Below are 57,671 nucleotides of genomic sequence, written 5' to 3'. Positions count from 1 at the left end.
TACTTTTAATGTTGATGCCGAATTATACAATGTTAAAAGTACTAAGCCTTTATACCCAAGTGCAGTAGCTGCATCTGGCATAACAAATCCTGAGGATGTAAAATTGGATTACAAAAAATCACTGGTTCATGAAGATGCTGATGCCAAATCATCTGCTTCAAAAGCATTTGTTCAGGCAGAATATCAGATAGCTGACCATTGGAAATCGACAACTTTATTTTCATATGTAAGCGAAAACGTAGAATACAGTTATCAGGTTCTGCCAACATGGACTTCACCGACAGTTGTTACTGCACGTGCAACAGTTTTTGGACCAATATCAAGTAATTATACCAATATTCAGGAGAATATAAATGGTGAGTTCGAAACCGGAATCCTTAAACATAAATTTTTAGCAGGTTTCAATTACAGATACTATAGCGATACTTTTTCGTCAACGCCAACTTCGGCAGTTATCAGAACAATTGATGTAACTACAAATTTTGCTCCAATCAGAAAAAAAGAAATCGATGCCTTGTTAGGAATTCCAGCAATAAGAGCTGGAAGAAACGAATATACTGCCAGCGGTTATGTTTCGGATGTAATAAGTTATGCTGATAGAATCTCGGTAATGCTGAGCCTTCGTTTAGATAATTTTGACCGAAAAGAAAGCGGTACTACACCGGCGTACAATCAAAATTCATTATCTCCAAAGTTAGGCGTAGTTTACCAAGTAATTAAAAATCAGCTTTCAATATTCGGAAATTATATGAACGGTTTCCAAAACTTAGCACCAGTAAATCAGCCAAACGGTGAGCAGTTAATATTAGATCCTCTTTATGCAAATCAATACGAAGGAGGTATAAAAGCAGAACTTTTCAATAGAAAACTAAGCACCACTGTTAGTTATTATAATATTACAAATGACAATGCTGTAATGAGATATACTGATTTGACATACGAACAAGGCGGAAAACAGGTAAGCAAAGGATATGAATTTGAACTGATTGCAAACCCAATTCCTGGTTTAGATATTATAGCAGGCTATGGATATAATGACAACCGCATTGTAAAATCCACCACTTTTCAAGGCAATAAAGCAGCCGATGCTCCTGAAAATATGGTAAACTTTTGGGCTTCTTATAAATCGCAGAGTATTTTAAAAGGTTTAGGTATTGGTTTTGGTGCCAATTATGTGGATGAAAGTTTCATGGCAACCAGCAATACTTTTTACATTCCGTCATATACCATTTTCAACGGTACCGTTTTTTATGAACAGCCTGCGTGGAGAATCGGAATTAAACTGAATAATCTAACGAATGAAAAATACTGGAGTACTTGGGGAGCACCGCAGGCACCTACAACCTTTTTAGCAAACTTAACATTCAAGTTTTAAACCGATTAAATTTTATAAGACACCTCTATCTTTGGGTATGAGGTGTTTTTAGTTTTAAAATAAAATATGACTATCCGTGACTAATACCAAATCGATAAAATTGGCCACAGATTATAAAGATTAACACAGATTTCTAAAAAATGCATGCAAAATCTGTGAGAATCTTTATAATCAGTGGCAAAAAAACATTTAGTATGTTTTTCGGATAGTCATAAAATAAAAAGCTGTTCATATAAACAATGAAAATTAAAAAAACCATAGGAAAAATACATTTATGGCTGGGTCTGGCTTCAGGTCTTATCGTAATTATTTTAGGCATTACAGGCTGTTTGTATGTTTTTGAAGAAGAATTACGGCCTCTTGTTCACAAACATTATCATGTAGATGAAGTAAAAAAAACACCACTGCCCTTCGGTAAACTGTTAGCAATAGCAGAAACCCAATCTGAAAATCCAATTTCCGGATGCAAAATTTATAACAATAAAGACCGCACCGTTGCTTTTTGGAGTTTTAATAAATTAGAAAATAACAGCATCTGGTACTGGGACGATTACGACAGACTGTACATCTACATAGACCCGTACACAGGAAAGGTTGAAAAGCTAGAAGACTATAATTTTGAGTTTTTTTTCGTGGTTAGAATGCTGCATCAGACTCTGTTCCTAAAGCATGATATTGGTGATATAATTGTAGGCACAGCAACAATTCTGTTTGTAATTTCACTTATAACAGGCCTTATTCTTTGGTGGCCAAAAAACAAAAGCGCAGCTAAACAGCGTTTTTGGTTTCGATGGAAAGATACTACCAAATGGAAACGCAAAAATTATGACCTGCATAATATATTGGGCTATTATATGATGATTTTCGCTTTAATAATTGCGCTTACTGGTTTGGTCTGGGCTTTTGAATGGTATGATTCTGGTCTGCAATGGGCTCTCAACGGAGGCCAAACAATTGAAAAAAGCGAAAAATCAGTATCTGATACTACTCAGGTTAATTCGAAAAACAGCTTTGATAAAATTTATAATAACACTAAACACCTGCACCCAAAAGCTGACAATTACATTCTTTTTATACCTAAAGATTCGGCTGCTGCATTTAATACATTCATTAAATATGAAAACTGCTTTAACAATGCATCAATCGAATACGATCAATATTCTGGAAAAATTCTTAAAACAAATTCATTTGATAACAAAAACACAGGGGAAAAATTTCGATCTATCAATTACGATTTACATGTTGGCAGTATATTAGGATTTCCGGGTAAAATGCTAGCGTTTTTTGCAAGTTTCGTTTCGGCTGGCTTACCAATTACTGGTTTTTTAATTTGGTGGGGACGCAATAAGAAAAAGAAAAAAGATGCTGCTGAACAGGTAAATAAAAATTGCAGCAACAATTAGATCTGAATTCTCCCTCCCGCTGCCAATTATATCTATACCAGTAAACATTAACAGCGATAATTTTATTCAACAAAATTATTCATAATTAATCTAAATAACATTTGTTAAAGGATTATTAATTTTTATATTTGCTATAAAATAATTTTTATTTATTCTAAATAAAAATAAATAACCTATATATACTTTAATCATGAATTATTTAAAATTAAGAATGCCACGATTCTTATATCTAATGAGTTTCTTTTTACTATCAGCAGTAATAGTAAATGCACAGCAAAAAACCGCAGCAATAAAAGGAACTGTAAAAAACAGTCAGGGAAAAGCAGCTGAATTTGCAAATGTAGAATTAAAAGGAACCAGCAAAGGAGCAGTAACTGACGAAAGCGGTGAATACAAAATCGAAAACATTAAACCAGGAAACTATACTATAACCATCACCGGAATTGGCCTAAAAAAGAAAACACAAGATATCGAAATAACAGCCGGTCAAAGAAATTATACTTTTGATTTTGAAGTAGAAGAAAATATCGGTCAGCTGGATGAAATTGTTGTTTCAGGCTTTCGGGAACGTACTTACAGAAACGAGATGTCTGTAGCTTCATCCAAATCTAGTATTCCCCTTAAAGATTTACCTCAATCGGTAAGTTATGTTACCAAAGAACTAATTATAGACAGACAGGCTTTTCGTGTCAATGATGTTCTGAAAAATATCAGCGGGGTAAGCCTTAATAACTTTGAAAACCGCTTTTCCATAAGAGGGATTTCGGGCAACAGCTATCAGTTTATTAATGGATTAAGAGTAAGCGGAAGATCTTTTAATTCATTAAACCTAAACAACCTGGAAAGAGTTGAAGTCATGAAAGGTCCCGCATCTGCGCTGTACGGAAATACTGAACCCGGCGGATCTATAAATAATGTTACCAAAAAAGCACTGTCCGTAAATCGAAATGCTGCCAATGTAAGTGTCGGAAGTTTTCAGACTATTCGTGCCACAACCGATTTAACCGGACCTTTGAACGAATCCAAAAGTATACTGTACCGTATGAATGTAGCGTATCAAAACACGGCAACCTTCAGGGATTTACAGGAAAGAGAAGATGTTTCAATCGCACCGACCATCGCTTTTGTCCCAAGCGAAAAGACCAGAATTGATGTCGATTTTGTTTACAGCATCATAAAAGGAAGAACCGAAAGAGGACAGCCTTTATACGGTCCTTCAACAGATGGAGCGAGCCGTTTATTCACCACTCCTATTTCGCAGAGTATGTCGAGAGCGAGCGATTATTTAAAAGAAAAGACCTTTTATTTATCGGCAATTATGAACCATAAATTCAGCAGCAAGCTTTTATTGAATGTGTCTTATTTAAAGTATAAATTCTTTGAAGACATGGTTGAACACAGAGGCGGTAACGCTTATGCAGTTGATGGTGCAGGAAAAGAAATTCCTTCGCTCTTATTACAAAGTACAACCGAACGCATGCGTAACCGTTATGACGATAATCTTACCGCTTACCTAAATTATGATATCAGTACTGGAAAAATAGAACACAAATTAGTTTTAGGAGCTGATTATATTCAAAGTTTAGTACCCGTTGGCGGTACAAACGGTGTAGCATCAGGTTATAGAAATGCAGCCAATAACGGCTCAATAGCAACTTACAATCCTGCCAAAAAGAATTTGTATCTGCTGGACGCTAATGGAAACCCAGTTCCGAATGTTCCTTTTTATAATTTAGCAAATCCAGATTATTCAGCTGCCAATACTGATAATTATTTCACAACCAGAACCACAACGGCTCCTACAAAATACTTTTCACAGAGTATCTACATTCAAGATCAGATGAAGTGGAACAAACTGCAGCTGCTGTTAGGATTAAGACAAGAATTTTATACAGATTTTACTAATTACACCAAAAGCAATGAAGCCAAAGTGAAACAAGATGCTTTAATTCCTAGAGCTGGGTTAGTGTATAGTGTAATTCCTCAGATCAATATTTACGGAACCTATGTAGAAGGGTTTCAGCCACAAAGCGCAGGAACTATTGGTGCACCAGAAATTTACGGCGGACCATTTGATCCGCTTACCAGTAAAATGTTCGAATTTGGAGCAAAAAGCGATTGGTTTGACAAAAAGTTAGGAGCGAGTATCGCTGTTTACAAAATCAATCAGAATAATATTTTGGTCAATGCCAATGATCCGACAAACACACAATTATTAGAACAAAGAGGTCAGGAAACATCCAAAGGTATTGAAGTTGATATCACTGGAAATATTTTGCCTAACTTATCGATAAATGCAAATTACGCCTATAATGATGCACGCATTACCAAAACTGCTGTTCCCGCCGATATAGACAGATGGAAAGAAGCGGCACCGCATCATCAAGGAGGTTTTTGGGCAAAATACACCATTCTAAAAGGAAGCATCAAAGGATTCGGAGTTGGTTTAGGTTCGAATTTTGCATCAAAACAAAGCACCCGACTGGCTTATTTTATTCTGCCGGGTTATTCACTGATAGATGCTGCATTATATTATCAAATAAAGCAGCTGAAATTTTCCTTAAATCTGAACAATCTCCAAAACAAAGAGTATGTGGTATCACAAGCCAATGCCAATATGGTTGGACCTGGTGCACCTAGAAACTTTATGTTTAATCTTGGATATATGTTCTAAGAGTATTTGGATATAAAACAAAAAATTTAAGTCAATATGACTATTCGTAACTAATACCAAACAGATCGAATTAGCCACAGATTAAAAAGATTTACACAGATTTTCTAAAAAAAATTGTAACGAAATCTGTGAGAATCTGTGTAATCAGTGGCGAAAAAAAATACATAGTATTTTGCGGATAGTTATATAATTCAAAACCAATTTCTAAACACTAAAAATCAATTACAATGAAAAAATTACTATCAAAAATAGCTCTGGGATTTGTTCTTTTATTAGTTCCAATGGCTCTAAATGCTCATAATATCTGGCTTGAAGTAAAAGGATCGGGCAAAATCAATGATAAAGTACATGTGCAGTTATACTTTGGCGAATATGGTCAGGAAGCTCCAGAAAAAGGAGCGAAACTAGACCGTTTAAAAGACATCAAAATATTCCTGATTGATGCTTCCGGAACAAAATCAGAAATTACAATGACACAGACAGAAACGCACTGGCAGGGTTCTTTTGATGCAAAAACCATTGGAACCTATCAGATAATTGGAATAAATGACCAAGGAGAAGTTAGAGATATGTCCAAAAAACATCTAGGTTTTGCACGAAGCATCTCGTATCTAAAAGCTGTTTATACAGTAAAAACTCCTGAAACCAAAGAATATGCTGTTCATCCATTAGATTTAACTGTACAAAAACAGAATGACACTTATTTGCTGACTGCATTTAAAGACGAAAAACAGCAGGGCAATCTGAATATTACAATTATCAATCCGGATGGCTGGGTAAAAACAGTAGAAACAAATGAAAAAGGTCAGGCATCTTTTGTTCCAAACAAAAAGGGGCTCTATCTCATCAATCTGGAATGGATCGACAGCACCAAAGGAGCTTTCAAGGATAAGGCATTTGATAATACTGTCAATAAAACTGTACTCTCGTTGAGAGTTGAATAAACCACTATGGTGTCAGACTTAAAATATACTACGCTAAACCCTATTTATTTGCCACAAATTTCACAAATTAGCACTAATTAATTTGTGAAAATTTGTGCAATTTGTTGCAAAATTTTTAGGAACCGAAAGATAAATACACTAAAGAACATAGTTTTGAACTAAATTTGAGACTAATAAATCTAAAAACTGTACAAAAAACAAAGATTCGGAATCTCATCTGAATCTTTGTTTTTTTTTTGCATCAAATAAAAAAAACAGCTTAATCATAAATTTGAAAATAAATAAAATTTTTAACACAATCTGTTTAAACCTTTCACTGTTTTTTTAATCTAAAAAAGTGCATTTTAAGCCATATTTAAGAGTATAATAATTGGTATTACACTATTTATTTTTAAATTTGTACTATTTTTATTTATTCTAAATAACACCCGATTTAAGTACGAAATAAAGAATCAAACGTAACTACCCTATAACAACAAACAATTATGAAAAAAAATATTTTCATTGCTTTTGCCTTAGTATCTGCATTATTCGTTAGTGCACAGCAGAAAAATATGCTTTTAGAGCAGTCTTTCTGGAAAACATCACCAGATTTAGCGACAGTTCAAGCTGAAATCGCAAAAGGCAGCAGCCCATCTGAATTAAATTCAAGGTCTTTCGACCCAGTAGTTCTCGCTATAAATAATGATGCACCAAACGCTACTATAAAATTCCTTTTGGAACAGCCTGGAAATGAAGTTACAAAAACGACTCATGACAACAGAATATATCTGCATTGGGCTGCAGGTAAAGGGAATCTTGAAATCATAGAATATCTTATTGCCAAAAAAGCAGATGTGAATCTGGAAGACAGCCACAGTTCATTTCCTATCACGGCAGCTGCAAGCAGTGGTGTAACTAATACTGCAGTTTATGAAGCTTTTTTTAAAGCGGGTGTAGAACCTATGAAAAAATACCAGGACGGTGCAAACCTGCTGCTGCTGGCAATTCCTTATGACAAAGACCTTGCACTTTCAGCTTATTTCGCAACCAAGGGAATGTCACTCAAAGATGTAGACAGTAACGGCAATACCGCCTTCAATTATGTAGCCAGAACAGGTAATATTCCTTTCTTAAAAACACTATTGGAAAAAGGAGTAAAACCTACAGACAATGCACTGATTTTTGCTGCTCAGGGCTCGAGAAGAGAAACAAATACAATCGAAGTTTACAAATATTTAGTAGAAGATTTAAAAATCAATCCTAGTGCGACAAGCAAATTTGGGGAAAACGTATTTCATTTTCTTGTCAGCAAACCAAAACAGGCAGATATCATTAACTACTTTTTGGGCAAAGGCGTGAGTATTGCCAAAGCCGATAACGAAGGTAACACTCCTTTGATGGCAGCTGCTGCGTCAAGAGAAACTTCTGCAGCATTGGAACAAATACTGCTGATTGTAAAAACAATAAATTTCCAGAACGGAAATGGAGAATCTGCATTGACAATGGCTATAAAATCAGGAACTCCTGAAACTGTTAGTATGCTTTTGGACAAAGGTGCCGATGTAAAAGTACTGGACAAACAAGGAAATGGTCTGGGTTATTACCTAATTCAATCGTACAGAGCTCCAATGCAGGGAATGGGCGGCCGTCCGGAAGGCGGGAACGCGCCAAAACAAGATCCTTTTACAGCTAAAGCAAAACTGCTTCAGGACAAAGGCTTAAACTTGGCCGCAGCGCAAAATGACGGAAATACGCTTTATCATTTGGCAGTAGCCAAAAATGATTTAGCTTTATTGAAAAAATTAGCCGATTTAAACATCGACATCAATACTAAAAACAAAGACGGATTAACGGCTTTACACCGTGCCGCGATGATTGCCAAAGACGATACCATTTTGAAATACCTGCTTTCTATTGGTGCCAAAAAAGATATCAAAACTGATTTTAAAGAAAGTGTTTTGGACTTGGCAAAAGAAAATGAAACACTGACAAAAAACAAAGCAGATCTATCTTTTTTAAAATAGCAATAAGCATTAATCTTTAGGCCTTAAGCTAAAAATTCATAATTCATAATTCATAATTCATAATTCATAATTCATAATTCATAATTCATAATTCATAATTCATAATTAAATATGAAATCAATACTAAAAATAGCTCTTGCGGGAGCATTCATCTTCCTTTTATCTTTCCAAGCCACAGCGCAGACGAGCAAATACAAATGCATGCTTCAAATGTCTAACTATACAGGTGAAGGGGCTTATATAGTGGTATCTCTTATCAATGCCAAAGGTGAATACGACAAAACGCTTTATGTAATGGGTGATGATAAAAAATGGTACAAAACCCTAAAGGAATGGCATAAATTTTATTCTCAAAAACCAACAGACATCAGTGCCAAAACCGGTGCATCAGTTACAGGCGGCGACCGCAGCATGACAACACTGGAAATTGAAGATTCTAAAATCAATAAAGGATACAAACTTCGTTTCGAAACAGCGGTCGAAGATCAAAAATATTATGTAACCGATCTTGAAATCCCTTTGACTACCGAAGGAATCGCTGATAAAACCGAAGGCAAAGGATATATCCGCTATGTAAGATTGAATAAATTATAATTTTTATCTGCGAAAATCTGCAAAATCTGCGTGCTCTTTTTTTACGCAGATTTTGCAGATTTTTAAACAAAATCCCAATAACACAATTACATCAATGACTCTTTCTTTCTGGCGTTACTCCCACTTGGCCTTGGCGGTGTTTTCTTCGTTGTTTTTACTATTAGCATCCGTAACCGGAACCATACTCGCGGTTGATGCCATTCAGGAAAAAACAGTTTCTTACCGAGCCGAAAATTTTGATACAATAACGCTCGGCGAAACCTTACCGATACTCAAAAAAAACTATCCTGAAATAACCGAAGTAACAGTTGACCACAACCAATTTGTAACTTTAGAAGGGCTAGATCAAAAAGACAATGATGTCAACGCTTACATCGATCCGCGGACAGGAAAAACATTAGGAGAACCCATCAAGAAAAGCGAATTCATTCAATGGATTACAGCTCTTCACCGCTCGTTGTTTCTTCATGAAACGGGGCGTTTTTTCGTAGGGCTTATTTCATTTATATTAGTATTAATTTCCATTTCTGGCTTTGTTCTTATCCTAAAAAGACAAAGAGGCCTGCGCAACTTTTTTTCCAAAATAGTAAAAGAATATTTTGCTCAATATTACCACGTCGTATTAGGACGATTGGCACTGATTCCGATATTGATTATTGCAGTTACAGGAACCTATCTGACATTAGAAAAATTCAATTTTTTCATTCCAAAAACAGATTCCAAAGAACAGCAGGAAACCGTAAAACCAACACCGATTACCAATAAAACTTCAATATTTAAGAGTACACTTTTGGCCGATGTTGAAAAAATAGAGTTCCCTTTTTCAGACGATCCAGAAGAATATTATATCATTACCTTAAAAGACAGAGAAATTGAAGTCAACCAAGTTACCGGTGCCGTTGTAAGCGAAAAACTTTTCCCGACAACTGCGTTTCTATCTAATCTAAGTCTTGACCTGCATACCGGCAGAACCAATGCCATTTGGGCTTTCATCCTTGGACTTGCCAGTTTAAACATATTGTTTTTTATCTACTCTGGTTTTGCAATGACTTTCAAAAGAAGAGCAAGCCGAATCAAAAACAAATTCAAAGCCGAAGAAAGTAAATACATTCTGCTCGTCGGTTCCGAAAACGGAAGCTCCCTACGATTTGCCAATGCAATCCTGAAGCAGTTAACTGATAGCGGAGAAAAAGCACATATTGCAGAGCTTAATAATTACACTATTTACCCAAAAGCCGAGCATTTATTAATTTTCACATCAACCTATGGCTTGGGCGATGCCCCGTCAAATGCTGACAAGTTCGAATCACTTTTGAATAAATACAATCAACAGCAAAAAATTAACTATACCGTAATTGGTTTTGGATCCCAATCATATCCCGATTTTTGCGGTTATGCCAAACAAATTGACCTATTGCTTTCGAATCAGGATTGGGCGCACCGCTACATTGATCTTCAGACAGTAAACGACAAATCGACCGAAGAATTTGTCGAATGGGTAAAACAATGGAATCACAAAACTGGTTTCCAATTGGCAACTACTCCATCTTTGTACAATCATATTCCGAACGATTTAGAGAAATTAATGGTGTTAGAAAAAACTACAGTTTCCGAAAATGAACAAACCTTTTTACTGACATTGCGTGCTGGAACGCGAAGCAGATTTACCTCGGGAGACTTATTGGCGATTTATCCCGCCAATGACAATAGAGAACGTCTCTACTCTATTGGAAACAGCAACGGAAACATCCAATTGGCAGTAAAATTACACCCTTCGGGTTTGGGTTCCGGATTTTTATACAACGCAAAAGCGGGTGATATTATCAAAGCCAGAATAGTTCCTAACCATGCTTTTCATTTTCCTAAAAAAGCCAAAAAAGTGGCTCTTATTTCAAATGGAACCGGAATTGCTCCTTTCTTGGGAATGATTGAACAGAACAAGAAAAAAGCCGAAATCCATTTATATAGCGGTTTCCGCCAAAAAACCGAGATCACTTCCCGTTACGAAGCATTTGCTTCCGAAATGATTCAAAAACAACAATTAAGCAACATCAACTTGGCATTTTCCCGTGAACAGGATCATCATTATGTAATGGATTTAATCAAGAGAGACGAAGAATTTTTTGCTGATTTATTGAATAGCGGAGGCACGATAATGATTTGCGGAGCACTAAAAATGCAGTTTGATGTCGAAAATATACTTGACGCAATTTGTCTGTCAAAAAATAATACAACTCTTTCCAGCTATATAAGCAAAGGTCAGATTTTGACAGATTGTTATTAATTTTTGGAGCAGAAAGATAGGGCATTTTTAGAAACATGGGTCCCGCTCTTCGTTTCAATCTTGTGGGCTGAACCCCAGCCCACAAGGATTTCCACTTCGATCGGGGCTAAAGACAGGCATTTTTGCTTTTTTGGAATTAATTGTTATTCAGTATTTTAGACCTAACAGGTTTTAAAAACCTGTTAGGTCTAAAATTAGGGGTTCGAAAGAATTGAAAACTTTATTTGACTCATTTTTACACAATATTGCCATGAATGACAAACTTTAAGGAAAGAAATACTGAAACAGAGCAATCGAATCAAAGCAGAATACAAAATCATTATGAAAAGAAAATACTTTACAGCACTATTATCACTGTTTTTTCTAATCCAGACCGTCAACAGCCAAGTCCTCCGCAAGAGAGCCACAATGCTTATGGGCGGGCGTTTTGACATTACAATTGTTGCCAAAGATTCATTAACAGCAGAGCAAAGTATTGATGAAGTAATCACTGAAATTTCGAGAATCGAATACCTAATCTCCGACTGGAAACCCAGCACTCAAATATCCGAAGTAAACAGAAATGCCGGAATTCAGCCTGTAAAAGTCGATAAAGAAGTTTTTGAACTGACGAAAAGAGCCATTCATTTCTCAGAAATAACCAATGGCGGTTTTGATATCAGCTTCGCTGCTATGGACAGAATCTGGAAATTCGACGGATCCATGACCAAAATGCCTTCGGCGGAAGCCATTAAAAAATCGGTGGAAAAAGTAGGTTACAAAAATATTATTCTGGACAGCATCAACTCAACCATTTTCCTAAAATTAAAAGGGATGAAAATTGGTTTCGGAGCACTCGGTGAAGGTTATGCCACCAATAAATGCAAGGAAATGATGCTTGCCAAAGGAATCAAGGCAGGAATTGTAAACGGCACCGGCGATATGAGCATATGGGGAAAACAGCCTAACGGAAAACCTTGGAAAATAGGCATTACCAATCCATTTCATCCAGATGAATTATTAGGCGCAATTCCGCTGTCACAAGGTGCGGTTACGACTTCTGGATCTTATGAAAAATTTGTTGTTTTTAACGGCAAACGCTATTCCCACATTATAAATCCGTCAACTGGTTATCCAGTAACCGGTCTCTGCAGTGTTACTGTTGTTGGTCCAAATGCCGAAACCGCCAATGGATTGAGTACTTCCTTGATGATTTTAGGACAAAAGGAAGGTTTGCTTTTACTTAACAAATTCCCTGATTACAGCTGTCTAATGATTACTGATAATGGCAAAGTAGTAAAATCAAAAAATTTCCAAATAAAAAAAATCAAAGCCAAGCTCTAATGTTCCGCTTTTAATTTACTTGGCAAATACCCAAAAACCTTTTTGAAAGCCACTGTAAAATGCTGCGGATTTTTATATCCTAATTCTTCTGAAACTAAAGCGACAGAATACTCTTTTTCGGCTATTAATTGTTTGGCATAATCCATACGAAGTTCCGCCAAATAATGAAAAACCGTAGTATTATAAACAATTTTAAAATATTTCTTCAGCTTAAAATCATTCAATCCAACTTGTGCAGCAATACTCGCAAGCGTGTGCTTTTCTTTGAACTGCTCTTTAAGAATCTTTTCTACTGCAACAATTTTCAGATAATCCTGTGAACTTAAATCTTCACTGATTTTGGTATTCTCTTCTTCATTTATAATAGTAAACAAATACGAAAGTATCTCTACTACTTTTGATTCCAAAAAAGCTTTTTTGATTGCTCCGGTATAATTGCATTGGATGATATCTTCGATTAGGACATACAATTTTGGTGAAATACTTTTACTCGAATCCCACATAGTGTAGGCAGTTTTATTCGTTATGGCATCGGCCAATAAAGGGATGGCAGTTTTTAAATTGGGATAAAATAATTGTTCCAGATAGTCTTCTGTAAAAGTAATTTCTAATGTTTTACGTTTTTTAGTACGATAATTTAAAACGCCTTTTATAACCGGCAGATAAAACAGATTGTAATGTCCATGCGGGATATAAATTCCTCTTTCAGATGGATTTTCAGGACAGTATTCATTATCTCCTTCTATTTCAATATGTAGTTTAACAAAAGAAAAATCATGCTGTATTTCGATAGAATAGGATTCAGTCTGAATTGTTATTTCCCGAATCGTCAAATGAATTCCGTTGAGCATAATATCGGTAATAATTCCGCTGACTCCTTTGTGATTGTAGTCAATTTTCTTCTCGACAAGATGCTCTTTATTGAACTGAATCGGGTCATTTATCACAACCGAGTTCCCTTCAAATATTTCACTTCTCATCTCTGTTTTCATAAAATCCGTTTTGCGTTACTATTAATACTGATTGCGTTAATTATGTTTTCATTAACAAACTACTTTTGCGTAAAATTATTAATTTTTAATTAATCTAAATAACAATAATCATGATTATTATCAAAAAATCATTACTGCCCTTATTCAAAATAATTATTCTGCTTCTTATTCTTGCTTCTACAAATACATTTGCACAGCAAAATATCGGAACAATCAGAGGAACAGTAACTACATCCGACGATAAAGTTGGAGAAGCTGTTACCATTACCATACAGGAATTAAAAAAATCAACAACTTCTGATGCGAATGGAAATTATATTTTTAATAAGGTTCCAACAGGGAAATATCAGCTTCAAATAAATACGGTGCAGCATCAGCCCTCAATCAAGGAAATAATTGTAACTACCAATGAAGTAACAACCGCTGACTTTCAGCTGGAGACTTCATTAAAACAGTTAAATGAAGTTGTTGTAGTTTCGGCTGCTAAGAAATTTGCCGAAAAGAAAAGTGAATATGTGTCAAGACTTCCTATCAGCAATCTTGAAAATCCGCAGGTTTACACCGTTGTTCCAAAAGAACTTTTTCAGGAACAAATCGCAGTTGACTTTAGAAGCGCACTCAGTACAGCTCCCGGATTGAGCAATGTTACTCAAAGTGTGGGTTCAGGAGGTGTTGGATTAAGTTTAAGAATGCGAGGTTTTAGCGGTGCATCGGCGGCAGGTTCTATCCGTAACGGAATGAACACTAACTGGGTAACGATGAGTGATCCGGTTAACTTAGAAAGCATTGAAGTTATCAAAGGGCCGTCAGCTACTTTATTTGGCTCTGCATTAACCACTTATGGCGGACTTGTAAACAGAGTTACCAAAAAACCTTTTGAAGCTACCAGAGTAGAAGTGAGCTACACTACAGGAAGCTGGGCATTAAGCCGTACAACCATTGATTTTAATACGGCTCTTAACGATGATAAAACAATGCTTTTCAGAATAAATGCTGCTTTGGACAACCAAAAAACATGGCAGGATTATGGCAAAAGCAAAACCTTTATCATTGCTCCTTCATTTCAATATAAAGTAAGTGACCGCTTGACTTTTGATTTTGACGTAGAAATGTACAACGGAAGCCGAAATGCCAGCTACATTGGTTTAGGAAATTTAAATCCAGTAACATCTGGATACAAAAGCTTTAATGATTTGAATTTTGATTTTAAAAAATCATACACCACAGACGATTTACAATCCGAAGCTAAAAATACCAATGTTTTTGCGAGAGCAGCTTACAAATTATCGGATCAATGGATTTCACAGACTAATTTTTCTAATGCATTTACAGATAATAAAGCCAATTATTTGTTTCTGCTGATAAATACACCAGCTTCAGCAGCAACAAAGCCTTTGTTACAGCGCAGATTAATGAATATCAACAGTGTTTTCAAAACCAGCCAGCTGCAGCAGAATTTTGTTGGAACTTTCAATATTGGAAACATCAAAAACCGTCTTTTACTTGGATTAGATTATACTTATATCAGCACCAATGACAACAGATGGACGATTAACTCCTATGATGCATCTGCGGGAAATCCTTTGACACCAATAAACGGCAGCGCTCCATTCATCAATATGGAAAAATATAAACAGATGATTGCAACTATGCCGGCTCCAAGTACTGTAAACAATAGAGATCTAAGAACAACAAGCGCTTATGTATCCGATGTTGTGAATTTTACCGATAAATTAATTGGAATGGCGAGTGTCCGCTGGGATCACAACGAAAATAAAATTGCCAATTATAACCAAAATGCAGTTTCACCAAAATTGGGTTTAATTTATCAGATAATAAAAGAGAAAGTTTCTGTTTTCGGAAACTACATGAACGGATTCAGTAATGTTGGAGCGGGCTTAACATCTAATCCTGCAGCACCAATTGAATTCAAACCGGAAGAAGCAAATCAGCTGGAAGGCGGTGTAAAACTGGAATTGTTAAGCGGAAAACTAAACGGAACCCTAAGTTATTATGACATTCAGGTGAAAGACAAAGTACGTACAGACCCTAATAACTCTTTGTATTCTGTACAGGACGGTACGCAGAGAAGCAAAGGTTTTGAAGCCGATTTGATTGCTAATCCGTTTAGAGGTTTCCATATAATTATGGGATATGGATACAATGAAAGCGAATTTACATCTGGATCTTCAAAAGGGAAAACACCATATTCAGCACCAAAAAATGTCGCTAACCTTTGGCTGAGCTACAAAATACTGGACGGAAAAGTAAAAGGATTTGGCTTTGGTTTTGGAGGAAATACGCAAAGTGACAGTTTTGCAAATGATACTAATACATTTACCGTAAACGGGTATACCATAATGGATGCGACAGTTTTCTACGAAAAACCAAAATTCAGAATTGGTTTAAAATTGAATAACATTGCCAACAAAGATTATTGGTCTTCTGATTACTGGGCTACAATGATGCCTACAAGACAATTAGCAGCAAACCTTACCTACAAGTTCTAATTATTTCAATTTTTAAACGAGCTGTCAACCTTATAATTAGGGTTGACAACTTGTTTTATTACGTTTTGCAGTATGACAAATAATCCTCAAAAAAAACAAACAGAAAAAAAATCCAAGCAGAAAAGCAAATGGAGCAGACTCAATCATTGGCTTCATTTATGGTTAGGTCTCAGTTCCGGAATAATCGTATTTATTGTAGCGCTCACAGGAGTCTTATTCATTTATTGTGATGACATTATTGATGGTTTGGCTTATGATTCATTATATGTTTCAGAAGTAAAAGCGCAAAAACTTTCACCTGAAGAAATTCTAAAGGCATTCAAACAGCAGAACCCCGAAAGAAAAGCAAGTTATTACATCATTTACAGAGATCCCGAAAGAACCATCAAACTAGCTTCTTCTACCAAAGAACGGGATTTACAATTTTCATGGATTGATCCTTACACTGGCAAAGTTCTGGATTCTGGCAAAGCTTATGATTTTTTCTATGTTATTGCACATATTCACAGCGGTCACATCCCATTTGGTAAATCCGGTAATCTGATTGTTGAAATTTCAGTTTGGATTTTCCTGATAGAACTTATTACCGGCCTTATTCTTTGGTGGCCAAAAAAATGGAATAAGTCAACCAAAAAACAAAGTTTTGCCATAAAATGGAAAGCCAGCTTCAAGAGATTGAATTATGATTTGCACAATGTTCCCGGCTTTTACAATTTATTGCCAGCTTTACTAATAACCATAACAGGGTTAATTATTGTCAATAAACCATTAGGCAATGCCACTCACAAAATATTGGGAGGAACTCCAAAAGCCTATTCTTTATTTCGCGATATCAAACCGGAATATGACAGCACCAAAACATTTGCTCCGATAAATCCTATCATCCAAAAATTATTTTCGAAAGATGAAAGCATAGAACAAGTCAAATTATCAGTTGCTACAAAAGACAGCATTACCGCTTTATATGCCGTTACCGCCAAAAACATTGGACTGAAAGGTGTCGAAAACGGAAAAACTTTCACTATCAACCGCTATACAGGACAGGAAATGGAAATCCCTGTAAAAGTAATGAACGGTCTTGAAATCGATGACTGGACAATGAATCTTCATATTGGTTTTTGGGCTGGCTGGATTGGAAAAACACTGACTTTATTCATCGGACTAATTTGTACTGCCTTACCCGTTACTGGCTTTATAATCTGGTACGGACGTAATAATAAGTCGAAAGCTGCAAGTCATAAAGTCGAAAGTCAATTATAGTGCTAAAACAGCACCTGACAAACCAATTAAAAAAATCACAATGAAAAAAATATTTTCCTTTCTATTCCTTCTATTTTATTTAACAAATTCATTTTCGCAGGATAGCATAAATATTGGAAGCAAACATCATATTTTTTCCAAAACCTTAAACGAAGAACGCGAATTTTGGATTTATCTCCCACCTGATTACAACAATAAAAAATTTGCGCCTGCAAAGTATCCTGTCGTTTATTTATTAGATGCCGAGAACAATTTCCATTCGTTTACAGGAATTCAGCAGTCATTAGCAAAAGGACCTTATGCTGTGATTCCGCAAATGATTGTCGTAGGAATTACCAATACCAACCGTACACGAGATTTAACGCCGACGGAAGGTAACCGACAGGCTTTTTTTGATAAAGATAAAAAGTTTTTTCAGCAGAGCTGCGGTAATAAAAATTTCATTTCCTTTTTGGAAACTGAACTGCATCCTTACATCGATTCCCATTACAGAACATCTGGCTATAATATATTGAACGGACATTCTTTTGGCGGACTGACAGCTGTAAACATTCTGCTGCATCATACCAAACTGTTCAATGCATACACTATTATAGATCCAAGTCTTTGGTGGGATAATGAAATCATGATCAAAAAAACGGATTCCATTTTCAACAAAAAGGATTTTGAAAACCGCAGTATTTATGTGGCTATGGCCAATAAAATAAGTATCCCGCAGGACACAACAACCGATATGGCAAGAGGAATCAGAAAATTTGAAAAACTATTAACTTCTAAAGACCCTAAAAATCTCCGCTGGGCATTTAAATATTATGAAAACGAGGACCACGGAACGATACCCATTCCGGCTGAATATGACGGTTTGCGGTTTATTTTCAAAGAGCATTTGGTACAGGTAAAAGAAGCAGTTCAAAATCCAGCTTTAGTAGAACAGCAGTTCGCAAAACTTTCGAAACAAACCGGTTTTACATTTTTTCCAACAGAAAGCTATCTGGATTGGATGGGAAACTTTTGTCTTGAAAAAAAGCAAACTGATGCCGCACTGGCTTTTTTTATGATGACAAAAAAGTATTATCCGAACAGCAGTAATGTCTATTTAAGTCTTGGCAAAGCTTATGAAAATAAAGGAGAAAAATCACAAGCCAGACTTTCCTATGAAAAAGCAATACAGTTTTCGCCAAATAACATAGAAGCTAAAAGACTCTTAGAAGTAAAATAAAAATTTGGAAGCCTTTTTTAACAAAAAAACAAAATGAAAAAAATTATCATTAGTCTTTTGAAGGAGGTTTTTTCTCCCTTCAAAAGCTTCAAAATGGCTGATTTCATTCTAAAAAGACTTCAAATAAATTCAAAAATACATAGAAAAATACAATTAAAAAACTGAATTTCAAATAGTTAAAAACTTATTAAAATATTATTAATATTTAGTCTAAATAAGTTGTCACATCTAAATTTAGGTTTTATATTTGCACTGTTATTTTTAATTATTCCAAATAAAAGACATGAAATATATTTTTCTCCCCCTAACGCTCTTAGCATTCTGTCTAAACAGTCAAGCCCAAGACGTTGCAAGTAATTCAAACAGCACAAAAGATAACAGCCTTTACTATTTTGCTTCCGACAGTATAAAATCAGTTAATGATACAGTAAAGAAAAAAGGCCAGCAATTAAAAGAAGTTATAGTAACTGGAAATAAACAGCCAAAACCAGTAACCGCTTTACGTTCTGGATTAAAACCAATGGATACACCTCAAAGTGTACAGGTAATTGGAGGAGAAGTTATCGAACAGCAGCAGGCCATCCGCTTAAGCGAAGTATTAAAAAACGCCAATGGTGTTTATGTAGGTTCTGCACGCGGGGGTGCTCAGGAATCATTTTTCTCAAGAGGATATGACATGACGGCCAACAATATGTTTAAAAATGGCTTCCGCTACAATGCAGGTTCAATCCCTGATGTTTCAGGATTGGATAAAGTTGAGTTTCTTAAAGGCGGCTCTGCTTTATTATACGGAAACGTTGCCCCGGGAGGAATCTTAAACTTAGTAACAAAAACCCCATCTTTCAAAAGTGGCGGAGAAATTTCAATGCAGGCCGGAAGTTATGCTTACTACAAGCCATCTATAGATTTCTATGGTCCTTTAAATAAATTCATAGCTTACAGAATTAATGGTTCTTACGAAAATTCAGAAAGTTATAGAGATGTGGTAAAAAATGAACGTTTTTATGTTAACCCGTCTTTACTTTTTAATGTAAGTGACAAAACCCAAATAACGGTTCAGGGAGATTATCTGGATGCCGATTGGACACCGGACTTTGGAACAGGAGCTATTACAACTACGACAACTTCTACAATTGTTGATGTACCGCGTAATAACTTTTACGGATCACTTTGGTCTACTGGAAAAACAAAATCTTCTAGTGCTTCTGCCTTATTAAACCATGATTTTAACAAAAACTGGAAATTGAATTTCAATTCTTCTTTCCAAAATTATGACAGAACATCAAAATCTACCAACCAATTAACTGGTGTAAAAGCAAACGGTGATTGGGCTAGAGGATTGGTACAAAATAAAAACTTAGAAGAAATACTTGGGGAACAATTAAGTTTACAGGGAACTTTCAATACAGGAAGTATCAAACACCAGTTATTTACAGGTGCTGATTGGGAAAACTCATTTGCTACAGCATATACTTATGCATTTCCATCAACAACTTATGATACTATCAATCTTTATACTTTTGATCCTAGCACTCAAAGAAATGACGAACCAAATGCCAGAGCAACTCAAATAGTAGACACAAAAACTAATCGTTTTGGAGCCTATTTTCAAGATTTGATTTCTGTTACCGAAAAAATTAAAGTACTAGCTGGTCTTCGCTGGTCTTGGCAGGAAGCTGAAGCTACTACTTACAAAGAAACAGCTACAGGTGCAGGAAACCCACAGGATGGAGTTCCTAGTACAGCTCCTAAAAAATTAGATAATGCTTTTTCACCAAAAGTTGGATTAGTATATCAGCCTACAAAAGACATGTCATTATTTGCTAGTTATTCTAACTCGTTTACACCAAATACAGGAACAACTGTAGATGGACAGCCAATTGAGCCTTCAATCATTGACCAATATGAGGCAGGTATCAAAAAAGATTTCTGGAAAGGAGTATTTAGCACAAATGTTACTGTTTATCAGATTACCAATAGCAATTTAGCACAGACAGCCGAATTTGATGCAAATGGAAATCCAAACTCTAACACTAACATCAAAACTTTAAATGGTGAAACTAAAAGTAAAGGTGTAGAAGTAGATATTACAGCCAGACCAATTGAAGGTTTAAGCATCATTGCTGGATATAGTTATAACGACATGCGTTATGTTAAAACATCTGGTTTAAACGGAAGTAACATCGAAGGAGACCGTTTGGTAAGAACTCCTGCAAATACAGCCAATTTAAGTTTCTTCTATACATTGCCAAGCGGTATATTAAAAGGAATGTCATTCGGAGCTATTGGAAACTATATCGGTGACCGTTTAGGAGGCTGGAATGACCAATACGACAGCACTAAACCTGATGGAATAAACCATAGAGAATTCCCTATCGATGCATACACAACTATTGATGTTTCAACTGGTTATACTTGGAAAAAATGGTCTGCATTAGTTAAATTATCAAACATTACAAACGAGCTGAATTATACGGTACACGAAAATTACAGTATAAACCCAATTGCTCCCCGCCAAGTAATGGCAAGTTTAAAATACAAATTTTAAAAAATACTGTTAGTTAAGCTTTTTATTTTTTTTTCAAAACTTTTTCTGTTCCTTTCATCATTTTGAAATACAGAAAAAGTTTTTGTTTTTAAGAATAAGAACTACTTTTACAGGATTCATTTTAAATTTAACTAACAAACCCAAAATAAATATGCCATCTCCAGTTTCAGAATGCCTGTATTGCCAAAACAATGACACTTTAAACCAATTAATGATTAAAATAGGCGATTTAAAAGTATCACAGCTTTTCCTTTTCAAAGAACAATCGTATTCTGGACGATGTAACGTAGTTTATAAAGATCATGGTGTTGAGCTTTATGAGTTAAGCGACGAACAGCGCAATTTATTCTTTGAAGATGTTGCCAATGTTGGAAGAGCAATTGCAAAAGCTTTTAATCCAGACAAAGTTAATTATGGTGCCTATAGCGACACTTTATCCCACCTGCACGTTCACATCGTACCAAAATACAAAGAAGGTTACGCCTTTGGAACGGTATTCGAAATGAACCCACAGAAAACGTATTTAACCGATGCCGAATATACCGAGGTAATCGAAAAAATTAAAGCGAATTTGTAAAACATAAAAAATCCCAATTCTGAAATAGTATCAGAATTGGGATTTTCTTTTAAAGTGGAAAAAGTTTTGTCCAAAATCTGGACAAATTTTTTTTGTATCTTTGTAATTATCAAAAAATAAAACCATGACAACCATAACCATTAATGAGCGTACAAAGGCAGGCAAAGCATTGCTTGAACTGGCAAAATTATTATCGCTTACAAATAAAGGTGTGGAAATAAATGAAGAAAGCACATACGCCCCTGAATTTGTTGAAAAAATAATGAAGGCCGAAAAAAACATAAAAGAGGGAAAAACCAAAACTATTGATCCGAATGATGTATGGGGAAGTTTAGGATTGAAATAACCCAAGAAGCCGAAAAAGATTTGGCTAAACATTTTAAATCCGGCAATAAATCAAACATAAACACTATTCGAAAAATAATACTTGAACTTGAGAACACACCCTATCAAGGAATTGGTAAACCCGAAAAACTAAAACATCAATTTAGTGATTATTGGTCAAGAAGAATAAATCAAAAAGACCGATTGGTTTATAAAGTTGATGAAGATATCGTCACAGTTTATGTAGTTTCAGCAATGGGACATTACTCCGACAAATAAAAAATCCCAATTCCGAAAAATTTCAGAATTGGGATTTTTTTACCTTCTGGATTTAAAATAGTCTGCTAGATTTTCACAACCCGACAAATCACCACTATATTCCGGAAATTGTGTGGCAACCCTTTTTGAATCACTATATACATTCTCTTCTGCATAATCCATCATCCTCAGACAAAGCGCTTTGAATTTTGCTGTTTTGGCATTTTGAAAAGCTAATCTGTAATAGGCTACTGCCTTGAGTTTATTTCGATATTCTATTTCGTCTATATAGGACTCATTTTCATAGTTTTGGTCAAAATAAGAAGTACTGCTGGAATAACGGCGCATCATCCATGAATTACCATAATCTGACATATTGTAATAACAGTTTGCCAAAAGAAAATAGTAATAATCTCTATCTTTGATTTTCGGATTATTGGCTAGATTAGTGTATTTTATCAAATGTTCAGTGATGGAAAGTTTGGTAACAAAAAACCTTTCTTTATGTTCAATAAAGTTTTCAGTATATTTAAAATCATAAAACGGATTCTGGTCAAAAGTATAATCTTCGCCATAATTCCCTCTTTCCCAAGCATTGTAATTATCTTCCCAGTATCTTTCATCTATTGATTTAAAAGTAATTAAAGCATTACCCAATTGATTTTCCCGAATGTATTTTGTTCCCAACAAATCCTTCAAATAATCTCTATCCTTAAGCAATTTGGCATAAATAGCTTTTTCGAATTGGCTTAAATTTCCTGTTTTCAATTTATTGACAATAGTCTGTAGATCCTTAGCCGAATAAACAAAATCCAAATAGTCAAAATAAGTATAAAACACTTCCAAATTCCCCGAGGTCTGGATGCGGTTGCCTTGCCATTCAACATCGCTAATATCATAACCATTATCAAAATTTGATTCCAATAAGGAGATCAAAGCAATTCCATCAGTAATATTTCCTTTAAATTCCAATTCTCTTCCCAAAGCAAAAATAAAACGCTCGTCTTTTTTGTATTTCAAAATCACATTTTGGATCTCAGGCTTGATAATTGCTTTCCCATTTTCTTGATTCGCCGTAATACAAAGTGCTTTTATTTTTTCAATCTCTTCTAAAGACTTATCGTTTTTAAACTTTTTTTCAAATGAAGCTATTTGTTGTAAACAATCATCATATTTTCGGGTCATAAACAGCAGATTAATTTGAGAAGCTTCCCAAACCAAAGGGTTTTGTATCGCTTTCAAATCAATTGATTCTACAAAATCCAAAACTTCCAGAGCATAGAATCGGTCTTTTTCAGAACGGTCTCTTAATATTTCAGTAGTAATTTTATCATTATCTTCACTCCAATAATCAAATTGCGTTGAAGGCGAATAATTGGAATAATAAGGTGTATAAACCCAATCTTCAATTTTATTTATCTCGCGCAAAAGCAAAAAACCAAGAATCTCTGATTTTGGATTATTTTTATAAATTTCTTTTAGATAATCTAGATTCTTATCTACTTTTTGAACAGAAGCATACGCATAAACATTAGCAATTTCCTCTTTGCTTCTGGCAAGCTTTAAAGCTTCTGAAATTTTAAATCCATCGTGAAAATAATAATAACTAGCGTATGTTTTTTCAGGACTGTCAGCCATTAAGTTAGCTGTATTCAGCATAGATTCACCACCTGATTTTGTAAAATTATAGAAAAACAAACTCCAATAATATAGATAATCTTTTTTGTTTCCATTGAAATTATCCTCAAAAACAGTTTTTATAACATCCGTTTTTCCAGAATAATAAGCCAGTCGCGTCGTCAAAAAAGCATATTTGCGTTTAAAATAGGGATTGTGTTCTTGTTGTGTAATTCTAACTAATTTATCCAGAAAATCACCTCTCTTATTTGTATTCACAGCCTCATTTCTTTCCCAAACATCCTGTTCGAAAAAACCATTAATGATTTCACAGTTCTTTGCTGTTTTCAAATAGGCAATCGCATCTTTTTTATTGTTTTTATAAAGATATTGGATAAAATCATTATTGCATTTGGGGTTAATATCAGTCAGCGTCAAATTGTTATTAAAATCTTCAATAGATTCAATACTAACCTTTCTATTGGCAAAATTATACCAATCCAAAATATTGGCTTCCACACTAGTTTTGTAACTATTTGGATTTAGATCATAATCAAATCCCCATAGATTAGCATTATAGTAAAATGCCTTATAGTGTGAATATTTGAAATATTCGGGTCTTAACAAACAATACCGAATATCCTCACCATAAGGCGAATAACCACATGCGATTCCCTTGTAAAAACTACTTACTAAAAGAACTATAAAAACTAGAAATCTCTTCATTACTGTATTTTTTAAAAGTGCTGTCATCTAAATGGAATAAAGAAATAGTTGCATTGGAATCTAATTCTACATTCTTTTTTATTATCGAAATTGCCTTACTGATTGTTTCTGCACTCACTTCTTCGCATTTTATTTGGTCTCCTTTTTTGAAAAAAGTGTCATATTGATAAGTGCTGTCTTTTGTCACCTCGTACCACAATGGCTTGACTGGTTTTGTAAATCCGGCAATATCTGACGAATTCATATTTAACAATCCCGAAAAACGATTGTTTTCATACCATTGCGTCCAATAAAATACGGGTAAAGCTACATCTAAATGCATAGGATAACTGCGCCTTTCATTTAAATAGGATTCCAATTCGGCAATGTCCAAAATAGAGTTTTTATCTTTTTGGGACAAAGGCTTTATAAGATTATAACACATCAGCATCGCTTTGTCCACAGGCGGAACTCCCATAATATCTGGATATTTATAAGGATAAAGGCGAAGAGTACAGCTGATTTCCTTATTGGATAATTCTTTTATTTTTTTCAGCAAATAGAAATACTTCTCCTTGGTCGATTTAGTCCAATCGCAGTCAATCTGAATTTCCGAATACTCAAAAATGTTTTTATCACTGTAATCTTTATGGTATTTGTCAATCAGAAAAACAATATTATCTGCTAATTTGTCCAGCGATTTTTCAGTATTGTATTGAAATATTTCGTTTTTAATAAAAACTGCAGGTACAATAGTTAACGAATCTAACTTGCGGAATTCATACTCTCTTGGCCTATTTTTTTCATACGGAAAATTGCCCATCGTTTCATTATAATCTACTTCAAAAAATTTGACATAGACTTTTTTGACCTGCAATTTGTTAATTTTCTCAATGGATTCATCATCAAAAGAAGTATTGCTTTTCCAGTAATAAAAAGCTCTTTCAACATTTTCTACTTTATTTTCTTTTTTGGAACAAGACAAAAACAAAACAGAAACAAAGGCAAACAAAACAATTTTTCTCATTAGAAACAGGGATTTTATCAAAGTGTAAAAATCGTACTAAAATTATATAATTTCAAAACACTAAATCAAGAAATAAAACCATTTTTTTGACTGAAAACAAAAAATCCCAATTCTGAAATTGTATCAGAATTGGGATTCATTTTTTAATGATAATTTACTTATTTCAATCCAGCCAGACTCTGCTCAATCGTAGCAATTTTAGAAAGCGCATCAGCTTCTTTTTTGCGTTCGTTTTCGATGATTTCAGGTTTGGCATTGGCTACAAACTTTTCGTTTGACAGCTTCACCTGCACCGATTTCAAGAATCCTTGAATATAAGTTAACTCTTCAGTCAGCTTTGTTATTTCGGCTTCAACATCAATATTTCCGGTAATCGGAATGAAATATTCATTTGATTTCACACGGAAAGACAACGCTCCGTCCACTTTATCCGAAACATATTCCAATGAAGTAATATTCCCCAATTTGGTCACAACCGAATCAAAATAAGCAGAAGCTTTGTCATTGTTTACTACTTTCAATTCAATTGTATCCTTGAACGGAATATTTTTGTCCTTACGAATGGTTCTTATTCCCGAAATCACCTCGATTGAATTTTCAAAATCAGTAATTAATTTGGCATCGAACGGTTTCAATTCTGGCCAAGTTGAAACAATTAAAGCTTCTTCAGGAGTTCTTTCTGCAATATGCTGCCAAATTTCTTCTGTCAAAAATGGCATAAATGGATGTAATAATTTCAAATTATTTTCCAGCATTTCTATTGCTTTCGCAAAAGTAACGCTGTCAATCGGCTGTTGGTAAGCTGGTTTTATCATTTCCAAAAACCAAGAACAGAAATCGTCCCAAACCAATTTGTAAATTCCCATCAAGGCATCAGAAATTCTATATTTTTCGAAATTATCCTCGATTTCCAAAAGTGTCTGCTGTAATTTGGCTTCGTACCATTCAATCGCCACTTTTGAAGATTCCGGCTGTGGAATTGAATCTGAAACTTCCCATCCTTTAATCAATTTGAAAGCATTCCAGATTTTATTTGTGAATCCTTTTCCTTGATTACACAATTCTTCGTCAAACATAATATCATTCCCTGCAGAAGCACTCAAAAGCAATCCAACACGAACTCCATCGGCTCCAAATTTCTCTATTAATTCCAACGGTTCCGGTGAATTCCCTAAAGATTTAGACATTTTACGTCTTTGTTTGTCACGAACCAAACCTGTTAAATACACATTCGAGAATGGTTTTTCTCCTGCATATTCATAACCTGCAATAATCATTCTAGCCACCCAGAAAAACAAAATATCCGGACCCGTTACCAAATCATTGGTTGGATAATAGTATTTATAATCTTCGTTTTCAGGATCCATAATACCGCCAAAAACTGACATTGGCCATAACCAAGAAGAGAACCAAGTGTCGAGAGCATCGGCGTCTTGAGTAAGGTTGTCGGTTGTTAGTTGTTGGTTGTTGGTTCTTTCTTTGGCTAAAACCAAAGCATCTTCTATGGATTCTGCAACTACGAAATCCTCTTTTCCATCTCCATAATAATAAGCAGGAATTTGTTGTCCCCACCACAATTGACGGGAGATATTCCAATCACGGATATTATTTAACCAATGTGCATAAGTGTTGTCAAAACGTTTTGGGTGTAATTTAATATCTCCTGTTTCCAAAACCGATTTAATAGCTGGTTTTACCAAATCATCCATTTTCAAAAACCACTGATCAGACAAACGTGGTTCGATTACCGCTTTTGTTCTTTCAGAAGTTCCTACTTTATTCAAATGTATTTCAGTTTTTGCCAAATCACCATTTGCTTCCAGTTCTTTGGCAATTTCAGTACGAACCACAAAACGATCTTTCCCTTGGTAATGCAATCCAAAACTGTTCAAAGTAGCATCTTCATTGAAAATGTCAATGATTTCAAGATTGTGCTTCTCCCCTAACGTTTTATCATTTACATCATGTGCAGGAGTTACTTTCAAACAGCCTGTTCCAAACTCAACATCTACATATTCATCTTCGATAATTGGAATAACACGACCGCAAATTGGCACAATCGCTTTCTTTCCTTTCAAATGAGTGAAACGTTCGTCATTTGGATTAATGCAAATGGCAGTATCTCCAAAAATAGTTTCCGGACGAGTTGTTGCGACAGTCAAGAAATCTTCTGAACCTTCGATTTTATATTTTAGGAAAAATAATTTCCCCTGTTGTTCTTCGTAAATAACTTCTTCGTCAGATAAAGTGGTTTTGGCTTCCGGATCCCAGTTTACCATTCGGTAACCACGGTAAATCAATCCTTTGTTGTATAAATCCACAAAAGATTTAATTACAGATGCCGACATATCTGGATCCATCGTGAATTTGGTTCTTTCCCAATCGCAGGAACATCCCAATTGTTTCAACTGTTCTAAGATTGTTCCTCCGTATTTATCTGTCCAATCGTAAGCGTGTTTTAAAAACTCCTCACGGGTCAAATCCGATTTATTGATTCCTTCCGATTTTAATTTGGCAACTACTTTTGCCTCTGTTGCAATCGAAGCGTGATCAGTTCCAGGTACCCAGCAAGCATTAAAACCTTTCAAACGTGCTCTTCTAATTAAAACATCTTGAATAGTATTATTAAGCATGTGTCCCATGTGCAATACTCCAGTCACATTGGGAGGCGGAATTACAATAGAATAAGGTATTCTATGGTCTGGCTCCGAATGAAAATAATTATTCTTCATCCAGTAATCATACCATTTATTTTCAATAGTTTTAGCGTCAAATTGTGCAGGAATTGTCATTTTTTATGTGGATTCGTTGAATTGTTGATTCGTTGAATTGTTGATTCGTTTAATCGTGTTTCAAATCAAATTGACGATTAAAACGGTCAAACAAATCAACAGCAAAAGCTTTGGTTTGATTTTTGATGTTATATATAACGGCAAAAGTAAATAATTAAGCACAGTATAAAAAGCGAAATAAAAAATTGTGCATTAATTAATAAGGTAGTACATTTACTATACCTACTAAAAAACCAAAGAAAATGAAAAAAATTACAGCACTTATCGTCCTGCTTTTTATAAGCTATATAGGATTTGCTCAAAATGGTCCTAAGATTGAAATACAGCAATCTAACAACACTATTGATTACGGACAAGTAAATAAGTCTTCCGATAATGGAATCCGGAACTTTACATTTACCAATAACGGCGATGCACCATTAAGCATAACCGGAATCCAGTCTACTGCCAGTTTCACTATACTGTACAAACCTAATCAGCCTATTGCTCCTGGAAAATCAGACAAAATTGAAATAAAATACAATATGGTGCCAGGTCCGATACGCAAAACCATTACACTGGAAACTAATGCCGTAAATTATGACGGTGGCCGTGTTCCTCTCAAAATTAAAGGAGAAGTCCTTACAAACTAGACAACCTATTTACAAAAAAAACGCTTTTAAAAGCGTTTTTTTTTTACAAATCATCTGTCAAATGAAATGAAAATTTAAAAGGCTTACCTTTTCTTTCAACCTCCATATAAAACTTTTTATCCTCTTCCGATTTAAACAATTCATTTAGCTTTTGCAATGAATAATGATAAACCGGCACTTTATTAATCGTAATAATTATATCTCCAGTCTGAAGACCGCTTTTTGCCGCTGGCGAATTTTTTCGAACATTAGCTATTTCATAAATTGGTTTGAGCTCAAATTTATATTTAAAATCATTCGTGATATTTCTTCCCTCACTATTAAAACTGACACTGCCAGACAAAGGCACTGTCTCCAGCTTGACAGTTTCTTTCACCCACTGTATTCCATTGTGTTTTATTTCGATACCGCTTTTATTATAACTAAAAGGTTCGCCAAAACCTGAATTTTTCTTCAAAAAAAGGCTTTCGTTTTTATAATCGAAAACCACCGAAAAACGCTTCAATATTTCTCCCCCAAGCGATCCTGCCCGATCTTTAACCATACGAACATTTTTTATAGAACTAGAATCTGGGAAAGCTACAATTGGTGACTTAAAAATATAATTCCCAAATGAATAACTAGCAACTCTGGCTCTTTTCCCTTCAATTTCACCGCTAAAACCTTTCCCTAAAAAATCATCAAAATTTTTAGACGGGACTTTAATTTCACTCGATAAATTTTGAAAAAGCCATACCGAATCGCTGTTTCCGGTATCCAATAACATTTTAGTCTGAACTTTAGAGTTCTCAATATCAACTGTTCCTACTATATAAGGTTTATATTTTTCAATTGTGATTGACACCCTGTCAAATCTTTTCTCTATTTTTTTCCGATTTGCTTCAAGATTTTTATAAACGATAACTTTTTTATTCGCATAATCAATACGAACCAAATTCTCTCTAAAAAACTGATATCCTATAATTCCATTTACTGGAACGCCTATTTGCGAAGAAAGATTGAAACTCTGGTCGAGAATTACGTAAATAAGCTGTCGGGTTGCTTTAACCCCGTCTAATTCCAGAATATTATTGGTTGTTTTCAATCCTTCAATGGCTTCTTCGCTTCCCAGACCACGCAGACTTATTTTTTCGGAATTAAAAAAACTAACCTCCGGATTATCTTCCAAACTAAAAAGAATAGTTTCCTCAACTCCTGTATCCAAAAGAAAGTTCAGTTCTACTCCATTTACTTTTATAGGTATAAAAACTAAATTATTAATTAAAACTATTGGAACAGTAACTTTCTCAATTCCTTTATCAAATACAAAACCCTCCTGAGCAAAAACAGGCATTATTGTCAGTAATAAAAGAAAAAATACACTTTTTTTCTTCATTTAGTTATATTTCTATATTGTTACCCAATTATACAATAATAATGTATCAAAAACAACAAAATAGACATATTGTTTACAGTTATTATGGAAAATAAATTGCAAATTTGCACCTCAAATTTATAATCATGCCTGAAATTTCAATCAGAGGCCGGAGAATGCCGGAATCGCCAATCCGAAAATTGGCTCCTTATGCTGACCAAGCTAAAAAAAAGGGTCATAAGGTTTATCATTTAAACATTGGACAACCCGATATAAAGAGTCCGGAAGTTGCAATCAATGCTATTAAAAATATAGATTTAGCTATCATCGAGTACGGTCCTTCAGCCGGATACGAAAGCTACCGAAAAAAACTGGCCAAATTTTACACTAAACAAGATGTAAAAGTTGGTTACGAAGATATAATGATAACAACAGGAGGTTCTGAAGCACTTTTATTCGCTCTTGGAAGTATCATGGATCCAGGAGATGAAGTTATCATTCCTGAGCCTTTTTATGCCAATTACAGTGCCTTTTCGGAAGAGTCAAGCGCAAAAGTGGTTCCTGTAATTTCGAATATCGAAAGCGGATTTACACTGCCAACGATTGAAGAATTTGAAAAAGCGATTACGCCAAAATCAAAAGCAATCTTAATCTGTAACCCAAATAACCCAACAGGCTATTTATATTCGGAATCCGAAATTAAACAGCTGGGAGAATTGGTTAAAAAACACGATTTATTTTTGATTGCCGACGAAGTGTATCGTGAATTTATCTATGATGAAAGAGATCACCACTTTTCGGTAATGAACCTGAAAGGAATCGAGCAGAATGTGATCATGATTGATTCTGTTTCCAAAAGATACAGCATGTGCGGCGCACGTATTGGCTGTATGGTTACTAAGAACAGAGAAGTTATCGCTGCCGCTATGAAATTTGCACAGGCTCGTTTATGCCCCCCTACAATCGAACAAATCGCCTGCGAAGCCGCTATTGACACGCCTCAAAGTTATTTTGATGAAGTAATCGTTGAATACAAGGAACGAAGAGATATTTTAATCAGCGAATTGAACAAAATAGACGGCGTAATCGTTAAGACTCCGAAAGCTTCTTTTTACTGTATTGCGCAGCTGCCTATTGATAATGCAGATGATTTTGCACAATGGCTTTTGGAAAAATACGAACTGAACGGTGAAACAGTAATGATTGCTCCTGCTGCAGGATTTTATTCAACTCCGGGCGTTGGTTTGAATCAGGTTCGTATCGCTTATGTTTTGAAAAAAGAAGATTTGATTAATGCTGTTCAGATTTTGAAAGAGGCGATTGCTGTTTACAATTCGAAATAGAAAAAAATTCTAAAATATTTAAAAAAGCAATATCAGTAACGGTATTGCTTTTTTGTTTTGTAATAAACAGGTTTTACCGCAAATTCGCAAATTATTTACGTAAGATTGTCATTCCGTAGGACACCAGCGAGACCAAATTGGCGAAGCAATCTCACGCGACGTGAGTAACCAACCTGAGATTCCTACGGAATGACAAGATTGCGGAATATTGGAATGGTAAAACGCAATTAATGGATAAAGTTTAGCTTTTCGTCAGAGACCTAACAGGTTTTAAAAACCTGTTAGGTCTGAATCACAGAATGTTATTTCAGTTCTTGATTTTTATTTCTGATGAAACAAAAATGTTGTTATTTAGCCCTGATTGCAGTGGAAATCCTTGTGGGCTGGGGTTCAGCCCACAAGATTGTAACGAAAAGCGGGAGGAATGCTTCTATAAATGCAAAATGTTCTGCTCCTAAAGACAATAATAAACGGCTGTTTATTGATAGAATTAAAAGCCGAAATTGATAGAATTAAAAGCCGAAATTGATAGAAAATGTTTCCTTTTTATTAATTATCTTTACCCCTCAAAAATAGACAATCATAATAACAGTACCTTTTAATGATAAACAACGAAGAATTTCAAGACGAAATAGGAAACAATCATATTAGTACAAATGCTAAAAACCCTGTAAGAGACGATGCTTTTGCGATTACAGATGACGAAAAGATTGAAAAAATAAAAAAAGACGTCGAAAATATCCTTTTGACGCTGGGAATGGATTTAACGGACGACAGCCTTAAAGGAACTCCAAATCGTGTTGCCAAAATGTTTGTAAAAGAAATTTTTGGAGGATTGAATCCTGATAAAAAACCAAAAGCTTCGACTTTTGAGAACAACTACAAATACGGCGAAATGCTGGTTGAAAAAAACATTACGCTTTACTCTACCTGCGAACATCATTTATTACCAATTATCGGAAGAGCACATGTGGCTTACATTTCGAGCGGAAGGGTTATTGGTCTTTCAAAAATGAACCGAATCGTAGAACATTATGCTAAGAGACCTCAAGTTCAGGAACGTTTGACAATGCAGATTGTTCAGGAGCTTCAGCAGGCCTTAGGGACTGAAGATGTTGCCTGCGTTATTGATGCGAAACACCTTTGCGTGAATTCTAGAGGAATCAAAGATATCGAAAGCAGTACGGTAACTTCTGAATTTGGTGGAAAATTCAAAGATCCGCAAACAAAAAGAGAGTTTTTGGATTATATTAAATTGGAAACTAAATTTTAAATATTGTTTAATCGTTTAATTTGTTTAATTGTTAAATCGGATTAAAGTATGTATATTTTTTCATTCGAGAAGCTTGAAGTTTGGCAAAATTCCAAAGAATTTGTTTTGACAATTTACAAACTGACTAACAATTTTCCATCCAGTGAAATTTATGGCATTACGTCTCAAATAAAAAGAAGTTCGTCATCTATTGCAACTAACATAGCTGAAGGAACTTCCAGAAACACAAATAAAGATAAAGCTCACTTCCTGACAATTTCATATTCTTCAGCAACAGAAACATTAAATCATTTAATAATTTCAAAAGACCTTAATTATATTACCGAAGAAGAATATTTACTTTGTAGAGAAAAACTTGAAAAAATTTGCAATCAAATTAATAGCTTAAAAAAATACTACCTCTCACAAGGGGGAAAAATTTAATCGTTGAATTGTTTTTCAGATCAGCAATTCAACGATTAAACAATTAAACAATTTAACGATTAAACAATAAACGGAATAAACCCATGCCATTATACAAAAACCAAACCTTAAAAATATACAATTCTCTTTCGGGAGAAAAAGAAACATTTACGCCAATCAACGAAGGAAATGTGGGGATGTATGTATGCGGGCCTACAGTTTACAGCAATGTGCATCTTGGGAATGTGAGAACTTTTATGTCTTTTGACGTAATCTTTAGATACTTACAGCATTTGGATTATAAAGTACGCTATGTTCGAAACATTACTGATGTTGGACATATTGTAGACGATGTAGATGAAGGCGAGGACAAAATTGCCAAAAAAGCGCGTTTGGAACAATTGGAACCGATGGAAGTGGTTCAGAGATATACTGTAGATTTTCATGATATCCTGAATGCTTTTAACTTTTTACCTCCAAGTATCGAACCAACAGCAACCGGACATATTATCGAGCAAATCGAAATCATAAAAACCATTATCGATAAAGGAATTGGCTATGTGGCCAATGGATCAGTTTATTTTGATGTGGTTAAATTCAATGAAACTAACAATTACGGTGTATTAAGCGGTCGAAACATCGAAGACATGCTTGCCAATACCCGTGATCTTGACGGACAGTCGGACAAAAGAAACCCGCAGGATTTTGCACTTTGGAAAAAAGCCGAACCACAGCATATCATGCGCTGGCCTTCGCCTTGGAGCGACGGTTTTCCAGGCTGGCATTTGGAATGTACAGCAATGAGCACCAAATACCTTGGAAACCATTTTGATATTCACGGTGGCGGAATGGATTTGAAATTCCCGCATCATGAGTGCGAAATTGCACAAAACGAAGCCTGCACAGGTCATACTCCCGTAAATTACTGGATGCATGCCAATATGCTGACTTTGAACGGTAAAAAAATGGCAAAATCAACTGGAAATAATATTCTGCCGGGAGAAATTCTAACTGGCGACAATGCTTTTTTAAGCAAAGCATTTTCGGCATCAGTTACCCGATTCTTTATGATGCAGGCACATTACCGTAGCATTCTTGATTTCTCTGACGAAGCTATTATCGCTGCTGAAAAAGGATATAAAAGGCTGATGGACGCGATGGAAACTTTGAAAGGCATTTCGGCAAAAGAAACCAGCTCACTAGATATTTTTGGCTGGAAACAATTGTGCTACGATGCGATGAATGATGATTTCAATACTCCGATTCTTATTGCGCATTTATTTGAAGGCGTTCGTTTTATTAATTTACTGAAAGACGAAAAAGAAATTTTAAATCCAGCAGATTTGAAACTATTTACCATAACGATGCAGGCTTTTGTATTTGATGTTTTGGGATTGGAAGAAGAAAAATCAAATGGTAATACCGATAAATTAGAAGGTGTCGTGAACATGCTTATCGGCATGCGTAAACAAGCAAGAGACAATAAAGATTTTGCGATGTCTGACCAAATCCGTGATCAATTAATAACATTAGGTATTCAGCTGAAAGACGGAAAGGAAGGAACAACTTTTAGTATAAATTGATTTTAGATTGTTGATTAACAATTTTTGACTTCAAAAAATCATGAAATTTCTAACAGCTCCTTTTATTTTACTCGTTCGGTTTTATCAGGGAGCCATCTCGCCTTTCACCCCTGCATCTTGCAGATTTGAACCAACTTGTTCAAGTTATATGATTCAGGCCTTGCAGATTCACGGATTATTTTATGGAGGCTGTTTGGGTATAAGAAGAATATTGAGATGTCATCCTTGGGGCGGAAAAGGTTATGATCCGGTGCCATCCTCTCCCCAGCCTTCTCCAAAGGAGAAGGAGAAAGAAAACAAAGAATGTAAGCATAATCATTAAAAATAAAAATCTTACCTTTTTGTTAACACATCGATTTAAATGAAAGTAATATTTTCACAAAAAAAATAAAAAATAAATGACACACGCTTTAAACATTATCTGGAATCCTTCTGAAGGTATTGACTTAGGTTTTTTCATTATTCGCTATTACAGTCTGATGTTTGTAATCGCTTTTGGATTGGGCTGGTATATCATGAAACATATTTTTGAAAGAGAGAATATTTCCATCGATAAATTAGATTCTTTATTTGTTTGGACAGTGTTAGCTACTTTGGTCGGTGCGCGTTTGGGACACGTTTTCTTTTACGACTGGGAATATTACCGCAACAATTTAGCCGAAATAATATTACCTTTCCGTTTCACTCCCAAATTTCAATTTACGGGATATCAAGGGCTGGCAAGTCACGGAGCTACCATTTCAATTATCGCGGCGATGTATTTTTTCAGCAAAAAAGTACTCCACAAACCTGTTTTATGGATATTAGACAGAGTGGTTATTCCTTGTGCCAGCGGTGCTATTTTTGTAAGATTAGGAAATTTTTTCAATTCTGAAATCGTAGGTAAAGAAACTACATCTGCATTTGGAGTTCGTTTTGTTAGAGACCAATTTAGTCCAAGAGAGGCAGTCAATGCAACCCAGCTTCCAACACCAAAAGATGCCTACGACGCTATTGCTACTAATCCTCAATTTGCAAATTTACTTCAACAGGTTCCCGCAAAGCATCCGGCGCAGTTATATGAGGCATTCTGTTATATCTTTGTATTTGCCGCATTATTTTTCCTTTATTGGAAAACAGATGCAAGAAAAAAATCAGGATTTTTATTTGGATTATTTTTAGTTCTTTTATTCACGGTACGTATTGTAGTCGAATCGGTAAAAGAGAGCCAGGGAGGCTTTGAAAGCGATTTAGGAAACGTATTATCAACAGGACAATGGCTGAGTATTCCGTTTATACTAGTTGGATTGTATTTTGTATTTACTGCAAAAAAGACGAATGAAATATAAATCACGTTCAATAATAATTTATAAACAGCCACTGAAAATTCAGTGGCTGTTTTTTTATGGCTATACTAATTTTGAAGTGCTATAAACTGTCATTTCCCCATCTAAATACAGATCAGAAACCTCACTAAATTTTACGAAATATAATTGTTTCATATGCAGATCCAATCCTTCTTTATTTTCCCAAATCTCATGAAAAATAAAAACATTAGGATTTTCTATATTTTGATGCAGATCATATTGTAGACAGGCAGCTTCTTTTCTGGAATTCTCTACCAAATTCAGTAAAATTGTTTTCAATTCTTCTCTCTTTTCAGATTTACTTTTAATAATTACCGTCAAATTTATTTCCATAATTAGTTCAAAAAAACTTCCGTTAAATGATTTCTATACATCTCTAAATCGCTGTTTAAATTAGCTCCTTTCATGACATCATGGAAATGTAAGCTTTCCAATGGCTCCATTCCTGTAAAAGTATTCATTCTGTGGAAACCAAATAATACTCCATCATCAACGCTTGTTTCTCCAAAGAATTCTCCTGGCAGTGTAAAAGCTTCCTTCGGCGCATTCCAAGATGAAGTTACCATGTATTTTCTGCCATGCAGCAGTCCTCCTGTTCCGTAATTGACTGCAGGATTTTTAGAGGAACGCCCATCACTTTTGTAAATACCATTATCATGACCTTCGGTGAAAACAACATCTATATATTTCTTGAAAGCATGTGGCAATTGAAACCACCAAATCGGCGTATGATAAATGATAACATCTGCCCAGACAAATTTTTCTACTTCTTGAGCAGGATCATATTCATCGTTTACATCTGTACTTCTTACTTCAAAATCTTTATTATTTAGAAAAAATTCTGCAGTTGCATTTGCAATTGTCCGATTAAATTTTCCACCTGAATGGCCAAATTTCTGACCTCCGTTTATTATAAATATCTTTTTCATTTTTATTAGATTTAATTCGATGAAACAAATTTACGGCACTAATAAGTATTATTAAAATAACATAATTCATACCTTTGTATCATAATTATAATAACTGCATGAAATGGTAAATCTAGAATGGTATCGAACTTTCAAATATGTTTACAAAACAGGAACCTTAACTGGCGCGGCAGAAGCATTATTTATTTCACAGCCAGGAGTCAGTCTGCATTTGAGTTCGCTTGAAAGCTATGTCGGTTATAAACTATTTGACAGAACCAGCCGAAAAATGGTTCCAACCGAAAAAGGAAAAGTACTTTACAACTTTATAACCGATGCACTTTGCAAACTGGAAGAAGCCGAAAAAAATTTCCAGCGAAGTACTGAAAAAAACACCCCGACTATCAGCATCGGAATGTGTTTTGAAACTTTTCAAATTACGTTAGAACCTTATTTAACAACCTTTCCGTTTAATGTGATTATTCAATTTGGGGAATATCCGGAAATGATTGAAAACCTCGACAAAGGTATTTTGGACTTAATCATCACGCCGCAGATGATTTCTAAAAATGCTATCGAGTATCAGGCTTTCTCATCGGAAACCATAATTCTAATTGCAGGCAGTGAAACTGATTCGAATGATTTTGATATTTTAAAAAAACAAAATGATCCCATAAAAATCGAAGAATGGCTAAAAATGCAAAGATGGTATGGCACTACAGGAGATATGGAGCATTTAAGACGTTTTTGGCAGCTTAATTTCAACAAACATGCCGATTTCAGACCAAATTACATTGTTCCAAATTTAAACTCCATAGTACGCTGTTTAAGCAACAGTAACGGACTGGCGGTAATTCCAGATTTCTTATGTAAGTCAGAATTAGTAAGCGGAAAAATAAAACTTCTATGGGAAGGCAAAACTCCTTTAAAAAACACACTCTACTTTGCCAGCAAAAAGAAAACTATTTATACAAATGAAATACAATTGATAAAAGATACTTTTACAAAAATAATGTAGGCGCTTTTATCAAAAAGACAGCGTATAAACTTTTCAGTAATGAGCAAAAAAAAGATTCAGTTTTCACTGAATCTTTTTTTATAATTAATCTTTAGTGTTTTATTATGCCTGCTGATGTTTCACTTCTACATCATGTTTCTCATCCTTAGAAATGGTATCAACCAAAACAGGAGTAGCAATAAATAATGAAGAATATGTACCAATGATAATACCGATAAGCATTGCAAAGATAAATCCTCTGATAGACTCTCCACCAAAAATAAACATAATCAGCAATACAAAAATCATTGTTAATGAAGTATTGATTGTTCTAGACATTGTAGAGTTAATCGATTTGTTAACGATTTCTCCAAAAGTTCCTTTTGTTTTACCATCCAAGAATTCACGTACCCTGTCGTATACAATTACAGTATCATTCATCGAGTAACCAATAACTGTCAGGATAGCAGCGATAAAGTGCTGATCAATTTCCATTCCGAAAGGCATGTATTTCCAAAGTAATGAATAAACTCCTAATACAAAGATAACGTCATGCGCAACAGCAGCGATAGCTCCTAAACTATATTGCCATTTTCTGAAACTGATTACTAAATATAAACCTACAATAAGCATTGCTCCTAAAACAGCCCAGTAAGCATTTGTTTTAATATCTTCTGCAACTGTTGGTCCAACTTTTGAAGCTTGTACAATACCTAATTTTTTACCATCAAAAGTCTTTACAAATTTATCATAAGTCATATCAGCAGCATAATGTTTTTTCAAAGTCTGGTACAACATTTTGTTCACCTCTTCGTCAACTGCACTGCCTGTTTCCTGAATTTTATATTTGGTTGTGATTTTTAACTGATCGTCTTTACCAAATATTTTAGCTTCGGCACTGCCAAATACAGCGGTTAACTCAGCTTTAACCTCTTCAGGCTCCATAGATTTAGCAAAACGAACTTGGAAAGTTCTTCCTCCTACGAAATCCACGCCTTGATCAAAACCATGTGTAGCAATCGATACAATGCTAACAATAGTAACAATAATAGAGAAAAGATAAGTCCATTTTTTGATTCCCAAGAAATCAAAGTGGAAATTAGTAAAGAAGTTTTTCGAGAAATTAGTCACGAAAGACAAATCGTTTTTACCTGCAATATTTTTATCAATAAAAATTCTGGCAATAAAAATAGAAGTAAATAAAGAGGTAATAATACCAATTAATAAAGTAGTAGCAAATCCTTTGATTGGTCCAGACCCAAAGATGAATAACACGGCTCCAGTCAAAATGTGGGTTACGTTTGCATCAACGATAGAGCGCATAGCTCCAGTCCAACTGTAAGAAGCTTTCACTGCTTCGTCTAAAGTTTTCCCGGCCCTTAATTCTTCTTTTGCTCTTTCATATATAATGATATTCGCATCCACCGCAGTACCCATTGTTAAAACGATACCCGCAATACCAGGCAATGTAAGCACAGCACCCAAGCTTGATAAAATACCAAACATAAATAATAAGTTGACTGCCAAAGCAATATTTGCATACCAGCCTGCTTTACCATAATAGATAATCATCCAAAGAGATACTAATAACAATCCAATAACTGCAGAATTAGTACCATTATCAATAGCCTCCTGACCTAAGGATGGTCCTACCACTTCAGATTGGATAATTTCAGCTGCTGCCGGTAATTTACCAGCTCTTAATACATTCGCTAAATCTTTAGTTTCTGTAACATCAAAATTTCCAGAAATCTCAGATCTTCCCCCAGCAATTGGTCCGCTGGAAACACCTGGAGCAGAATATACAATATCATCAAGAACGATAGCGATATTACTTTTTTGAGTATATGCTTTTCCTGTTAATTCTTCCCATTCTTTTGCACCAGTGTTGCTCATCTGCATAGAAACCGCTGGTTTTCCTAATTGGTCAAATGTATCGCTGGCATCTGTTACAACTCCGCCGCCCATTGAGGCAACGTTATCCCTATTACCTTTTAAAGCATATAATTCAACAGCTTCAACCTCTTTTTCTTTTGCATCTTTAATAGTAGTTGGTTTTCCCCAAACAAATTTTGCATAACGCTGATCACCGGCTAACAAAATTCTGATATCAGCTCTTTTAAAATAAGAATTAATTACAGCAGTATCTTTTGGAGAGAAAAGACCTAAAACCGGTCCTCCGCCTTGAGCAATAATTTTATCTATAATAGGATTATTTCCTTTTTTAGCAGCGGTAGAATCTTTTGCATCAGTCAATAAAGCACTTAATGAATCTTTTGCAACAGTTTTAGTTTGAGTTTTAGCAACTTCAGTTTTCTTCAAAGCCTCATTAGCTGCCATGATGAAATTACCAATTTCTTCAATTTTATATGTTTCCCAAAACTCTAATTGAGCTGTACTCTGTAATAATTTTTTAATTCTGTCAATATCTTTAGCACCTGGAAGCTCTACAAGAATTCTTCCTGACTCACCTAATTTTTGAATATTTGGCTGTGTAACACCAAACTTGTCTATACGCTCTCTTAATACTTTAAAAGCACTTTCAACAGACTCATCAACTTTTCTTTTGATTACTTTTTGAACCTGAGCATCTGACATTTGAAAAGTAACACCGCCGTCACCCTGCAGACTTCTGTTTGCAAAAATTTCTGGAGATGCTAATTTTACAGAACCTTTAGAATTCGCTTCAAAAGCTTCAAAGAAGGCATCTATATAGGTCTGATTTCCTTGTTGATTTTTAGTAGCATCCGCCAAAGATTTATTAAAAACTGGATTTTTCGAATTATTTGATAATCCTTTCAAAATGTCTTTAACAGAAATCTGAAGAGTTACGTTGATTCCCCCTTCTAAGTCAAGACCTTTATTGATTTGTTTATCTTTTACCTCATTGAATGTAAAATCAGTAAAACCTAAGCTAAACACTTTTTCTTTACCAATTGAATCCAAATATTTTACTTCTTTTTCCGGGTTTCCGCCAGCAAAAGTTTTTGCATCACTTTTAACTTTACTCGAGACAAAAGTGAAAGAAAGTTGGTAAATACTTACCAATGCAAATAGAATTGCGAAAAATTTAATAAGTCCTTTATTCTGCATTACTACTAAAAATTAATTATTTTTATTTATTATTTTTTGCTTTAAACCCTATAAAATAAGCCATTACGTCATTTTTGAAAAACAAAAAAGAGATTCACGATTTATATCATTTTTTTTAAACCGAGCAAATATATAATTAACGGAAAGATTAACCAATTAATTTATTAATTAAAATCAAAAAAAAGACTGCAAAATTGCAGTCTTCTTTTTTTCCTATGAAAATTATTATACCAAAACTGATTTCAAATCAGCATTCATGTTTCTAACTGCCTCAGCACTTTTAGCAAAAGCTACTTTCTCAGCATCATTCAATTCGATATCAACAATTTGCTCTACACCGTTTTTACCTATAATACAAGGTACTCCAATACAAATATCATTTTGACCATATTCTCCTTCTACAAGAACAGAACAAGCAATCATTTTCTTTTGATCATTCAAAATACTGTCAACCAAATAAGCAACAGAAGCTCCTGGAGCATACCAAGCCGAAGTTCCTAATAAACCCGTAAGCGTTGCTCCGCCAACCATAGTAGCTGCAGCAACTTTATCTAATTCTTCCTGAGATAAAAACTGAGATACCGGTATACCATTATAAGCAGCCAATCTTGTCAAAGGAATCATCGTAGTATCTCCGTGTCCCCCAATAACCATTGCCGAAATATCATTAGACGGTTTGTCCAATGCTTTAGATAAATAATATCTAAAACGGGAGCTGTCTAAAGCACCGCCCATTCCGATAATTCTGTTTTTTGGCAAACCTGTGGATTTCAATGTCAAATATGTCATTGTATCCATCGGATTAGAAACTACAACTACAATACAATTTGGTGAATGAGCCAATACATTCTCTGCAACAGTTTTAACAATTCCTGCATTAATTCCGATTAATTCTTCTCTAGTCATTCCAGGTTTTCTTGGAATTCCCGAAGTAATCACAACCACATCACTATTAGCTGTTTTAGAATAATCATTGGTAACCCCAGAAACATTGGTATTAAAACCAGTGTTTGTAGCACATTGCATGATATCCATAGCTTTACCCTCGGCAAAACCCTCTCTGATATCCAATAACACTACTTCACTTGCAATTCCTCTATAAGAAATTGAATCTGCACAGGATGCTCCCACATTCCCTGCTCCTACAATGGTAACTTTCATTTTTATTTGTTTTTTTATTAATTTCAAATCAAAAAACGAAAAATACAGCTCATTCTAAAAACTACGCATCGATATTTGCGTAAACTGCATTTTTCTCGATAAACTCTCTCCTTGGAGGCACTTCATCACCCATTAACATAGAAAAAACTCTGTCTGCTTCAACCAAACTGTCTATCGTAACCTGTCTCAGTGTTCTGAAATTCGGATCCATTGTAGTTTCCCACAATTGCTCCGCGTTCATCTCTCCAAGACCTTTATATCTTTGTATAGCAGCACTGCCGCCCATTCTTTCGTTCGCCTGATCGCGCTGTACATCTGTCCAGGCATATTCTTTCTTCGTTCCTTTTTTAACTAAATATAAAGGAGGAGCGGCAATATATACGTGTCCTTCTTCAATCAATTCCTTCATAAAACGGAAGAAGAATGTCAAAATCAAAGTTGAAATGTGGCTGCCATCGACATCGGCATCACACATGATAATCACTTTATGGTAACGTAATTTTGAAATATTCAAAGCTTTACTATCTTCTTCTGTCCCAACAGTTACTCCAAGTGCCGTGAAAATATTTCGAATTTCTTCGTTTTCAAAAACTTTGTGATGCATCGCTTTTTCAACGTTCAAAATCTTACCACGCAATGGCAGAATAGCCTGAAAAGCACGGTCACGACCTTGCTTAGCCGTTCCGCCTGCCGAATCTCCCTCGACAAGATACACCTCACATTTTGCAGGATCCTGCTCAGAACAATCTGATAATTTCCCTGGAAGTCCACCGCCGCCCATTACAGTTTTACGCTGTACCATCTCACGCGCTTTCTTAGCCGCATGACGGGCCTGCGCAGCCAAAATTACTTTTTGAACAATAATTCGGGCATCATTTGGATTTTCTTCCAGATAATTTTCAATCATTTCACTCACCGCCTGACTCACCGGAGAAACCACTTCCCGGTTTCCAAGTTTCGTTTTGGTTTGCCCCTCAAATTGAGGCTCGGCAACTTTTACCGAAATAATCGCAGTAAGACCTTCACGGAAATCATCTCCGGAAATATCGAACTTTAATTTATCCAGCATCCCTGATGAATCCGCATATTTCTTCAATGATCTTGTAAGACCAGTCCTAAAACCCTGCAGGTGTGTTCCTCCCTCGTGCGTATTGATGTTATTTACATAAGAGAAAATGTTTTCTCCATAACTGGTATTATAAATCAAAGCCACTTCAACAGGAATCTCTCCCTTTTCGTGATCCATAGAAATCACATGAGCAATAATCGGCTCACGGTTTCCGTCTAAATATCTGATGTATTCTTTTAAACCTTCTGTAGAGTGAAATGTTTCAGAAACGAAGTTACCCTCTTTATCTTTTTCTCTTTTATCCGTAAAAACAATAGTGATTCCTTTATTCAGGAAAGCCAGCTCACGCATACGGGCCGAAAGCGTATCGTATGAAAACTCTGTTGTCTGCGTAAAAATAATCGGGTCAGGGTAAAAAGTCTGCTGCGTACCTCTTTTATCAGTTTCACCGATTTGTTTTACCGGATACATTGCCTTTCCTCTTTCGTATTCCTGCTCATAGATCTTGCCATCTCTAAAAACAGTCGATTTCATATGAACCGAAAGCGCGTTTACGCAGGAAACCCCAACTCCGTGAAGCCCTCCGGAAACTTTATAAGAATCCTTATCAAATTTACCTCCCGCACCAATTTTAGTCATTACAACCTCAAGTGCAGAAACCCCTTCTTTTTTATGTAAATCTACCGGAATACCACGGCCGTTATCTTCAACTGTAATAGAACCATCTTCATTGATATCAACACGGATTGAATCGCAATGTCCTCCCATTGCCTCATCAATAGAGTTATCTACTACTTCATAAACTAAATGATGTAACCCTCTTACACCTACATCTCCAATGTACATCGATGGACGCATTCTCACGTGCTCCATTCCCTCTAAAGCTTGGATACTGTCTGCTGAATAATTGCCCTTCTTAATTTCTTCGCTCATATAATTTAATCTAAAAAATGTGTTTTTCGTCTAACAACAAATATAAGAAACCATAAAGGATTTAATGGTTAAAATCACATATTAAGTTGTTAAGTTATTAACAAAAAGACGAAAATATCTGTTTAAATTCCAGTATCAACAAAAAAATCAGATTCAATTACAAAAATCAAACCCAAAATGCAATTTCTGCCCAACAGCCTAAGTCTGATTATTCTTTTTTGAAGCAGAACATTGTACTTTCTTACAAGAATCCTCCCGCTATTCACTTCAATCTTGTGGACTAAACCCCAGTCCACAAGGATTTTCGTTTCTATCGGGGCTAAAAATCAACATTTTTGCTTTTTTTCCAGTAAATGTAGCTGTCTAAATCAGACCTGACAGGTTTTAAAAACCTGTCAGGTCTCAAGCCATAAAAAAAGGGTTTGTATTTTTCAATACAAACCCTTTTAAAAAAATATATAGATTAAAAACTATCTAATAATTCTAACATTCATTTCTTCCACTTTTTTATCCGAAAGCAGTGTTGGTGCTCCAAATAATAAGTCGTCGCTGGTTCCGGTTTTCGGGAAAGCCATAACTTCTCTAATAGACGTCTTTTTCTCCAAAATCATCATTAAACGATCGATACCCCAAGCGATTCCTCCGTGTGGCGGTGCACCGTACTGAAATGCTTTATACATGGTTCCAACACTTTTGATCATTTCTTCTTTGTTGTACCCCATATTTCTATAAGTTGCTTCCAAAATTTCCGATTTGTGTGCACGAACTGACCCTCCACCAATTTCGTAGCCGTTCAGAATTAAATCATACTGCTGTGCGATAATCGTTCCTATTTCGCTGTCATCACCTTTCATATGTTTTTCCAAATCATAAACAGCCGGCATAGAGAACGGATTGTGTGTAAATGTCCATCTTCCTTCGTCAGTTCTTTCAAACATTGGGAAATCAACCACCCAGGCCGGACGCAATTCCTTTGGATTAATCAAATGTAACATTTTACCCATTTCCTGACGAACAGCATCCAACGCTTTATTCGCCGTTGCATAATCTGCCGCCGAGAAGAATACAATATCACCTACTTCAGCATTGGTCGCTTTTATGATTCCGGCTGCAATATCTTCACCCAAGAACTTAATAATCGGCGACTGCAATTCTTCTTCGTTTACAATAATATAAGCCAAACCTCCCAAACCGTGCTGTTGTGCAATCGCTGTAAGGTTTTCGATCTGCCCCTTAGACATACGCTTATTCCCTTGTTCTTTGGCCGAAACCTTGATACATTTTACAATTCCGCCTTCTTCAATTGGTTTACTGAATACTTGGAAAGTAGTATCTTTTACAATATCGGTAATATCCTGCATTTTTAAACCGTAACGCAAATCAGGCCGATCACAGCCGTAGAAATCCATTGCTTCTTTATAGGTAATCACTTCAAATGGTTTCAAAACCCATTTATTTCCGTATATCTTTTTAACTACTTCATTAAACATTTTAGTGTTCAAATCGATAATCTGCTGCATACTTGCGTAGGCCATTTCAATATCCAATTGCGTAAATTCCGGCTGACGATCTCCACGGGAATCTTCGTCTCTGAAGCAGCGTGCTACTTGGAAATATTTCTCATAACCGCTTACCATCAGCATCTGTTTGAACTGCTGAGGCGCTTGTGGCAGCGTATAAAACGCTCCAGCCTGCTTACGCGAAGGGACAATAAATTCACGTGCTCCTTCATCGGTTCCTGCGCTCAAAATTGGCGTTTCGATTTCCAAGAATTCTTCTTCATCAAGAATATCTCGCAATAACTTGATTACTTTATGACGATTCACGATCGCTCTTCTTACCTCATCATTTCTGTGATCCAAAAACTTGTATTGAAAACGAACTGTTTCATTTGTTTTTGCCGCTCTTTTTATTTCAAAAGGCAATGTTTTAGACAAGTTCAAAATCTCCAATACCGAAGTTTCTAATTCAATTTTACCTGTACGCAATCCTGCATTGTAGTCGTCTTCATTACGTCCAACCACTTTACCGGTTACAGAAATCACCGATTCCGGTTTTAATTTCACCAGCTCGTCAATATTGGGAAACGATTCTCTACTAATACGAACCTGAAAAATTTCATAACTTGAATCACGCAAATCAATGAACATCAATTCACCGTGATCACGAACACTCGCCACCCATCCGGACAACATCACTTCCTGACTGATGCTCTCTTCTGATAATTGCGAGATTTTATGCGTTCTGTAGGTGTCTTTTATTATAATTGGAATTTCAGGCAAAACCTCTTCCTGAATTCCTTTCGATTCTGAATTTGATATGGATGATGGTAAGGACAAGTCGCGACTTGTCCCTGCTGTATCCACGGACAAATCGCGATTTGTCCCTGCAGATAATTTATCTAAAATAATCTGGCGGATTACTTTTCCGTTTGCTCCTTTTCCAATAATCCCTAAAACTTTACCAACCAAAATACCTGCTTTTCCTTGATCTCCTGCAGCAATATCTTTGGCAACAGCCTCATTTTCTGCAATTACTTTAGCAATAACTTCCTGAATTTTATCTTCGGAAATCGTGTTTTCTTCAAAGTATTTGTTGTAATCAAAAGTTCGATCTTTTAAATAACCAGTAATCGCATTTTGGACTAAAACCGCTGTAATTTTTTCAGCTTTAAATAATTTAAAAATATCGGTTAACTGAGCAACACTATGAATTTCAGCATACTCTTCAGCCTTTATATTATTAGCTAAAGTTTTAGCAACAAACGAAGGATCTTTAATTTCGTTATTTATCTCTACAAATGTTTTGGAACGTATCGCATCTGCAGTGAAAAATTTAGCATCCTGTGGCAGTACGCCTCCATTTATCAGAATCGATTCAACTGCAAAAGGCAAAGCAGTTGTATCTACTTTAATCGCTTCAATTTCGGCTTTAATGTTTACAAAAGGTAAATCTGGTTCCGAAATAAAACGGTAATCCGCTTCAAATTCTTTTTTACGCATTGTTTTAGTCTGCTTCAAATCAGCATCCCAAAGCACCGTCGTTTGATCAGGTCGAAACTCTTTGTTTTCTATAAAATAATTGAATTGTTTTTCTACTTCTTCTTTCAAAGCTTCCACCATAAACTTAAACGAGTTCAAGTTTTTGATTTCGGTTCTTGGATTCAAATCATAACTGTGTTTTTTTCGCAAAGACACAGAAACATCCGATTTGAACTCTCCTTTTTCAAGGTTAGCTTCAGAGATTCCTAAATTCTGAACAATACGCTGAATATATTGAGCATAAGTTGAAGCGTCTTCAATATTTCTAATACAAGGTTCCGTGACAATTTCAATCAACGGAACTCCTGCTTTGTTAAAATCGACTAACGAAATCTTTTTTTCGTGCATCAATTTGGCTGCATCTTCCTCGATATGAACCTGAGTTAAATTTACCGTAAACTGCGTACCGTCATTTCGATAGCAGGAAACGTGTCCGTCAGGGATTATCGGATTGTGAAACTGCGTAATCTGAATGTTTTTTGGGTTATCCGGATACTCGTAATGTTTTCTGTCCCAAGAAATAATTTCATTACTAAAAGACGAATCAACCGCTTTTCCAAAATAAATGGCTTTTGTAACCGCTTCTTTATTTACGGCAGGCAGAACCCCCATTTGTCCAGTACAAACCGAACATATATTTTGGTTAGGTGTTTCAATTTCTTGATTTGGACAAGAACAAAACAACTTGGTTTTGGTATTCAATCGAACGTGAGTTTCCAGTCCGATTACCAATTCTAAATCGTGGGCTTTTAAAGCCGATGTTAATTGTTCCAATTCCATTATATTGTATCTTTTAAGAAGTTAGCAAACTGCATCACTAATTCGTCATTATTTTTTGCTGCGGTAATCTGCAGTCCTGTAGTTGTTCCTTGTGGCACTGTTAAAGTTGGTAATTGTCCTAAACTAAAACCAACCGTATAAGCATCCGACAAATACATTGCATGCGGATCCTTTAAACTGTCTCCTATTTTTGGAGGCGTACTTGGTGTAACTGGCGATAGAATGATATCAACTTCTTCAAAATCTTTACTGAAGTTCTCCGAAATCTGATCTCTCAAAGCCAGTCCTTTCAAATAGATTTCATCTGAAAAACCTTGAGACAATACTTGGTTTCCACCTACGATTCTGCGTTTTGTCTCTTCTGAAAAGTTCTCTGAACGTGTTACTGCATAGCTGTCAATCAAATTATCACCTTCGATACGGTTTCCATAATTTGTTCCGTCCAAACGGGATAAATTCGAAGCTGTTTCGGCCATTGCCAAAGTATAATAAGTTGAAACCAAAATATCAGTTTTAAAGAAATCCAATTCTTTTACGGCGATTCCTTTAGCTTTTATCTTTTCAATACTTGCTAAAAAATCTGCTTTTATTTGAGAATCGATTGCTTCACTTTCGATAAAGTTTTTAAAATAACCAACCGTTTTCACAGTTGAAGCCGCGATTGCTTCTTCACTAATTTCGTTTGAAGCAATAGAAGTTTGATCTTTTGGATCTTTTCCGCTCATTACATTCAGCACGATTCGGATGTCTTCAATTGATTTTGCTAATGGTCCAACGCAATCCGTAGAAGATGCATAAGCCATCAAACCGTATCTTGAAACTCTACCGTAAGTTGGTTTCAAACCATAAATATGATTGTAACCGGCAGGCTGACGAACAGAACCTCCAGTATCACCGCCAATTGAGAAAACAGTATATTCTTTGGCAACGTTCACGGCAGAACCTCCGCTTGAACCTCCCGCAACCAAAGCCGGATCAACGGCATTTTTTACAGCACCGAAAATAGTATTTTCACTAGATGATCCGTGACCAAAACTGTCGCAGTTTTCTTTAACCAATGGAATTGCTCCTGCATCCAATAATTTCTGAATGGCAGTAGCAGTGTATGGTGATTTATAATTTTTCAGCAAATCAGAACTTGCTGTAGTGTAAGTTCCCTGTACCATAAACACATCTTTGATCCCAAAAGGAATTCCTTCCAAAAGACCAATTGTTTCTCCGTTGGCAATTTTAGCATCAACTTTAGAAGCTAATTCCAAAGCCAAAGTATCCAAAACAGAGTTTACAGAGTTGTATGTATTTTGTTTAAGTAAGTCTAATTTTTCCTGTACAAGAGCCGTACAGTTTATCTGTTTTGACACCAATTGCTGGTGTATTTTTTTTATCTGAGAATCCATTTTATCCTTCTATAACTTTTGCAACCACTAAAAAACCATTTTTCTTGTTCGGGAAATTTTCTAAAATAATCTGTTTCTCAATAGCCGAACTCTCTATCACAACATCTTCTCTTAAATTATTTACTGACACACAATTACGATTGACATTATTTAAGGAATTATCATTTGATGAATTTGCATTTTTAATCACATCAAATAATTTGTTCACGCTCTCCGAAGGCTGTGCTCCCTTAATACTCGACAAGATGTCGACTGTCATTATTTTACTCATAATTTTACGTAGTTTTAAAGTCAAACTTTTAAGCACGCGAAATTACAAAAAGTTTTTTTAGGGATTTCTATTTTTTAATGAATTGAACGGTTTTCTGTGAAAGAACACATCGATTTAACATTATGTTTAATTTTGTTATAATATATGATGGTGTTGTGAAAGATTTCAAACAAAAAAGCAAAATATTAAAGAAACATATAAAAATTTGCGAATTCTCGGTTATTATTTTTCACCGCAAATTGCTTTGACTATTCGCTATCACTCGGATCGCAAATTATAATTTTAAACAACTGAGATTTAAAGCTGATTTTATTCAACACTCTCAATCAAATACTTCGTCCCATTAATTTCAAAAGTAAAACCAACGGTATTTCCCATTAACTTATTTCCCAGCGGAGATTGCGGAGAAAGTGCAATGACATTAATTCCTTCAATATTGATTTTTGGCAAAGCCAAAGACAGATACAAATAAATTCCGTTGGCTTTGACCAAACTTCCGACGATAATGGTTTTGGCAATTGTAGTTGGGTCAATTTTGTCCAGAACGCTTTTTTGAGCCAAAACTTCTTTCAGTTTGTGATTGATTTTTTCCTGCTCAATGTGCATCATAGACAAAGCGGTTTCATGTTTATCGCCTGCAGAACCTTTGGCATCGTTCTTTGAATCTTCGGTTAACCCTGAAATCATGTCGCGGAAAGCATCGATTCTATCCTGAACTAATTGTGAATAATATTGGTGTATTTTTTGTTTGAAAGTCATTATGGAAAAGTTGCTGAGTTGCTGAGTCACTAAGTTACTAAGACTCTGAATTACGAAGATGCTAAGTTATTAAATCTATTAATATTATAACCCTTGAAAAAACTTAGAAGCTTAGCGTCTTAGTAACTCAGAAACTTAGTCCTTAAAAATCAAATTTATAATTCCCTCCAACCATCAACTGAAAGCCCTGAACTTGATAATTTAGCCATTTTTGATAGTCATTATTCAAAATATTATTGGCTTTCAAAAAGGCAGTAAATCTGTCATTATGTTTGTATCGCACATTGGCATTCAAATCAAAATAACCATCAAGTGTAATTGGGCTTGGAGCAGTAACATAAACAATATCGGTATTCAGCTGATAATCTTTACGCTCGCCAACATAAAACAAATTTACGCCTGCAAACCATTTATTAGTAATCATAAAATCTGCTTTACCATTCAATTGAAGTTCTGGTAAATCCCATGCTTCCTGCTCTGATTTTTTCGTATAACTGCTCACTGTTACATCAGCTTCAACGGTTACACCTTTGGCTAAATCCGCTTTTATTTCGCCATAAAAACGCATTGTTGTCAAATCATCATACACTACTTTAAATGAGTTTCCGAATCCATAATTAGCGTTCGTATTCTTTTCGGTATAATCATTACTTCTAAACAATGCTTTATTTTCATCATGTATATAGGATGCTTTTACGTCATAACTCACAGTACTCGCCAATTTTCCCTTTAACCCAGCCTGAATATCAAACAGCTCATTCGTTGGTTTAATATTCAATGCAGGCGAAACATAAGGGTTATCATCTACAAAATCTTTATAGTTGTTCTGCTGTAAATTACCAATTGCATTCGCGTAAAATATCATCAAATCACTCACTACATTATACGAAGCTTTAACTGACGGATAAACATAAAACTTACTGCTGGTGTTATCTTTCCCCGCACTATATACTAAGCCTGCACCGATATCAATCGTCCAATCATCTCTTTTCATTACGAAACTCGGTACTATTCCTAAATTAGTAAAGCCATATTTAATATCGGCAGTATTAGTTCCCGAATAATCCTTCTTAAAACTTCCGTCAATATAATCAACAAAAATCTTTGTTTTTATGGCTTCGTCCATAACGTCAAATTTAAAAGTCGGAGCCAGCAAAAAACGATTCTCGGCTGAACTAAAATCATCTGTAAAATGTGTAAAATCAATAGTCACATCATTTAGAATTCCATTTTCAAAAGCCATGGAACCGCCTGCAGTTAATGTATTATAAGATTGTTGCGGTTTTATGCCATAAATCAGAGCCATATCTGCCGGCGGTGTCAAAGTACTTCCGAAATTAGCAGGTAATCCATACCAATTGTAAATCTGATTTTGATATCCTGCTTTTATATTCCATGTCATATCTTGTTCATTAGAACCATACATCAAATCAATTTTGGTATCATAATAGAAATTGTCAAGAAGCACATCTTTAATATCTCCCTGAGATGAATTATGGCGAAACATTCCGCTTACATATTCATTATTATTAAGGTCTTCATTTACGTATAATTCTGCATTCAAACGTCCATAATTTCCAATACCGAGCGTTGCATAATTCTTAAACAAACGTTCCTGTTTTCCTTTTTCCACACCTTGCGCATTTCCTTTGGCAGGAGCAAATGTCGAAGCAACCGGAAAAGGCAGAATCGAATAATTTACGTTTTCTTTTTTAGCATTTTCATCAGTATTAATGCTGGCTGGAACTTCTTTTACCTTGAAAGCATCCGAAATTGTAGGCGTATATGGTTTTACCACATTCACGACTTCTGTGCCAATATTATCCTTTTTATCCTGAGCAAATGAAAATTGAGTAAGCAGTAAAAGGAAAAGTCCCACCCAAAACCTCCCCCCAGCCCCCTCCGAAGGAGGGGGAGTTAAAGACGTTGATAACTTATTTATGAATGTTTTTATATTTTTGATTATCATCTTTTATCTATTTTCTATTCTCTAATTTCTAAAATCTAACCTTTAATTGATGAATTCGTTTTGGCTTCCTCGGTTTTTATTTTATTCAGTTCTGTTTTTGCTTCTTCAACCACATCCGAATAGTCGGTGAAATTTTCGATTACATTGTCCAAAACATAAGTTGCCTGATAACTGTCTTTCAAGCCATAGTAATTTTTTGCCATCAAGATCAAACCTTTGGCTCCATAATAACGGTAACTCGAATAATTTTTGGCTAATTTTTGAATCGCAGTATTCGAAAGTTCAAATTTCCCGTCTTTGTTTTTAAAATAAGCGTCATAATACAATGCTTCTGCAGATAATTCTCCTTTGCTTACGGTCATTAATTTTGCGTAAGCGGTTTTGGCTTTCGCTTCATCACCTGTCTGCATTGCTGAACGTGCCACAATAATCTGAGCGTCGCTTTTTACATTTTCTTCCGCTTTTGGATTAGCCAGAACTTTATCAGCATATACAACTGAATTTGTATAATTCTTGGTTTCGTAATAACACTTCATCAAGTTCGCCTGCGCAAAAGTTTTATTCTGCGGAAAATCGGCTTCATTTTCAATACGGGTCAAAACAGAAATAGTTTTGTCGCAATTTTTAGCTTTCAAAAAAATCTGCGCCAATCGCACCAAAGACTGTTCGGTGTATTCGCATCGTGGCTGACTGATTACATATTCATAATTAGGAATCGATTTGCTCTCTGAACCTTCAGTAAAATACAGCTGTGCCAACTGAAAATTAGCCTGCAGAATATGAACTCCATTCGGGAACTTAGCCACATAATTGCTAAAACCTGAAATAGCCTGCTTCGTATTTCCTTGTTCCAATTGTTTTTGCGAAGCTTCAAAAGAATCATTATCTAATTCCAAATCAGTCACAGCAACAAAATCCAAAGTACGTACCCAAGAAGCATATTCATCCACTTTTCCGTTATCGACATAAATCAAGCGGGCTGTAGCAACGGCTTCGTAGGCTTCGGGAGTTTTAGGGAAATCGGAAGCCACTTTTTTAAATTTAGCAATAGCCAGGTCATCTTTATCCGAATTATAATAAATCAATCCCTGACGCAAAATAGATTTTGACGTGTAAGAACTGCTTTTAAAACCTGCAATTAACTTATCATAAGCTTTAATCGCTAAGTCCTGTTTGTTCTCTGCCACATACGTATTTCCAAGTTCAAATAAAACATCGTCCTGATAATCTGATTTTGGATATAATGTCAAAAACGCATTCAGTTCTTCGATCTTTTTACTGTTTTTCAAAAGGAAACCATAGCAAAGCGCTTTCTGGAAATAGGCATAATCAGCATCTACACTTTTAGATTCAATTACCTTAATGTAGGCATCCAAAGCCACCTGATATTTAGTCGTTACAAATCGGCAGTCGGCCAATCGCAGATACGAATCATTCAGACGAAATTTATCTGCCTTGTTGTTTTCTATTTGTTTTTGGAAAAAATCACCTGCGGTATCATATTCTTTCAATTTGAAATTGGCGTAGGCAATATTGTAATTAATGTTTTTGAACTCAGCCGTTTCTTTCGCTTTTGGCAAATCCACAAACTGCTGATAACTTGCTAAAGCGTCTTTGAAATTTTCCAAATTATATTCGGATTCGGCTTTCCAGAAAGTGGTACGGGCGGTAATTACAGCATCTTTTTGTTCTTTCAATCCTTTTTCGAACATTGCAATAGAACCAAAATAATCACTATTAGTATACAATTCCAATCCTCTGTAAAAAGCTACTTTTTGGTAAACTGCTCTATTTTCGGAAGTTTTATTTTTTTCTAATAAAACCAATGCTTCCTTATAGTTTTTGGACGAAATATAAGAGTCAATCAATAATTTTTCTATCAGATTATTATTAGGATTCGTTGGATATTTAGTCATAAAAGCCAGCAAAACTTCGGGAACAGTCTGGTAGGAATTACCAATTTCGTAGCTCAGTTTGGCATAATTAAAACTCGCATCTTCCTGCAGTTTTAAATTGAAATTCATTTCCGAGGCATTCTTGAAAGCATTCAAAGCCTGTTGCTTTTTCCCAGATTCCAAATAACTTTCTCCTAAATGATAATAGGCATTCTGCGCTATGAAATCATTCCCATCAATAATTTTATTGAATTGCGAAACGGCATTTTCATAATCTTTCTGCACATAATACGCATATCCCAACTGATAGAAATCGGTGTTGTTCCATTTTCCATTTTTACCTTTATAACCCACCAAATAAGGAATTGCCTTATCATATTGTTTTAAGTTAAAATAGCTTTCGCCGATAATTTTATTCAATTCTGATTTTTCCTCGGGAGTTGATTTTGACATTGCTTTAATACCCAAATCAATAGCTTTTTGAAACTCTCCAGCCTTGAAACTCATATCTGATTTGTAGTAAGATAATTTCTCGGCATATTTTTCATTGCCCGAAACCTGATCAAACTGCTTGTTGGCTTCCGCATAATCATCAGATTCATACGCCATGAAACCCATATAATATTTACTTTGTGTGCCATATTCATCGGAATCGGTTACTCTGCTGAAATAACTTTTTGCTTTTTTTGGATTTTTGGCATCAAAATAAGTATATCCTTTTTGGAAATTGAATTTGTTTTTTTCACTGTCCTTCAAAACACTTTCATCCACTCTTTCAAACCAGTGCATCGCTTCTTTATATTCTTTATGGTCGAAATAGTAATAGGCAACATCGATAAAAGCCTGATTTTGTTTTCGGCTTGACGGGTATTCTTCCACAAAACGATTAATAAGTTCTTCGGCATTATCCTGATCGGTACGAATGGCACAATTGGCAATATAGTAAGCACAATCAGACTGTAATCCTTCGGTCGTAGCTTTCTCTTTTACCTGTTTAAAAATAATTTGTGCCGACGCATACTGCTGATCTTCATACAATGAAACCGCTTTGTCGAAGTCTTTTAATGAGTATGTATAAACGGTCGATTGCTGAGAAAACAGAGAGGTTATTGGAACAAAAAAAAGGAATGAAAAAAGCCTGATAGGTATACGCATTGTTGTTTTATTTAGTCAATCAAAGATATTTAATTCTGATTTTATAACGGAAGCCGAGACGTTTTTATTATAAATTATTTTTCCTCACCCCCGACTCCTCTCCAAAGGAGAGGGGAGCTAAACGCAAATCTGAATTTGCTTTCTTTGAAATTTGTTTTTTTGAGTTTTGAGTTTTGTCATTTGATTTTTGTTTTTTGAAATTTGATTTTTTACTTTTACCCAATAAACAAATTCTATCATGGCTCAATCGGTACTGTCTTTAAAAAACGTAAACATATATCAAGAAGGGAAAACTATTTTATCTGATGTTAATTTAGAAGTTACTCACGGCGAATTTATCTACATCATCGGGAAAACAGGTTCTGGAAAAAGCAGTTTATTAAAAACACTATATGCTGATTTGCCATTAACTGAAGGCGAAGGCAAGATTGTAGAATTTGATTTGGCAACTTTAAAAGAAGAAGATATTCCGTTTTTGAGGAGAAAGTTTGGAATTGTTTTTCAGGATTTCAAATTACTGCCAGACCGTACTGTACAAGACAATATGCTTTTTGTTTTGAAAGCAACAGGCTGGACTGACAAGGCAGAAATGGACGCTAAAATCGAAGAAGTATTAGCAAAAGTAAATATGAAAGATTTTGCAAATAAAATGCCACATCAATTATCTGGCGGTGAGCAGCAGCGTGTTGCCATTGCAAGAGCTTTATTAAATGATCCGGAATTTATTCTTGCCGATGAACCAACAGGAAACCTTGACCCGCAAACCAGCATCGAAGTCCTTGAAGTTTTAAGACAAATCAATGCCTTAGGCAAAACAGTCATCATGGCTACTCACGATTATGCTTTGCTGATGAAATACCCATACAAAACCTTAAAATGTGAGGACGCGACTATTTTTGAAGTAGTTCAAAGAACGGTATAATGATTTCTATTCTTATTCCGGTTTACAATTACAATGCTTTACCATTAGTTTTGGAATTACATAAGCAGTGTTCAGAATGTAATTTGGAATATGAAATAATCTGTCAGGATGATGCTTCCAATGTTTTTTTAGCTGAAAACAACGAAATAAATTCCTTAGATAACTGTTGTTTTTCTTCTAATGAAACAAATTTAGGAAGAGGAAAAAACATCAACAAGATGTCACGGAAATCAAAGTATAGCTGGCAGCTTATTTTAGACTGCGATACTTTTCCCCAAAGTACCGATTTTATAAAAAATTATCTTTTAGAAGTTCAGAAAAGCAGCAATCCAATTATTTTTGGCGGAATACTTTACGAGCAAAATAAACCAAAAAAAGACCATCTATTGCGTTGGATTTATGGTCATAAAAGAGAATCACTTTCTGTAGAAAAAAGAAAAAAAAAACCTAACAGCAGGGCATTATCTTCTAATCTACTGCTGAAAAAAAAGCTTTTTTCACAATATCCTTTTGATGAAAATATCACACAATACGGCTACGAAGATTTATGCTTTATGACAACATTGGAAGCAAACAATATTAAAGTAACCCATATAGAAAATCCTGTTTTTCATTTAAATTTAGAGACCTCGAATCTGTTTTTGAATAAAACAAAAACTGCTCTTGAAAACTTAGTTTATATTGTTAATTTCAAAAAAATAGATTTAAAAGACAGCAAAATCATTACTGTGTATTCTTTACTGAAAAAACTAAAACTGATACACTTTACTGCATATTTCTTTAATTTATTTGAAGATAAAATTACTGCCCAATTAATTTCAGACAAACCTTCTTTATTGCTATTTGACCTGTATAAACTGGGGCATTTCTGCAGACTACAAACCAAACACTAAACCACTATGGACTGAAAATCCATAGATTTGGTTAGGCAGAATGAAAGTCTCCTATGGATTGCT

40 protein-coding genes and 1 pseudogene (1 of these 41 running past the window's edge) are annotated in these 57,671 nt (G+C 35.2%); 25 read left to right on the top strand and 16 right to left on the bottom strand.

Annotation, left to right across the window (positions count from 1 at the left end):
- From IRZ80_RS17450 to IRZ80_RS17415, 8 genes are all read left to right on the top strand, one after another.
- On the top strand, window positions 1-1,375 hold the 3' portion of the coding sequence (locus IRZ80_RS17450; protein WP_194643039.1) for a TonB-dependent receptor. Its footprint begins 953 nt before the window's first position; only the last 1,375 of its 2,328 coding nucleotides appear in the window; its start codon lies off the left edge, out of view; the stop codon is at window positions 1,373-1,375.
- A 239-nt stretch (window positions 1,376-1,614) separates the two neighbouring features.
- Window positions 1,615-2,778, top strand: coding sequence for a PepSY-associated TM helix domain-containing protein (locus IRZ80_RS17445; RefSeq protein ID WP_194643037.1), 1,164 nt, complete (start codon window positions 1,615-1,617; stop codon window positions 2,776-2,778).
- Window positions 2,779-2,989: 211 nt separating this feature from the next.
- Window positions 2,990-5,452, top strand: a complete 2,463-nt coding sequence (locus IRZ80_RS17440) for a TonB-dependent receptor (protein ID WP_194643035.1) — start codon at window positions 2,990-2,992, stop codon at window positions 5,450-5,452.
- Window positions 5,453-5,679: 227 nt separating this feature from the next.
- Window positions 5,680-6,396, top strand: coding sequence for a hypothetical protein (locus IRZ80_RS17435; protein WP_194643033.1), 717 nt, complete (start codon window positions 5,680-5,682; stop codon window positions 6,394-6,396).
- 485 nt (window positions 6,397-6,881) lie between these two features.
- Entirely contained in the window at window positions 6,882-8,402 is a 1,521-nt protein-coding gene (locus IRZ80_RS17430; RefSeq protein WP_194643031.1) for an ankyrin repeat domain-containing protein, read from the top strand.
- Window positions 8,403-8,513: 111 nt separating this feature from the next.
- A complete protein-coding gene (locus IRZ80_RS17425; protein WP_194643029.1) occupies window positions 8,514-8,996 on the top strand; it encodes a DUF2271 domain-containing protein in 483 nt (160 codons plus the stop codon).
- A gap of 94 nt (window positions 8,997-9,090) precedes the next feature.
- The gene (locus tag IRZ80_RS17420; protein WP_194643027.1) at window positions 9,091-11,280 is read left to right on the top strand and encodes a PepSY domain-containing protein; all 2,190 of its coding nucleotides are present in this window, start codon (window positions 9,091-9,093) and stop codon (window positions 11,278-11,280) included.
- A 321-nt stretch (window positions 11,281-11,601) separates the two neighbouring features.
- Window positions 11,602-12,603: an FAD:protein FMN transferase gene (locus tag IRZ80_RS17415; RefSeq protein ID WP_194643025.1), complete on the top strand. Its 1,002-nt coding sequence runs from the start codon at window positions 11,602-11,604 to the stop codon at window positions 12,601-12,603.
- Here IRZ80_RS17415 and IRZ80_RS17410 read toward each other — a convergent pair.
- On the bottom strand, window positions 12,600-13,595 hold the full coding sequence (locus IRZ80_RS17410; protein ID WP_194643023.1) for a helix-turn-helix domain-containing protein: 996 nt from the start codon (window positions 13,593-13,595) through the stop codon (window positions 12,600-12,602). The genes IRZ80_RS17415 and IRZ80_RS17410 overlap by 4 nt on opposite strands.
- Before the next feature lie 110 nt (window positions 13,596-13,705).
- Here IRZ80_RS17410 and IRZ80_RS17405 point away from each other — a divergent pair, with 110 nt between their 5' ends.
- The 7 genes from IRZ80_RS17405 to IRZ80_RS17375 all read left to right on the top strand — a co-directional run bounded on the left by IRZ80_RS17405 (window position 13,706) and on the right by IRZ80_RS17375 (window position 22,312).
- Window positions 13,706-16,105, top strand: a complete 2,400-nt coding sequence (locus tag IRZ80_RS17405; protein ID WP_228520943.1) for a TonB-dependent receptor — start codon at window positions 13,706-13,708, stop codon at window positions 16,103-16,105.
- Window positions 16,106-16,177: 72 nt separating this feature from the next.
- On the top strand, window positions 16,178-17,365 hold the full coding sequence (locus IRZ80_RS17400; protein WP_194643021.1) for a PepSY-associated TM helix domain-containing protein: 1,188 nt from the start codon (window positions 16,178-16,180) through the stop codon (window positions 17,363-17,365).
- A gap of 40 nt (window positions 17,366-17,405) precedes the next feature.
- Window positions 17,406-18,584 carry an alpha/beta hydrolase-fold protein gene (locus tag IRZ80_RS17395; protein WP_194643019.1) on the top strand — a complete coding sequence of 393 codons (1,179 nt, stop codon included), beginning with the start codon at window positions 17,406-17,408 and terminating at the stop codon, window positions 18,582-18,584.
- Window positions 18,585-18,867: 283 nt separating this feature from the next.
- On the top strand, window positions 18,868-21,132 hold the full coding sequence (locus IRZ80_RS17390; protein WP_194643017.1) for a TonB-dependent siderophore receptor: 2,265 nt from the start codon (window positions 18,868-18,870) through the stop codon (window positions 21,130-21,132).
- A gap of 211 nt (window positions 21,133-21,343) precedes the next feature.
- On the top strand, window positions 21,344-21,709 hold the full coding sequence (locus IRZ80_RS17385; protein ID WP_228520942.1) for an HIT family protein: 366 nt from the start codon (window positions 21,344-21,346) through the stop codon (window positions 21,707-21,709).
- Between the two features lie 124 nt (window positions 21,710-21,833).
- Window positions 21,834-22,055, top strand: coding sequence for a DUF2683 family protein (locus tag IRZ80_RS17380; protein ID WP_194643014.1), 222 nt, complete (start codon window positions 21,834-21,836; stop codon window positions 22,053-22,055).
- Window positions 22,031-22,312 carry a Txe/YoeB family addiction module toxin gene (locus tag IRZ80_RS17375; RefSeq protein WP_194643011.1) on the top strand — a complete coding sequence of 94 codons (282 nt, stop codon included), beginning with the start codon at window positions 22,031-22,033 and terminating at the stop codon, window positions 22,310-22,312. The genes IRZ80_RS17380 and IRZ80_RS17375 overlap by 25 nt, the downstream gene beginning before the upstream one ends.
- 39 nt (window positions 22,313-22,351) lie before the next feature.
- On the opposite strand, the gene IRZ80_RS17370 is transcribed toward IRZ80_RS17375, so the two are convergent.
- From IRZ80_RS17370 to IRZ80_RS17360, 3 genes are all read right to left on the bottom strand, one after another.
- Window positions 22,352-24,634, bottom strand: a complete 2,283-nt coding sequence (locus IRZ80_RS17370) for a hypothetical protein (protein ID WP_194643009.1) — start codon at window positions 24,632-24,634, stop codon at window positions 22,352-22,354.
- Window positions 24,594-25,640 carry a hypothetical protein gene (locus IRZ80_RS17365; RefSeq protein ID WP_194643007.1) on the bottom strand — a complete coding sequence of 349 codons (1,047 nt, stop codon included), beginning with the start codon at window positions 25,638-25,640 and terminating at the stop codon, window positions 24,594-24,596. The genes IRZ80_RS17370 and IRZ80_RS17365 overlap by 41 nt, the downstream gene beginning before the upstream one ends.
- Window positions 25,641-25,798: 158 nt before the next feature.
- Window positions 25,799-28,432, bottom strand: coding sequence for a valine--tRNA ligase (locus tag IRZ80_RS17360; protein WP_194643005.1), 2,634 nt, complete (start codon window positions 28,430-28,432; stop codon window positions 25,799-25,801).
- 242 nt (window positions 28,433-28,674) lie between these two features.
- Here IRZ80_RS17360 and IRZ80_RS17355 point away from each other — a divergent pair, with 242 nt between their 5' ends.
- Window positions 28,675-29,064 (top strand): DUF1573 domain-containing protein, encoded by a 390-nt coding sequence (locus IRZ80_RS17355; RefSeq protein WP_194642996.1) that lies wholly within the window; start codon window positions 28,675-28,677, stop codon window positions 29,062-29,064.
- Window positions 29,065-29,107: 43 nt separating this feature from the next.
- Here IRZ80_RS17355 and IRZ80_RS17350 read toward each other — a convergent pair whose 3' ends face one another.
- Window positions 29,108-30,439 carry a PDZ domain-containing protein gene (locus IRZ80_RS17350; protein ID WP_194642994.1) on the bottom strand — a complete coding sequence of 444 codons (1,332 nt, stop codon included), beginning with the start codon at window positions 30,437-30,439 and terminating at the stop codon, window positions 29,108-29,110.
- A 125-nt stretch (window positions 30,440-30,564) separates the two neighbouring features.
- Between IRZ80_RS17350 and IRZ80_RS17345 the strand changes: the two genes are divergently transcribed.
- The 6 genes and pseudogenes from IRZ80_RS17345 (at window position 30,565) to lgt (ending at window position 36,347) form a co-directional block, all read left to right on the top strand.
- Window positions 30,565-31,761: a pyridoxal phosphate-dependent aminotransferase gene (locus tag IRZ80_RS17345; RefSeq protein WP_194642992.1), complete on the top strand. Its 1,197-nt coding sequence runs from the start codon at window positions 30,565-30,567 to the stop codon at window positions 31,759-31,761.
- A 601-nt stretch (window positions 31,762-32,362) separates the two neighbouring features.
- Window positions 32,363-33,034: a GTP cyclohydrolase I FolE gene (gene folE / locus IRZ80_RS17340; RefSeq protein ID WP_194642990.1), complete on the top strand. Its 672-nt coding sequence runs from the start codon at window positions 32,363-32,365 to the stop codon at window positions 33,032-33,034.
- Between the two features lie 48 nt (window positions 33,035-33,082).
- Complete coding sequence (locus IRZ80_RS17335; protein WP_194642988.1) at window positions 33,083-33,457, top strand: four helix bundle protein; 375 nt, start codon at window positions 33,083-33,085, stop codon at window positions 33,455-33,457.
- An 83-nt stretch (window positions 33,458-33,540) separates the two neighbouring features.
- On the top strand, window positions 33,541-35,019 hold the full coding sequence (gene cysS / locus IRZ80_RS17330; RefSeq protein WP_194642986.1) for a cysteine--tRNA ligase: 1,479 nt from the start codon (window positions 33,541-33,543) through the stop codon (window positions 35,017-35,019).
- Between the two features lie 40 nt (window positions 35,020-35,059).
- A pseudogene (yidD, locus tag IRZ80_RS17325) lies at window positions 35,060-35,275 on the top strand (membrane protein insertion efficiency factor YidD); the annotation flags it as partial.
- Window positions 35,276-35,417: 142 nt separating this feature from the next.
- A complete protein-coding gene (lgt, locus tag IRZ80_RS17320; protein WP_194642982.1) occupies window positions 35,418-36,347 on the top strand; it encodes a prolipoprotein diacylglyceryl transferase in 930 nt (309 codons plus the stop codon).
- A 60-nt stretch (window positions 36,348-36,407) separates the two neighbouring features.
- Here lgt and IRZ80_RS17315 read toward each other — a convergent pair whose 3' ends face one another.
- Together IRZ80_RS17315 and IRZ80_RS17310 are read right to left on the bottom strand one after the other, a co-directional pair.
- Window positions 36,408-36,698: a putative quinol monooxygenase gene (locus IRZ80_RS17315; protein ID WP_194642980.1), complete on the bottom strand. Its 291-nt coding sequence runs from the start codon at window positions 36,696-36,698 to the stop codon at window positions 36,408-36,410.
- Between the two features lie 2 nt (window positions 36,699-36,700).
- Window positions 36,701-37,294, bottom strand: coding sequence for an NAD(P)H-dependent oxidoreductase (locus IRZ80_RS17310; protein WP_194642977.1), 594 nt, complete (start codon window positions 37,292-37,294; stop codon window positions 36,701-36,703).
- A 103-nt stretch (window positions 37,295-37,397) separates the two neighbouring features.
- Here IRZ80_RS17310 and IRZ80_RS17305 point away from each other — a divergent pair, with 103 nt between their 5' ends.
- The gene (locus IRZ80_RS17305; RefSeq protein ID WP_194642975.1) at window positions 37,398-38,291 is read left to right on the top strand and encodes a LysR family transcriptional regulator; all 894 of its coding nucleotides are present in this window, start codon (window positions 37,398-37,400) and stop codon (window positions 38,289-38,291) included.
- A 102-nt stretch (window positions 38,292-38,393) separates the two neighbouring features.
- On the opposite strand, the gene secDF is transcribed toward IRZ80_RS17305, so the two are convergent.
- The 9 genes from secDF to IRZ80_RS17260 form a co-directional block, all read right to left on the bottom strand.
- The gene (secDF, locus tag IRZ80_RS17300; RefSeq protein ID WP_194642973.1) at window positions 38,394-41,363 is read right to left on the bottom strand and encodes a protein translocase subunit SecDF; all 2,970 of its coding nucleotides are present in this window, start codon (window positions 41,361-41,363) and stop codon (window positions 38,394-38,396) included.
- 225 nt (window positions 41,364-41,588) lie between these two features.
- On the bottom strand, window positions 41,589-42,524 hold the full coding sequence (locus IRZ80_RS17295) for a malate dehydrogenase (RefSeq protein WP_194642971.1): 936 nt from the start codon (window positions 42,522-42,524) through the stop codon (window positions 41,589-41,591).
- 61 nt (window positions 42,525-42,585) lie between these two features.
- On the bottom strand, window positions 42,586-44,526 hold the full coding sequence (gyrB, locus tag IRZ80_RS17290) for a DNA topoisomerase (ATP-hydrolyzing) subunit B (protein WP_194642969.1): 1,941 nt from the start codon (window positions 44,524-44,526) through the stop codon (window positions 42,586-42,588).
- A gap of 470 nt (window positions 44,527-44,996) precedes the next feature.
- On the bottom strand, window positions 44,997-48,347 hold the full coding sequence (gatB/aspS, locus tag IRZ80_RS17285; RefSeq protein WP_194642968.1) for a bifunctional amidotransferase subunit GatB/aspartate--tRNA ligase AspS: 3,351 nt from the start codon (window positions 48,345-48,347) through the stop codon (window positions 44,997-44,999).
- Entirely contained in the window at window positions 48,347-49,744 is a 1,398-nt protein-coding gene (locus tag IRZ80_RS17280; protein ID WP_194642966.1) for an amidase, read from the bottom strand. The genes gatB/aspS and IRZ80_RS17280 overlap by 1 nt, the downstream gene beginning before the upstream one ends.
- A 1-nt stretch (window position 49,745) precedes the next feature.
- Window positions 49,746-50,015, bottom strand: a complete 270-nt coding sequence (locus IRZ80_RS17275; protein ID WP_194642964.1) for an aspartyl/glutamyl-tRNA amidotransferase subunit C — start codon at window positions 50,013-50,015, stop codon at window positions 49,746-49,748.
- 309 nt (window positions 50,016-50,324) lie between these two features.
- Window positions 50,325-50,774, bottom strand: a complete 450-nt coding sequence (locus IRZ80_RS17270; RefSeq protein ID WP_194642962.1) for a hypothetical protein — start codon at window positions 50,772-50,774, stop codon at window positions 50,325-50,327.
- Window positions 50,775-50,916: 142 nt separating this feature from the next.
- Window positions 50,917-52,743: a TonB-dependent receptor gene (locus IRZ80_RS17265; RefSeq protein ID WP_228520941.1), complete on the bottom strand. Its 1,827-nt coding sequence runs from the start codon at window positions 52,741-52,743 to the stop codon at window positions 50,917-50,919.
- Window positions 52,744-52,778: 35 nt separating this feature from the next.
- Window positions 52,779-55,793, bottom strand: a complete 3,015-nt coding sequence (locus IRZ80_RS17260; protein WP_194642959.1) for a tetratricopeptide repeat protein — start codon at window positions 55,791-55,793, stop codon at window positions 52,779-52,781.
- A gap of 238 nt (window positions 55,794-56,031) precedes the next feature.
- On the opposite strand from IRZ80_RS17260, the gene IRZ80_RS17255 reads away from it, so the two are divergent.
- The gene (locus IRZ80_RS17255; protein ID WP_194642958.1) at window positions 56,032-56,715 is read left to right on the top strand and encodes a cell division ATP-binding protein FtsE; all 684 of its coding nucleotides are present in this window, start codon (window positions 56,032-56,034) and stop codon (window positions 56,713-56,715) included.
- On the top strand, window positions 56,715-57,608 hold the full coding sequence (locus IRZ80_RS17250) for a glycosyltransferase (RefSeq protein ID WP_194642956.1): 894 nt from the start codon (window positions 56,715-56,717) through the stop codon (window positions 57,606-57,608). The genes IRZ80_RS17255 and IRZ80_RS17250 overlap by 1 nt, the downstream gene beginning before the upstream one ends.
- The last annotated feature ends 63 nt before the right edge of the window (window positions 57,609-57,671 follow it).

Origin of the sequence: Flavobacterium sp. HJJ, from assembly GCF_015351475.1 — a bacterium.
GTDB classification, from domain to species: Bacteria; Bacteroidota; Bacteroidia; order Flavobacteriales; family Flavobacteriaceae; genus Flavobacterium; species Flavobacterium marginilacus.
This window is presented reverse-complemented; position numbering and strand designations above follow the sequence as displayed.

Excerpts from the sequence above, each read along its gene's own strand:
- IRZ80_RS17390 (WP_194643017.1), top strand. The coding sequence starts at position 18,868 with ATGAAATATATTTTTCTCCCCCTAACGCTCTTAGCATTCTGTCTAAAC.
- IRZ80_RS17375 (WP_194643011.1), top strand. The coding sequence starts at position 22,031 with ATGGGGAAGTTTAGGATTGAAATAACCCAAGAAGCCGAAAAAGATTTG.
- folE (WP_194642990.1), top strand. The coding sequence starts at position 32,363 with ATGATAAACAACGAAGAATTTCAAGACGAAATAGGAAACAATCATATT.
- IRZ80_RS17310 (WP_194642977.1), bottom strand. The coding sequence starts at position 37,294 with ATGAAAAAGATATTTATAATAAACGGAGGTCAGAAATTTGGCCATTCA.
- IRZ80_RS17280 (WP_194642966.1), bottom strand. The coding sequence starts at position 49,744 with ATGGATTCTCAGATAAAAAAAATACACCAGCAATTGGTGTCAAAACAG.
- lgt (WP_194642982.1), top strand. The coding sequence starts at position 35,418 with ATGACACACGCTTTAAACATTATCTGGAATCCTTCTGAAGGTATTGAC.
- IRZ80_RS17265 (WP_228520941.1), bottom strand. The coding sequence starts at position 52,743 with ATGATAATCAAAAATATAAAAACATTCATAAATAAGTTATCAACGTCT.
- IRZ80_RS17435 (WP_194643033.1), top strand. The coding sequence starts at position 5,680 with ATGAAAAAATTACTATCAAAAATAGCTCTGGGATTTGTTCTTTTATTA.
- IRZ80_RS17400 (WP_194643021.1), top strand. The coding sequence starts at position 16,178 with ATGACAAATAATCCTCAAAAAAAACAAACAGAAAAAAAATCCAAGCAG.
- IRZ80_RS17420 (WP_194643027.1), top strand. The coding sequence starts at position 9,091 with ATGACTCTTTCTTTCTGGCGTTACTCCCACTTGGCCTTGGCGGTGTTT.
- IRZ80_RS17415 (WP_194643025.1), top strand. The coding sequence starts at position 11,602 with ATGAAAAGAAAATACTTTACAGCACTATTATCACTGTTTTTTCTAATC.
- IRZ80_RS17345 (WP_194642992.1), top strand. The coding sequence starts at position 30,565 with ATGCCTGAAATTTCAATCAGAGGCCGGAGAATGCCGGAATCGCCAATC.
- IRZ80_RS17385 (WP_228520942.1), top strand. The coding sequence starts at position 21,344 with ATGATTAAAATAGGCGATTTAAAAGTATCACAGCTTTTCCTTTTCAAA.
- gyrB (WP_194642969.1), bottom strand. The coding sequence starts at position 44,526 with ATGAGCGAAGAAATTAAGAAGGGCAATTATTCAGCAGACAGTATCCAA.
- IRZ80_RS17260 (WP_194642959.1), bottom strand. The coding sequence starts at position 55,793 with ATGCGTATACCTATCAGGCTTTTTTCATTCCTTTTTTTTGTTCCAATA.
- IRZ80_RS17315 (WP_194642980.1), bottom strand. The coding sequence starts at position 36,698 with ATGGAAATAAATTTGACGGTAATTATTAAAAGTAAATCTGAAAAGAGA.
- IRZ80_RS17355 (WP_194642996.1), top strand. The coding sequence starts at position 28,675 with ATGAAAAAAATTACAGCACTTATCGTCCTGCTTTTTATAAGCTATATA.
- IRZ80_RS17395 (WP_194643019.1), top strand. The coding sequence starts at position 17,406 with ATGAAAAAAATATTTTCCTTTCTATTCCTTCTATTTTATTTAACAAAT.
- IRZ80_RS17440 (WP_194643035.1), top strand. The coding sequence starts at position 2,990 with ATGCCACGATTCTTATATCTAATGAGTTTCTTTTTACTATCAGCAGTA.
- IRZ80_RS17370 (WP_194643009.1), bottom strand. The coding sequence starts at position 24,634 with ATGAAGAGATTTCTAGTTTTTATAGTTCTTTTAGTAAGTAGTTTTTAC.
- IRZ80_RS17360 (WP_194643005.1), bottom strand. The coding sequence starts at position 28,432 with ATGACAATTCCTGCACAATTTGACGCTAAAACTATTGAAAATAAATGG.
- IRZ80_RS17365 (WP_194643007.1), bottom strand. The coding sequence starts at position 25,640 with ATGAGAAAAATTGTTTTGTTTGCCTTTGTTTCTGTTTTGTTTTTGTCT.
- IRZ80_RS17255 (WP_194642958.1), top strand. The coding sequence starts at position 56,032 with ATGGCTCAATCGGTACTGTCTTTAAAAAACGTAAACATATATCAAGAA.
- IRZ80_RS17350 (WP_194642994.1), bottom strand. The coding sequence starts at position 30,439 with ATGAAGAAAAAAAGTGTATTTTTTCTTTTATTACTGACAATAATGCCT.
- IRZ80_RS17425 (WP_194643029.1), top strand. The coding sequence starts at position 8,514 with ATGAAATCAATACTAAAAATAGCTCTTGCGGGAGCATTCATCTTCCTT.
- IRZ80_RS17250 (WP_194642956.1), top strand. The coding sequence starts at position 56,715 with ATGATTTCTATTCTTATTCCGGTTTACAATTACAATGCTTTACCATTA.
- IRZ80_RS17335 (WP_194642988.1), top strand. The coding sequence starts at position 33,083 with ATGTATATTTTTTCATTCGAGAAGCTTGAAGTTTGGCAAAATTCCAAA.
- IRZ80_RS17295 (WP_194642971.1), bottom strand. The coding sequence starts at position 42,524 with ATGAAAGTTACCATTGTAGGAGCAGGGAATGTGGGAGCATCCTGTGCA.
- IRZ80_RS17380 (WP_194643014.1), top strand. The coding sequence starts at position 21,834 with ATGACAACCATAACCATTAATGAGCGTACAAAGGCAGGCAAAGCATTG.
- cysS (WP_194642986.1), top strand. The coding sequence starts at position 33,541 with ATGCCATTATACAAAAACCAAACCTTAAAAATATACAATTCTCTTTCG.
- IRZ80_RS17410 (WP_194643023.1), bottom strand. The coding sequence starts at position 13,595 with ATGAAAACAGAGATGAGAAGTGAAATATTTGAAGGGAACTCGGTTGTG.
- IRZ80_RS17445 (WP_194643037.1), top strand. The coding sequence starts at position 1,615 with ATGAAAATTAAAAAAACCATAGGAAAAATACATTTATGGCTGGGTCTG.
- IRZ80_RS17275 (WP_194642964.1), bottom strand. The coding sequence starts at position 50,015 with ATGAGTAAAATAATGACAGTCGACATCTTGTCGAGTATTAAGGGAGCA.
- gatB/aspS (WP_194642968.1), bottom strand. The coding sequence starts at position 48,347 with ATGGAATTGGAACAATTAACATCGGCTTTAAAAGCCCACGATTTAGAA.
- IRZ80_RS17270 (WP_194642962.1), bottom strand. The coding sequence starts at position 50,774 with ATGACTTTCAAACAAAAAATACACCAATATTATTCACAATTAGTTCAG.
- secDF (WP_194642973.1), bottom strand. The coding sequence starts at position 41,363 with ATGCAGAATAAAGGACTTATTAAATTTTTCGCAATTCTATTTGCATTG.
- IRZ80_RS17430 (WP_194643031.1), top strand. The coding sequence starts at position 6,882 with ATGAAAAAAAATATTTTCATTGCTTTTGCCTTAGTATCTGCATTATTC.
- IRZ80_RS17405 (WP_228520943.1), top strand. The coding sequence starts at position 13,706 with ATGATTATTATCAAAAAATCATTACTGCCCTTATTCAAAATAATTATT.
- IRZ80_RS17305 (WP_194642975.1), top strand. The coding sequence starts at position 37,398 with ATGGTAAATCTAGAATGGTATCGAACTTTCAAATATGTTTACAAAACA.